Below are 54,864 nucleotides of genomic sequence, written 5' to 3' on the forward strand. Positions count from 1 at the left end.
GCGGTCTAGCAAGGCATCGAGCTTTTCATTGCTTTCACAGCGCACAAACACCATGTAGTCGTACTGTCCGCTGACGGCCGAGACCTCTTCCACCTCCGTGAAGCGGTTCAGCGCCTGCATGACCGAAGTTGCCGTCTTGGGCTGAACACGAATACCGCAATACGCACGCACGGCAGACTGCTCCATGCGCGAACCCAGGCGCACGCCATAGCCTGCAATCACACCTTCTTGCTCCAGCTTGGCGATACGCGCCACCACCGTGGTGCGCGCCAGATTCATCTGCCGGGCCAGATGCGCAGTCGAGGCGCGCGCATTGGTCTGCAGCAGGCGCAGCAGCTGGCGATCCGTTTCATCCAGTCGATATTCCATACTTTCTCCACGCCAATCTTTGCCTGCACTCCGGCACAAAGCTTGAGATACCTGATCCCAGAGCAGATCACTCTACCGCTTGATACGGTCCTGCCCTCAAAAGTTCGAGAACAAAAAACCCTGCTCATTAAAAATGAGCAGGGTTGAATTTTGGCAGGGGAAGAAGGATTCGAACCTTCGCATGCTGGAATCAAAATCCAGTGCCTTAACCAGCTTGGCGACTCCCCTACGATGAATTGAATTGTACAACGGTTTTTCGCTAGCAATTTCGAAGTAAAAGAAAATTGTGCGTTTGCACAATTTCAGTTCACATCAGATCTTGCCAACCATTCTCAGGCTGCCTATTCCACCACCACAGCCGTCCCGCTGGCCGACACCATCAACATACCGTTGCCCTGACCCAGCACTTCAAAATCCAGATCCACGCCCACCACCGCGTTGCCTCCCGCCTCCGCCGCCCGTTGCTCCAGTTCCTTCAGAGCAATTTCACGTGCTCTTTGCAGCTCTCGCTCATAGGTTCCGGAGCGGCCGCCGACAATGTCACGAATGCCGGCAAAGAAATCCTTGAACACATTGGCCCCCAGAATGGCCTCGCCTGCGACTATGCCGCAGTAACGGATGATGCGCTTGCCTTCGATGGATGGCGTGGTGGTGACGATCATGGACTGTCCTTGAAGTTCATCAAACGGCCATCGTAATCCAAGCGGGGCTCAGGCTAATTTTCATTCAAAACAGGCTGTAGGCCAATACACAAAAGCGCTGACAGCTATCAATTCTGAATTTTCAGTGTGCAGGGCATAACAAAGCCTGCATCCCCTGCACTGCGTCGCGCAGAAAGCCCCAGGTCGTGGCAATGCGCGGAATCTGGCGCGACTCCACGGGCATGCTCATCCAGAAGGTGCGCGTAAAACAAGCCTGCTCTGGCAGCACACGGCTCAGTATCGGATCCTTGTCGGCCACAAATGCAGGCAGCACGGCCAGGCCGGCACCGGCGCGCACGGCTTCATATTGCGCGGTGATGCTGGTGCTGCGCAGTGCAAATCGCTCGGGCCGGTGCAAGGTGTCCAGCAACTGCAGCTCGCGTGTGAACAGCAGATCGTCCACATAGTGCACAAAGCTGTGATGGCGCAGATCCTCGGTTCTGGCAACCAGCGGCTTGCGTGCCAGATATTCACGCTGCCCATACAGGTAGAGGCGGTAGTCGCTCAGTTTGGTGACGATGACCGAGCCGCGCTTGGGCCGCTCCAGCGAGATGACGATATCGGCCTCGCGACTGGACAGGTGCAGCATGCGTGGCAGCGCCAGCAAATCCACGCTGAGCTGCGGATAGCGCAGCGTCAACTTAGCCAACTCGGAGGCCAGCATCTGCGTGCCAAAGCCTTCGGTGGCTCCGACCCGCACCAGACCGGCCGGCCCTTCGCTGGTCGAAGCCTGGGCCAGAGGCCCTCGCTCCAGCCCATCGACTGCGCTTTGCATAGTGTTGGTCACCTCTTGCAGCTGCCTGCCCGCCTCGGTCAGCCGCCACTGGCCGCCTTCGCGTGCAAACAGAACGGCCCCCAGTTGCTTTTCCAACGCCTGAATGCGCCGCGACACTGTGGTGTGCTCAACACCCATGCGCCGCGCCGCTGCGGCCATGCTGCCACTGCGGGCCAGCTCAGCAAAAAAACGCAGATGGTCCCAGTCCAATGTCTTTCCTTGTGATCGGTGGCTCAGTCATTCACGCTGCCCTGCGCCTTGCCTGTCAGGCCCTTGACCGCCTTGACGGCAGCACTTCGTTTGCGCTCGGCACTGGGCTGAGCCACCCCGCTAGGGATACGCGCGAATTCGTCGTTCTCGTAAATCAGTAGCGACAGCATTTCCACGAAGTTTGCCCGCTCTTACCATCGGAAAGATGGCTCCAGCATGGGGCACAGGGCGCGTAGCACGGAAGGCTCGGCAACCGCCAGCTGACTGCGGCCCTCTTCGGTCAAGCTCAGCAAGCGAACGCGCTGGTCAATGCCGGGCTGACGCAGCAGGGCAGACAAGGCTGCGTACTGCATAGGCATCACTCCAAACTCTTGTGTTTCTTCAATGAACACGGAAACGGCAAGCTGCTGCAGCCTGGGAATGTGGTAGCCGGGATAATTTTCGAGCTCTGCGCGTTGGTATTGCATGTATTGAGACGCTGAAGCCGGGACCGCCCTGCCGCGTGGCAGTGGAAAAGCCATGACTGGGAGGTCCCGATATTCGCGCCACTGCCACCCTAGCTTGCGCCAACTGCAATAACTGGTTTCACCCAATCAGCGCTGATACCGATCAACATTATGCCAATCATCAGTGTGCTGTTGATTGGCATTAAAGCCTGTATCCACCCTCATCTCAGGCCGCAAGCCCGCTGACAAGACAGCAATACCCTGCCAAAATACCCCCTGAAAGAGACCAAGCATGAGGACTGATGCCCGGCAAAGAGACGCCCGAGCAGCTTCACACCCAACATGCCTTCCGCTTTGTGGTCAAAGGTGAAGGCGCGCGTAACGGGGTCAACGTCGACACCATCCGCATGTTGCGCGGCGACTTCCTGCCCCAGGGCGGCTGGAACAATCATGCTCCCGACAATGCGGCCATCCAGCCAGGGCATCTATAAAAGCGGCAAGACTCGTTATCTGGCCGTGGCCGCCCCCGAAGCGCATTGAACAAATGCCCGATGTACCCATCCGTGCCCGAAGTAGGCGACCCCGCCGAGCTGGATGTGAGCTCCTTTGTCTCCCTGCTTTCACCCTGGGACTGGATGCCGCTACCCGCGACAAGATTCGCAGCGATGTGGTGTCCGTATTGCAGGCCCCTCAGGTCAGGGAAAAATTAGCCACCTTAGCGTTCCAGCCCACTGCCAGGACCGTGCCCGAAATGCAGCAGTTCGCCCAGAAGAAGTCCGGCCAGTACAAGCTGCTGATTAAAAAAGCCTAGATCAGCCTGGTTTGAGCCGGGCCTCACAACAGGGCCTCATATAAGCCTCGCACATACCCATGTGCGGGGCTTTTTCGTCTGCGCACAATATTTTGAATGTGCACATTTGCACACCCTATGTGCAGCAAATCCTATTGCCCCCGCAAAACTGCACACATACCATGAAGCACAAATTCACCACAGGAGACACTGCATGAACGCCCCCACATCCGCCAAGGTTCTGGCGCCTACGGTCAAGCTGCTTATCAATGGGCAATTGGTCGAATCAAAAACCACCCAGTGGCGCGATGTGATCAACCCCGCCACACAGGAAGTGCTGGCCCGCGTGCCCTTTGCCACGCCCGAAGAGGTCAATGCAGCGGTCGCCAATGCCAAGCAAGCCTTCAAGACCTGGAAGAAGACGCCCATCGGCGCACGCGCCCGCATCTTCCTGAAGCTGCAGCAGCTGATCCGCGAGAACATGAAAGAGCTGGCCGCCCTGCTGACTGCCGAGCAAGGCAAGACCTTGCCCGACGCCGAAGGCGATGTCTTCCGCGGCCTGGAGGTGGTGGAGCACGCCGCCAACATCGGCACCCTGCAGCTGGGCGAGCTGGCCAACAATGTGGCCAATGGCGTCGATACCTATACGCTGAACCAGCCACTGGGCGTGTGCGCTGGCATCACACCCTTTAACTTCCCTGCCATGATTCCGCTGTGGATGTTCCCCATGGCGATCGCCACAGGCAACACCTTTGTCTTAAAGCCCTCGGAGCAAGACCCTATCGTCACCATGCGTCTGTGTGAACTGGCATTGGAGGCAGGTGTACCAGCTGGCGTGCTCAATGTCATCCATGGCGGGGAAGATGTGGTCAATGCCATTTGCGACCATCCTGACATCAAAGCCATCAGCTTTGTAGGTTCCACCAAAGTCGGCACCCATGTCTACAACCGCGCCAGCCTCAACGGCAAGCGTGTGCAGTGCATGATGGGCGCCAAAAACCATGCCATCGTGCTGCCGGACGCCAACAAGGAGCAGTCCTTGAACGCCATTGCCGGCGCCGCTTTTGGCGCAGCAGGCCAGCGCTGCATGGCGCTGTCCGTCGTGGTGCTGGTCGGCGAGTCGCAGCAATGGATTCCCGACCTGGTGGCCAAGGCCAAGACGCTCAAGGTCTCTGGCGGCACCGAGCCTGGTACCGATGTGGGCCCCGTTGTCTCCTGCTCTGCGCTGTCACGCATTGAAGGACTGATTGAGCGCGGCGTCGCAGAAGGCGCAGTACTGGAGCTGGACGGCCGCAAGCCCAGCGTGGACGGCTACCCCCAGGGCAATTTTGTGGCCCCCACCATCTTCAGCGGCGTCAAGCCCGGCATGAGCATTTATGAGCAGGAAGTCTTTGGCCCTGTTCTGGCCATTATGGGAGCCGACACTCTGGACGATGCCATCGAGATCATCAACGCCAACCCCAACGGCAACGGAACGGCCATCTTCACCCAGTCGGGCGCAGCAGCGCGCAAGTTCCAGGAAGAGATCGACGTTGGTCAGGTCGGCATCAACGTGCCCATTCCCGTGCCCGTGCCCCTGTTCTCCTTCACGGGCAGCCGCGCCTCCAAGCTCGGCGACCTGGGCCCTTACGGCAAACAGGTGGTGATATTCTACACCCAGACCAAGACCATCACGGCGCGCTGGTTTGATGATTCGACCACCAGCCAGGGCGTGAACACCACCATCAGCCTGAAGTAAGACGGCCATGCAATCCGACAGTGCAGCCCTGCCTCGTGCCTGGCCCCGGCTGCACTGTATGGCTATGCCGATGATGGCGGGCAGGCTCCACACCCCGAAGTTGTCACGCTTTCTTCAAAGCCACTGCTCTTCACTGAGCAAGGGCGCACAGGATGAAAAGCAGCCATGAGCCAGGCCATCCCGCTCCGGTTGCGCCAGTCAAGGCTTTCTGGCTGCGATGATGCTGGCATGACGATCCGCATTCAGAAAATCAGACGCTCATGGCCCATGGTCATCGGCGGCAAAGCGCTCACAGCTCTTTTTATGGCAGCACTCTTCAGTCAGCAGACCCAGGCCCAGGCCGGTGCCGACTGCGTGCCCGGCGGCAATACGGCCCAGACCAATGCCTGTGCCATCAAGGACTTTCAGGAGGCCGACACCGCCAACCAGATTCTGTATGGCGATGTCATGCGTGCCCTGTCTGCCCATGAGCGCCCCGCCTTGCGCAAGGAACAAAGTGAATGGAGCCGCCAGCGCATTACGCAGTGCAAACAAGCAAGCAAGGCCTTTGAAGCTCTGGCGGACTGGCCCAGCCGTTACCACGGCTGCCTGCTGCAGCAAATTCACACCCGTGAAGCCGTGCTCAAGCGCTGGCTGCACTTTGGTCCGCCCGACTGAGAGCACTCACAACGGATATTGCAAAACAATAGCTGCAGGCGCATACCCAGCAAGGGCTACAAGCCAAAAACAATAAGGAGACATGAGATGAACTTTGAACTCAGCCAAGATCAGCAGGCCTTTGCCGACACGGCCCGGGCATTTGCGCAGGCAGAACTGGCCCCGCATGCTGCGCAGTGGGATCGCGAAGCGCACTTTCCCCGCGAAGCCATTGCCAAGGCCGGTGAGCTGGGCTTTTGCGGCTTGTATGCACCTGAGAGCGCAGGCGGCCTGGCCCTGCCGCGTCTCGATGCCACGCTGGTGTTCGAAGAGTTGGCTGCCGTCGATCCATCGACCACCGCCTTTATCACCATCCACAATATGGCGACCTGGATGCTGGGTACCTGGGCCACCGACGCCGTGCGCGAGCAATGGGGCGAGCTGCTGACCAGCGGCCAGAAGCTCGCCAGCTATGCCTTGACCGAACCCGGCGCAGGCTCGGACGCGGCCTCTCTCAAGACCCGGGCCGAGCTGCTCGGTAACGAATACATCATCAACGGCAGCAAAGCCTTTATCAGCGGCGCGGGAAGCACCGATGTGCTGGTGCTGATGGCGCGCACTGGAGACGCACAATCAGGCGCATCGGGCATCAGCGCCTTTGCCGTGCCCGCGAATGCCGTGGGCATCAGCTACGGCAAGAAAGAAGAAAAAATGGGCTGGAACAGCCAGCCCACACGGGTCATCAATTTCGACAATGTCCGCATCCCCGCCAACCATCTTCTGGGCCACGAAGGTGAAGGCTTCAAGATCGCCATGAAGGGCCTGGACGGCGGGCGCATCAATATCGCCACCTGCTCGGTCGGAGCAGCGCAAGGTGCGCTGACTCAGGCGCAGCAGTACATGCAGGAGCGCAAGCAGTTCGGCAAGCCCATTGCCAGCTTTCAGTCCCTGCAGTTCAAGCTGGCCGATATGGCGACCGAGTTGGTCGCCGCCCGGCAGATGGTGCGACTGGCCGCATCCAAACTGGATGCCGGTGCCCGCGATGCATCGACCTACTGCGCCATGGCCAAGCGTTTTGCCACGGATGCAGGCTTTAACGTCTGCAACGAAGCGCTGCAAATCCACGGCGGCTACGGCTACCTGAATGACTTCCCGCTGGAGCGCCTGGTGCGCGACGCCCGCGTGCATCAGATTCTGGAAGGCACAAACGAAATCATGCGCGTCATCATCGCCCGGCGGATGCTGGATGGTGATGCTTGCGAGGCCATTCGCTGAAATTGCCTGAAAACGAATCCCATGTCCGCCCGTCCCCTCGCCCCCGAGACCCTGCAGCTGATTGACGCCATACGCGAAGCGCTGGCCCAGCATGCGCCTACCGCCGAAGTGGAGGAAAAGTCCATGTTTGGCTGCCTGGTGTTTATGGTCAACGGCAAGATGTGCCTGGGTGTGCAGGATGACGAGCTGCTGGTGCGCCTGCCGCCGGACACACATGACGCCGTGGCCGAAATGCCGGGCCTGCGCCAGCTGTCGCCGCGCGGCGGCATGCAGGGCTATTTTCTGGTCTCGCCCACGGCCTATGCCACGCGGACAGCCTGGAATCACTGGGTGCAGGCAGCGCTGAATTTCAACCCGCAGGCAAGGGCAACGCCCAAGCGCAAGTCGGCCAGCAAGCCAGAAACAGAAAACAAGTCCGCCAAAGACTCTCAAAACAGAAGCATGCAGCGCATGCCAGACAAGGGAAAAGAGCCAAAAACACTGAAAAATCCGCGCCAGCGCAAAGTGCATCCCATCTTTGGCAGCGAGTAGTGAAGCATCGCGCAGACCTCAAACAGGAGCAGCCCCATGGCAGTGAGCATTGTTCAGCTAGGCAGCGACCGTGCACCCGATGAAGGCTTGCGCATTGGCACGGTGCGCCGCCCGCCGCGTGGCGTGCCCAAGGCGGAATTTGCCAGCCGCAATTTCTACGATGTCTGGTATCCCGAGCTCTCGCCCGAGTTGGAGCTGATGCACCAGGCCCTGCAAAGCATCAAGCTGCGGGCCTTTGGTCAGACGGCCGAGGCCGACAAACTGTGGAAGCAGTTTGAAAAGCAGTTCCGCAAGCAGCTGGCAGAGCCGGCTGCACAGCACACGTTAAAACTGCTGGCCGCGCTCTCGCACAGCAGCGCATTTTCGCTGGGCTGCTATTGCGAGGACGAAGCACATTGCCACCGCAGCATCTTGCGCAACCTGCTGCAAGAGCAAGGCGCATCGCTCAAAAATTAAGTCAAATCCATCGCAAACGCTTACCCATCAAGCGCAAGCAGCTATCAAATCTGATAAACCACAAGGAGACAAAGCATGCAGATCGCATTTATCGGCCTCGGCAATATGGGCGCCCCCATGGCTATCAACCTGGTCAAAGCGGGCCACAGCGTCAAGGCCTTTGACCTCAGCGCCGATGCGCTGGCGCGCGTGAAGGCCGAAGGCGGTCAGACCGCCAGCAGCGCACAAGATGCCGTACAAGGCGCCGAAGTGGTGATTTCTATGCTGCCCGCCAGCCAGAATGTGCAAGCCCTGTATCTGGGCAAGGACGGTGCGCCCGGCCTGCTGGCCAGCATCGCCAAGGGCGCGCTGATTATCGACAGCTCCACCATTGCTGCGGCCACCAGCCAGCAGGTGGCCAAGGCCGCAGCGGCTGCAGGCATGGGCTTTATCGACGCCCCCGTATCCGGCGGCACGGGCGGCGCCATTGCAGGCACGCTGACCTTTATGGTCGGCGGCTCGGACGCCGATCTGGAACGTGCCCGCCCGCTGCTGGAGAAGATGGGCAAGAACATCTTCCACGCCGGTGATGTGGGCGCGGGTCAGACGGCCAAGATCTGCAACAACATGCTGCTGGGCATTTTGATGATTGGCACCAGCGAGGCGATTGCGCTGGGTGTGGCCAACGGGCTGGACCCCAAGGTGCTGAGCGAGATCATGCGCCGCAGCTCCGGCGGCAACTGGGCGCTGGAGGTCTACAACCCCTTCCCCGGCGTGCAGGAAGCCAGCGCTGCCACACGCGGCTATACCGGCGGTTTTGGCACGGACCTGATGCTCAAGGACCTGGGTCTGGCCCAGGAAAGCGCCATGAGCGTCAAGGCCAGCACCCCGCTGGGCGGTATGGCCCGCCAGATCTATGCGGCGCACAGCATTGCCGGCCATGGCCCGGAGGACTTTTCCAGTGTCATCAAGATGCTGCAAAAGCAAGGGTCTGTTGAGATTTAAGCGAGGATCGCTCAACTCTCAACAGACCCTGACCTAAACTCCGCTACAGTGCTTTCGTAAGTCACTTCAAGGCCACGCCATGCAATACCCTGTTCAGCATGAAGAAGCCCCGTCCAAGGGCATGTTTCACATTGAAAAGAATGGTCAGCGCGTGGCCGAGATGACCTACAGCCGCACGAATGCCACGATGATCATCATCGACCACACGGATGTGGATGAATCGCTGCGCGGCGAAGGCGTGGGCCGCCAGCTGCTGGATGCGCTGGTGGCATGGGTACGAAGCACCGGCACCAAGGTGCTGCCGCTGTGCCCGTTTGCCAAGGCGCAGTTCACCAAGGACGCCAGCATTCGTGACGTGCTGGTTTAAAGCCGTCTTCCCCTCATGATTCTTGCCTCGGTTCTGCTGTCGCTGCTGTCCTTGCCACTGCTGTGGCTGGTGCTGCCTATTTTTGTCATGCCGCCTCTGGCGTTTTACTGCGGCTGGGTCGGCTTCCAGCGCGCGGTGCTGCAAGCGCCCGAGCCTGTCAGCACGGTGATGCAAGTGCTTTACGCCCTGCCCATGGTGCTGGCCGTGGTGGTTCTGGTGCTGGAGCTGTGGATCATGAACACGGGCTACAAGGCTTGAGACCTGCCAACACCACTCAATAGCGACCAATAGCTGCCAACGTGACACATCCATCGGCGATGGTCATCAAGCTGTGATTGAACTTGCACAGCAAGCGCAGGACAATGGTGCGTTGTCGCTTGTGCAAGAGGTGTCGCCATGGACCATATTCTCTCCATGCCCGCTCAGCCGCTGGATGTAGCGCCGTTTGGTGCCAGACTCACGGGCGCGCGTTCCGTAGTTCTGTTTAAGGCCGAAGATCTGGAGGTCATCCGTATCGTGCTGCGCAAGGGCCAGGCCCTGCCGCCGCACCGCGTGGTGGGCAGCGTCAGCCTACATTGCCTAGAAGGCAGTCTGGAGGTGATGCTGGGCCAGAACCTTCACAAGCTGCAGCGCGATCAGCTCATTCACCTGCCCCGGGGTTTGCCGCATGCGGTGCGAGCGCTGGAGGATTCCTCAGCCCTTGTCACCATCGTGCTGTGCGGCGACTGAGCGCTTGAGAAAGTCTTAGCGCACAGGCAGAAACTGCATGAAAGGACCGGCAAACAGGCCTTGCGCATAGCCGATGACGGAGCGCCGATAGCGCTCGGTGGTGTAGTCCGCCACCAAATCAAGGCGGCCAATGATCTTGCCCATTTCGCGCTCAAAGCTAAGGTTGCGTTCCTCTTGCCCGATCTGGTTGGACAGCAGCAAGGGTTGGCCATTGAGCGTCTTGCGCGAGTTGAGAATCCAGTTGGCAATCTCCAGATTGCGAGCGGCATTGAAGACATGCTGCGGATCCAGTCCATCAATCAGCGTGAACTGGGTACGCCCGCCATGCGAAGTGATCAGCATGTCGGCAGCGGCATAGACAAAGGCCGCCACCCTGTCCCCCTGAAACTCGGGCTGCAGTGCCAGCGACAAGGCAGCCACATCGCGCTTGTCCTGCAACTCGTGCCAGGGCTGGCGCTCCATGATGGCAATGCGCACATAGGCAATGGCCGCCTCACGACTGTCGGCTGTCTTTTTCCACTCTGCGGGGTTGCGGCGATAGAGCTTGTCCATGATGACGAACAAGCTCTCCAGGTTCTCTTTCATGGCCAGCGTGGCCATGCGGTTGCTGTCGGACTGAACCAGCTCTCGTGAATGAAAGCTCTCACCTTGCACTTTGCCATGGTTCGTCGGTGCACTGGAGCATGCGGTCAGTCCACCACACAGCAGTGCCAGAAACAGCAAACCCCAGGCACCACGCGCTGCAAAGCATGCGTGAAAACGGTGGCCGGCGGCGGCAAGGGGCAAGGCTCGTGCAGCTGTCATGCTACAAACATAACAGCAGATCGCTGTCCGTCAATGCCATCAGCAACCCATGATTGTGATCAATCGTGAATGAGGAGCGCCATGGCGGAGCAGTCCACTTTGGCGCTCTTTGTCGCTACCTGCGCAGTTGAGCGAGGATTTGCTCCAGCAGCTTCCAGGGCGCAGCCTGGTCGGCCATGGCCACCGGCACACGCAGCTTGCTGCTGGTCGTCTGCTGGGGCGAGAACAGCAGGCCCGGCGCCAGCAGCAGGTTGCTCAGCGCGGCCTGCCGGGCCAGCACTTCGGTATCCACGCCGCAATCAACCCAGGCAAAGGTGCCCGCCACGGGCTCATGCTCGGCATGGCAGCCCAGGGCTTCGAGTTTGCGCAGACAGCGGCTGCGCGCCCTGTCCACGCGCTCGCGCAGGCGATCCACATGCTTGCGGTAGGAGCCGTCGGCCAGGATGTGATGCACGATCTGCTCGGCCGGCAGCGAGGAGGTCAGCCCAGCCAGCAGCTTCATATCCGTGAGCCGGTGCACATACTCTGGCTTGGCGGCGATATAGCCTACGCGCAGCCCGCCCGACAAGGTCTTGGAATAGCCGCCCACCAGAATCACGCGCTGCAGTCGGTCCATGGCAGCCAGCCGAAGCGGCATGACACCCAAAAAATCGGCATAGGTGTCGTCTTCCACCAGCAAGAAGTCGTGACGCTCGGCAATGCGCAGCACCTCGTGCGCCACGCCGGCAGACAGACTCAGACCCGTAGGGTTGTGGACTGCCGTATTGAGGATGAAGAGCTTGGGCTGATGGGCCTGCGCCAGCGACTGCAGCGCCTGCACATCGGGGCCGCCGGGCAGGCGCGGCACGCCCACGACATTCACGCCCATGTATTTGAGCCGGCCAAAGATCAGAAACCAAGCCGGGTCTTCGACCAGCACGGTATCGCCAGGCCGCAAAAAGCAGCGCACGATCAGATCCAGCCCCTGCGTCACGCCACCTACCGTCATCATGTTCAGTTCGGGATGCGCAGGCACCTCCTGCGCCTGCAGCCAGGAGGCAATGTGCTGGCGCAGCGGCACAAAACCTTGCGGCAAACCGTAGCTGAGCAAGCCCTGCTCGGCCCGTGCGCCTTGGCGGGTAATGGCACGCATGGCACCGGTGATCAGACCTTGATCCATCCAGCTCGCTGGCAAGCAGCCCGCACTGCCGGTGCCATCGCCATCCTCGCGAAAGATGCCACGCAGCAAATAGGCCGTATCAAATTCCACCGTCTGGGCGGCAGCCGCTTCAGCCACGGCGGGTGCAGTGACCGTGCGCTGGGCTGCGACATAAAAGCCGCTGCCTCGGCGCGACTGAATCAGTCCCTTGGCGGCCAAGCGGTCATAGGCCTGTACCACCGTATCGCGACTGACGCCCGCGCTCTGGGCCAGCGCACGCACGGAAGGCAGACGCGCCCCTGCACGCAAGCCATGGTTGCGCACCAGCTTGCCGAAATATTCAACCAGTTGCTCGACCAGCCCTACAGAGCTGGGGCGCACAGGCTGCCAGCCCAGACTGTCTGCGCAGACACTGGAAAAAGAGGGTTGCGACGGGGTATCGAGCATGTGATGAAGGTTGAGGGCCTCTCCAACTGTCCGGGTCATACAAGCAGGCCAGCTCATCAACTGGCATGGCAAAGTGTACTGATACTGTACTGATTGACGAGCTTAGCATTGAACCCAGTTTCACCTCCATGCCTGAGCCCATCTGCCAGCGAACACCCATGACTCTGCTGCCCCAGTCCCTGTCCTTTGTTCTGCCACTGGCCATGTTTGCCTTTGTCAGCTCCGTCACACCCGGCCCCAACAATGTGATGCTGACCGCATCGGGAGCCACCTTCGGCTACCGCCGCAGCGTGCCACACATGCTGGGCATCTGCCTCGGTGTGGTCGTCATGGTGCTGCTGATCGGCGCGGGGCTGGGCAAGCTGTTCGAGACGGAGCCACGCATCTACACCTTGCTTAAATATGTGGGTGCGGCCTATCTGATCTGGCTGGCCTGGAAAATCGCCAGAGCAGGCAATGTCGATCAGGGGCAATCGGGCAGCCGCCCGTTCAGCTTCTGGCAAGCTGCTGCGTTTCAGTGGGTCAACCCCAAGGCCTGGATCATGGCCGTGGGCGTCGTTGCAACCTACACACCGCGCGAAGGATTTTTTGTCAATCTAATGCTGTCGGCCCTGGTTCTGGGGCTGGTCAACTACCCCAGCATCAGCGTCTGGACACTGTTTGGCAGCACTGTGGGCCGCGCCCTTCGCACTCCCCAAGCGCTTCGCACCTTCAACGGCGTCATGGCAGGCCTGCTACTGCTGTCACTGGTACCGATTTTTGCCGAGCATATTTAGAGCGTCTAACACTACCCAGTCAATCGAAGGTTCGCGGTTGAGTCGAGGCGCGAAGCCGCAGGCAGTACCAAAGTACGGCAAGGCGAAGCAACGATGTATCAAGGGTTGAGTTAGGGAGTCTTAAGCGCTCTAGACTTCAGGCCATGCACTACGTCATACGCCCACTTGAAGAGCGCGACCTATCCAGCTATCGATCCCTGCGCCTGCAGGCGCTAACCGAATGCCCGACGGCATTTGGAGCAACGCCAGAAAGCGAGCTGGCTCTCAGTGATGCACAGATTCTGGGCTGCTTTGGCGGCACTGGAGGTCGGGCCATGTGGGGTGGCTTTGACGACAGCGGCCAGCTTTTCGGCTTTCTGGGCTTGTATCGCGACCAAGGCGAAAAGGTGGCACACAAAGGCCATCTCTTTGCCATGTACGTCACCCAGCAGGCCCGCGGCCAAGGTCTGGCGCGCAAGCTGCTGCAAACTGCCATTGCCTATGGCCGGTCACTGAAACTGCGACAACTCTTGCTCAGCTGCAACGCCCGCAATCACAATGCGCTGCGCCTATATGAGCAATCCGCCTTTAGCCGCTATGGGCTGGAACCTGCAGCGCTTTTCATTGCAGGTCATTTCTTCGATGAGGTGCTGATGGTGCAGGAGCTTACCTAGGCCTTCAGCGCCATCACCTGCTCTGCCAGACGAATAATGCTCTCGTCGGACAGATCATCCGTCTCCAGCACCTGACGCTGAGGCCATTGCTCGAAATGGTTGGACTGTGAGCGCTCGTAGTGCGGGTCGTAGTGGCGCAGCATCAGCTCCTCAAACAAAGGCGGCAAATTCTTGGCCAGCGCCCATTGCTGCCATCGGGCAATGGTTTCCTTGCCCTGCAGCTCCTTGAGCCAGCCCAGCTTGGCGGCCAGCGCTTCGGGGTTGTCGCCCAGGTAGGCATAGTCCCGCAGCAGATAGGACAGGCGTGCGCCTGTCGTCGCTCGCACTTCGATCACCGGCGCCTTGTGCAAGTGCTGCACCAGCACCAAAGGCAGGCCTACACGGCCAATCTTGGCGCTCTCGCCTTCCAGATAGACCGGGCGCGAAAGATCAAAGCTTTCGATCTGCTCGGCCAGCAAAGTCTCAAAGCGCTTCTGGCTGGGCTGCTCAATGCCAGGCAAATTGCCCAGCAAAGAGCCTTTGTGGTTGGCATAGCCTTCCAGATCCAGCACCTGCTCGCCGCGCTCTGCCAGCGCATGCAGCACACGGGTCTTGGCCGAGCCGGTGGCGCCGCACAGCACCCGCATCTGCAATTGCGGCACCAGGGTCTCCAGCTTTTCAATCACATGGCCGCGAAACGCCTTGTAGCCGCCTGCGAGTTGCTGGGCGTCCCAGCCCACCAAGCGCAGCCAGGTCACCATGGAGCCGCTGCGCAGACCGCCGCGCCAGCAATAGACCAGCGGCTTCCAGTTGGCAGGCTTGTCGGCAAAGGTTTCACGCAGGTGACGCGCCAGGTTGGCTGACACGTAGGCCGCGCCCAGACGCTTGGCTTCAAAGGGGCTGACTTGCTTGTAGATGGTGCCGATCTCGGCGCGCTCGGCATTGCTCAGCACCGGGCAGTTGATCGCTCCGGGAATGTGATCCTGTTCGAACTCGGCCGGAGAGCGGGCATCAATCAAGGCATCGAACTGGTGGCGTTCAGGAACGCGAACGGGCTGGCGGTGGGACACGGCAGACTATCCATGGCAGCGCCCAAATGGCCTGGCAGCCGAGGGCAATGGCTTGTGTCGGGCATAAAGCGATGATCGCAGAGGCTCTGGCGATCCGATTTGAGGCTCGGCAACATGAAAAACCTGCTGCACCTGTCTCGCAAGACAAGGCCGCAACAGGCCAAGAAGCCAGGGCGTGGATCGAGCCTCGATACGCACAACGGCGTGCAGCACGCCTGCAGCCGTCATTCCCTGAAAGGCAGGTATTTTCGCAGATGCAGCGCCACAGTTCAGACTGGAGCCACCAAAACCGCACAGGGCGCAGCTGCTTGTACAACTGCGCCCTGTGCTCTTGCCTTCTCATTCAGATAAAGGCCAAATCATGCTCTAGCGCTTATGCATCAAGCGCTTTCAGCTATCAAAATAATCAGATTTGATTTTCCTTGCGTGCAAAATACTCACGCGTGAGCTGCACGATCACGGGCGAGAGCAGCAGCAGCGAGATCAGGTTGGGAATGGCCATCAGCGCGTTCAGCGTATCGGCCACCAGCCAGGCAAAGTCCAGCGTGGCCACCGCGCCCACAAAGGCACTGATGGTCCACAGAATGCGGAACGGTTTTTCGCAAACGGTGCCAACCAGATAAGTCCAGCACTTCTCACCGTAGTAGGCCCAGCCCAGGATGGTGGTGAAGGCAAACACGGACAGAGAAAGGGCCAGCACATACTTGCCCACGCCGGGCATGGCGGCTTCAAAGCTCTGGGTCGAGAGCACAGCGCCCGTCGCGCCAGAGTTCCAGACACCGCTGACCACGATGGCCAAGCCCGTCATGGTGCAGACGATGATGGTATCGATGAAGGTGCCCATCATGCCCACCAAGCCCGAGAAAACGGGGTCACGCGTAGCACCCGCTGCCTGTGCAATACCTGCGGTACCCAAACCGGCTTCATTCGAGAAAATGCCGCGGGCCACGCCCATGCGGATGGCCATCAGCACCGTAGAGCCCAGGAAGCCACCGGTAGCTGCTGTGGGGTTGAACGCCTGCTCAAAGATCAGCGCAAATGCGGCAGGAATGCGGTCAAAGTACACGCCCAGCACATAGAGCACGCAGATCACATAGAGCACGCACATGGCGGGCACCAGCTTCTCGGCCACGGCGCCAATGCGGGTGATGCCGCCCAGCACCACGGCCCCTGTCAGCACGGCCAGCGCCAAACCGGTCACCCAGTTCTCCAGCCCGAAAGCCGTGTGCATGGCCGATGCAATGCCGTTGGACTGGACCATGGAGCCAATGCCGAAGCCAGCCAGCCCGCCAAAGATGGCAAACAGCGTGCCCAGCCATTTCCAGTTCTTGCCCAGACCATTCTTGATGGCGTACATGGGACCACCGACCCACTGGCCATGGTCGTTCTTCTCACGGAACTTCACCGCTAGCACCACTTCACCATACTTGGTGGCCATGCCCAGCAGCGCCGTCATCCACATCCAGAACAAGGCTCCCGGACCGCCCACGGCAATGGCTGTCGCCACGCCAGCGATATTGCCCGTACCCACCGTGGCGGACAGCGCCGTCATCAGCGCCGCATAGGGTGTGATATCGCCATCGGCCTTGTCACCAGGTCGGCGGCTGCGCCAGATCATCCGGAAGCCGCGAACGATATTGCGCAGCGGCATGAAGCCAAGGCGAATCTGAAGATAAAAGCCCGTGCCGAGAATCAGCACAATCATGGGCACGCCCCAGACGACATCGTTGAGGCTTTTGAAGATTTGGGTTAACCAGTCCATTGATGAGATTCACTGTCCGCTCAAGGCAGGCAGTCCATTGAATGGCAACAGTTCCAGAACATGTGTTTCACTCATGAATGGTCAATGCAGCAGCCACAGTAGCTCCGTGTCGGACCTATGCACAGCGCACTTCTCTGTTCGCCGGTTGGTAAAGCGCCCTACTCTAATCCAGACTTTGGGCGCTTTCGGGCTGCAAAAGTCATTGCGCGGCAGAAACAAGAGAAATCCCTAAGAACGTTTTCTCGGACTCAGCAGCATTTCATCGCCGCTCATCTGCACATCAAAAAAACGCAAGAAATTCTGCCCCAGCAAGGCGTCACCGCTGTCTTCTCCTGTGTAGCCGGTACCCACGCGCACGTTGCGCACGCTCAGACTCGCAACCTTGACGACATCAGCCGTCACCATGCGCCCTTCACGCTCGCCATTGGCAGTGCGAAAGCGGACCTTTTCGCCGCCCTCCAGCCCTGCACGTGTAGCCAGTGCATCCGTAATGCTGACCGACGTGGCTCCGGTATCGACCATGAACATGACAGGCTGATCGTTGACATAGCCTCGGACACGAAAGTGCCCATCCATGCCCCGCTCTATGCGCACCGAGCCGTCCTCCATGACCTGGGCACGCGAAGGCTTCAGAAAGTGTTGCATGGCCAGATACATCACGGCCATGGCAAGCATCCAGAACGCCAAGAACCAAAAGGTGCTGCGCCTCACCACCGATTGTGTGGAGGGCTCCGAGGAGGACTGTGGCGGCGTTACATTCAGGCGCATGGACAAAAAGTGCAGAGAGAAAGGATCGCCATTTTGCCAAGACCGGCGACAAGGTCATCTCGCCAACAGCGAAGTACGCACGGCATCAGCGCGTACATTGGGGCCTGTTTCAATTGACCGGCCCGTGGCCACTCCCTCCGACCATGAACACATCCTCATTGCCTCCTCTGGTGCTGCACTACGTCTTTGATCCACTTTGTGGGTGGTGCTATGCCGCCGCCCCTCTGGTCAAGGCGGCACGCGAAGTACCCGGCATTCAGGTGCAATGGCATGCAGGTGGCATGCTCACCGGCTCGCACACCCGCACCATCACCGAGGACTGGCGTGAAAAAGTCATGGCCAGCGACCAGCGCATTGCAGAGATGACCGGTCAGCCCTTTGGTGAAGGCTATGTCAATGGCTTGCTCAACGACATCGGTGCGCCTTTGGACTCCGAGCCTCCCACAACCGCCCTGCTGGCCGCCGAAGCGTTGGCAGGCCAGGGGCTGGAGATGCTGTCCGCCGAGCAAAAAGCCCACTACGTTGATGGCCTGCGCATCAGCGAGCCCGCCGTTTTGCGTGAACTGGCCAGCAGCATAGGCCTGGACAGTGCCGCCTATGACACGGCTTATGCCGAGCAAAGTGGAGCCGCAACCCAGAAGCACATTGCCGAAAGCCGTCAATGGTTGAACATGCTGCAAGGCCAGGGCTTTCCCACCATTGGCCTGGAGTTCGACCATCCCGAACAAGCCGGCCAGCGCGCCGTGCAGCGCATTGAAATCGGCGAATGGCTGGGTGACGTCGAAGGCTGGAAGCAGCAGCTGGCCGACTGGGCCGAACAAGTCGCCGACCTCAACACCCGCGCCTCTCAAGTTGAGCAAGCCGCTGAAGGTGCCAACCCCAGCTGCGGCCCGGATGGCTGCGAGCTGCCGGCTCGCTAATTCTCATTAAGACTCTTATCAAAAAGCCTGTTCGCTGAACTTAGATCCAGCGAACAGGCTTTTTTGTGAGCAGCCCAGGATGGGACTTAGCGCTTCATTTCCTTGATTTCAATCGGGCGATCTTTCACCAGCTCCACCACACCTTCGCCATTCTTGAAGTGAATGGATGCCCCCTTGCCATCCTCCATGCGAATACCGCTGGCAGCGGGCACACTGTGCATCTGGAAAGCGCGATCAGCGTTATCGGTCATTACGGCCGACTCGAAATTGTCCTGCGTCTTCAGCGTGATCGTCAGGTCCATAGGCCCAACAAAATGAAGCTCCTGGGTATTCAGCGCTGCCGCCTGACTCTGGGCTGCACCTGATTGAAGAGGCTGCGCAGCGCTGCAGCCCAGCACAGCCAAGACCACCAGCGGCATGACCAGCATCCATTTCATGCGTTTCATGTGTTTCTCCCTGTTTTTAAACGGTAGCGTGCTCAATCCATCATGGAGATCACGACATCTCCAAAGCGCGAGCACGACACCTGGGTTGCGCCATCCATCAGGCGAGCAAAGTCATAGGTCACATGCTTGCTCTGAATGGCTTTTTCCAGGGACTCGACGATCAGGTCGGCCGCCTCGCGCCAGCCCATGTGGCGCAGCATCATCTCGGCGCACAAAATCATGGAGCCAGGGTTCACATAGTCCTTGCCGGCATATCGAGGTGCCGTGCCATGCGTGGCCTCAAAGCAGGCAATGCTCTCGGACATATTCGCGCCCGGTGCAATGCCAATGCCACCCACCTGGGCCGCCAGCGCATCCGAAATATAGTCGCCGTTGAGGTTAAGCGTAGCCACCACCGAATACTCTGCCGGACGCATCAGAATCTGCTGCAAGAAGGCATCGGTGATCGAATCTTTGATGATGATGTCCTTGCCAGTCTTCGGGTTCTTCAGGCGGCACCATGGCCCTCCATCGATCAGCTCGGCTCCGAACTCGCGCTGCGCCAGCGCATAGCCCCAGTCACGGAAAGCGCCTTCCGTGTACTTCATGATGTTGCCCTTGTGAACCAGAGTCACGCTGGGCTTGTTGTGGTCGATAGCGTATTGAATGGCCTTGCGCACCAGGCGCTCCGTGCCTTCACGCGAGACGGGCTTGATGCCAATGCCCGAGGTTTCAGGAAAGCGGATCTTGTTGGCACCCATCTCCTTGGCAAGAAAGTCGATGAGCTTCTTCGCCTTCTCGCTGCCCGCTGCGTACTCGATGCCTGCATAGATGTCCTCCGAGTTCTCGCGAAAGATCACCATATGGGTCTTCTCGGGCTCCTTGAGCGGCGATGGCACGCCCTTGAAGTACTGCACGGGACGCAGGCAGACATACAGATCCAGTTCCTGGCGCAACGCGACGTTCAGCGAACGAATGCCACCACCAACCGGCGTAGTAAGTGGCCCCTTGATGGACACGGCATAGTCGCGCACGGCAGCCACAGTCTCTTCGGGCAGCCACATGTCGGGACCATAAACTCGCGTGGCCTTCTCTCCTGCAAACACTTCCATCCAGGCGATCTTGCGTTGGCTGCCATAGACCTTGGCCACCGCCGCATCGACCACCTTTCGCATCACAGGCGTCACATCCACGCCCACGCCATCACCCTCAATGAACGGGATGATGGGCTGGTCGGGGACATTCAATGTCTTGTCCGCATTGACGGTGATCTTCTCGCCCTGCGATGGAACCTGGATGTGGGACATGCTCATGCTGTGAAATCTCCTAGTCTTGAATACTGTGCGGCGATGCACCTTGCTGGTGCGGACTGTTGCACCCAATTTTGGCACCGGTATCTCGAGGAATTTTAAGAAATGCTGCATAAATGGCCCTCAAGGCTGAGACATGGCTAGGCTTGCAGCAATATGTCCGCTGAAAACAGCCCACGAAGAAGCTGTGACACGGCCCACCTTCTGCTTGGGAACCGCAAACACCGCGACTCCACCTGATTTACTTCCACGCTCTCTCTCACAGACGAACTTTGCATTAGGCTTGCAGCTTCCGATCCTCTGTTTGGCTTGCAAGGCTCATGAAGAACCTCTCCCCTAACACCCATTCTCAGCGCAGACTGCGCATCAGCCTGCTGGCGCTGGCCGCCTCCAGCTTGCTGGGGCTTTTCGCCCCCGATGCCATGGCCCGCGACGAAGGCCAGCCGCAGATGAACCTGCGCCGCATTGACCTGACTGCCGGGATGTACCGCATCGATACCCAACTGGCCATCACCCCTCAGCAACGCGAAATCGGCCTGATGTTCCGCAAGGAAATGCCACAGCAGGAGGGCATGCTCTTTGTCTTCGAGGTGCCCGGCGTACAGTGCTTTTGGATGCGCAACACACTCTTGCCACTGACGGCTGCCTTTGTGGCCGATGATGGAACCATCGTTAACTTGGCCGACATGAAGCCCATGAGCGACGAATCCCACTGCTCGGCCAAGCCCGTGCGCTATGTGCTGGAGATGAATCAGGGCTGGTTTGCCAAACGCGGCATCAAGGCCGGCGCCAAGCTGGGCGGCGAAATCTTCAAGCGCTAGGCGCTGCCAAAACCAGTCCCTTTCATGCTCATCAGCCCCGATTTCCACAAGCACTGAGCGATACCGCCGCTGCGCTGCTGCACCAGCATCGAGGCCTCCGGTTTCTGCAATGGCTGAATGAATCAAGACAATCATGGCCGCACGTGGGTTGAAGCTGCCCTGTGCAGCTTGCGTGGCCGATGCGGGTAGCGGCCACGCTGCGCAGGTGCCAGCACGTGCTTGAGCATTCGATAGTCGCAGGCACCAAAACGCTGAAAGTTGCGCCGATCTTCACGCAGCGTCATGTGGTTAGGGCCGGAATATTCATCAGGGCAGTCCACATCCCAGCCGTCGTGTTCCCAAAAGCAGACGCTGCAGATACCGTACTCGCCACGGTCATCCCGCGAGAAGTAATCGCAGCACGGGCACTGATAAAACGGCATGGTTTGCCCTTCATGAATTCTTAATCAAATCAAGCTCTAACGCTTACCCATCAAGCGAAATTAGCTTCTATTTATATAGCAGAAAAACCGGACACAAAAAAGCCGGCAACCTTTTCAGGTTACCGGCTGGCTTCAAGGCCTGCAGGCAGCTCAGGCTGCACTGCAGCAAACCCTTGATTTACGCGGCGGCGATGGCGGCGTTGAAGGTAGCGCTGGGGCGCATCACGGCGTCCAGCTTAGCCACGTCGGGCATGTAGTAGCCGCCGATGTCGACAGCCTTGCCTTGCACGTCCTTGAGTTCGGCCACGATCTTGTCTTCGTTCTCGGCCAGGTTCTTGGCCAGAGGCGCGAACTTGGCGGCCAGTTCTGCGTCTTCTGTCTGAGCCGCCAGAGCCTGTGCCCAGTACAGAGCGATGTAGAACTGCGAACCACGGTTGTCCAGCTCGCCGGTACGGCGCGAAGGCGACTTGTTCAGGTCCAGCAGCTTACCAGTGGCTTCGTCCAGGGTCTTGGCCAGCAGCTTGGCGCGGGCATTGTTTTCCTTGATGCCCAGGTCTTCGAACGAGACAGCCAGCGCCAGGAATTCGCCCAGCGAGTCCCAGCGCAGGTGATTTTCTTCCACCAGTTGCTGCACGTGCTTGGGAGCGGAGCCGCCGGCACCGGTTTCGTACATGCCACCACCGGCCATCAGGGGAACGATGGACAGCATCTTGGCCGAGGTACCCAGTTCCAGAATCGGGAACAGGTCGGTCAGGTAGTCACGCAGAATGTTGCCGGTCACCGAGATGGTGTCCAGACCACGAGCGACACGCTCCAGCGTGAAGCGCATGGCGCGCACTTGCGACAGGATGTGGATTTCCAGACCCGCGGTGTCGTGCTCCTTCAAGTAGGTCTGAACCTTCTTGATCAGCTCGGCTTCGTGGGGACGGTAGGGGTCCAGCCAGAACACAGCAGGCATGCCGGAATTGCGGGCACGCGTGACGGCCAGCTTCACCCAGTCGCGGATAGGCGCATCCTTGACTTGGCACATGCGCCAGATATCGCCTGCTTCCACATTCTGGCTCAGCAGCACTTCGCCGGTGGCAATGTCCACGATGTTGGCCACGCCGTCTTCGGCGATTTCGAAGGTCTTGTCGTGCGAGCCGTACTCTTCGGCCTTTTGTGCCATCAGACCCACGTTGGGCACAGTGCCCATGGTCTTGGGGTCGAAGTTACCGTGCCACTTGCAGAAGTTGATCACTTCCTGATAGATGCGGGCAAAGGTGGACTCGGGCATCACTGCCTTGCAGTCGTAAGGCTTGCCGTCAGCCGCCCACATCTTGCCGCCCACGCGAATCATGGCGGGCATGGAAGCATCAACGATCACGTCGTTGGGCGAGTGGAAGTTGGTGATGCCCTTGGCGGAATCCACCATGGCCAGACGGGGACGGTTTTCCTGGCACTTGTGCAGGTCACGAATGATTTCTTCGCGCTGCGATGCGGGCAGGGTTTCAATCTTTTCGTACAGATTGGCCATGCCGTTGTTCACGTTCACGCCCAGCTGGTCGAACAGCTTGCCGTGCTTCTCGAAGGCTTCCTTGTAGAAGATCTTCACACAGTGACCGAACACGATAGGGTGGGACACCTTCATCATCGTGGCCTTCACGTGCAGCGAGAACAGGATGCCGGACTCCTTGCAGTCCTCGATTTCCTTTTCATAGAAATCGCACAGAGCCTTCTTGCTCATGAACATGGAGTCGATCACTTCTGCTTCCTGCAGCTTGACCTTTTCCTTCAGAACGATGGACTTGCCGGAAGCAGTTTCCAGCACCATCTTCACGTCACGCGCCTTGTCCAGAGTCATGGACTTTTCGCCGTGGTAGAAGTCGCCCTTGTCCATGTGGGACACATGGGTCTGAGACCACTGCTTCCACTCACCCATGGAGTGAGGATTCTTCTTGGCGAAGTTCTTGACGGCAGCAGGGGCGCGACGGTCAGAGTTGCCTTCGCGCAGCACGGGGTTCACTGCAGAGCCCAGGCACTTGCTGTAGCGCGCCTTGATCTGCTTTTCTTCTTCGGTGGTGGGGTTCTCAGGGAAGTTGGGAACATTGAAGCCCTTGGACTGCAGCTCCTTGATGGCTGCAGTCAGCTGGCCGACGGAAGCGGAAATATTGGGCAGCTTGATGATGTTGGCTTCGGGAGTCAGCGTCAACTTGCCAAGTTCAGCCAAGTTGTTGGGAACGCGCTGTTCTTCGGTGAGGAAGTCAGGAAATTCGCCCAGGATACGGCCTGCAAGGGAGATGTCGCTGGTTTCCACATTGATGCCGGCCGGTGCTGCGAAAGCACGGATCACGGGCAGGAATGCGCTGGTTGCCAGGCGAGGCGCCTCGTCGGTCAAGGTGTAGATGATGGTGGGTTGCTGCGTACTCATCTCTTGTCTCAGGTTGTGAAAAAAGGGGGAAGGTGCCTATGGCCTGCATCCCGAGCTTGCGCAATGGGGCCTGACACAGCGGGACGACACTTTCTTTATGCAATGCGTTCCCACAATACAAAATTCTAAGCGCAACCGGGCCATTTTTTTTAAGTCTTGTACAAGACCCAGGGATTTAGCTCGGCATTCATACCTTGTTTTCATTGGGAAACGAGATTTTTCTTGATGTTTGCCGTCATGTAAAAAATGTCGTAATACCGCACTCCCCGAGCCTGTATAGATGGCTTGAAGGTCCCCCTCTCATCATTTGAGCCCTATCTGCTCAAGCAATACGCCCCACTCCCGTACCTCAGATTACTGCGCCTGCCGCAATGACACCTGACCAATATCTTGCGCATCTGCAGGCTGTATATGCTGCTTTCGATGGAGCTTTGCTTCCATGCCTGCGGCCAGCGCGCAAGAGCTGACCTCACTGAGCACTGCGCTGGAGCCACTGGCTGCAGGCCTGCACCGACTCGATTGACGATGACAGGGAAGAGTTTTTGAGTGTGCCAGTGGACAAGCAGGCAGGAGCCTACTCAGCACCCAGCCTCTGAAGACAGGCAATAGCTCGATACCGTCGCCGAATCCATGAAGGCCTCTTCAAAGTACACCCGGCGCGCTGCGTCCTGTTCGGCAGCGCCCACCGCCACCATCAGTGGCAGCAGATGCTCTTCTCGCGGATGGGCCATGCGCGCTCCGGGGGCCTGCTCCCAGGCGCTCAGCCGCTGACTGCGCTCTGCCGGAGTCACGTGCATCAATGTCTCGGCAAGCCAGTCATCAAACAGCTTGGAAGGCGCGCGACCAATGAGGCCGAAAGTGCGCATGTTGTGATAGCTGGAGCCACTGCCGATGATGAGCACGCCCTCGTCGCGCAATGACGCCAGTGCACGCCCCGCAGCCAGATGCTCGGCGGCGCTGAAGCTGCTGCGCAGACTCAGTTGCAGCACAGGCACATCGGCCTGCGGGTAGATCACCGCCATGGGAGCAAACATGCCGTGGTCATAGCCACGCTGACTGTCTTCACGCACCTTGATGCCTGCCCGCGCCAACAGATGCAGCACATGCTTCGCCAGCTCCGGGGCACCGGGCGAGCGGTAATGCAGGCTGTAGGTATGCGCAGGAAAGCCCCCATAGTCATACAGCATGCCGGGCTGGGCGGCGGATTGCACAGCGAACTCCGCCTCCTCCCAATGGGCCGAAATCAGCAGTACGGCACGCGGCTTGCGCCCTAGTTGCCGAGGAATGTCACGCAGCCCTGCAGCCATCTGTGCATGCCAGTCCTGCATCTCCGGCACCCAGGGCCAGGGACCGGCCCCATGACAGAGAAAATACACAGGCAAGCGAGCCTCTGCTCCTTTTGCGGAGAAATCCGCCTGCTGCCCCAGCCTTTCAAGCTCACCCATGTCTTCTCCCGCTTCGCCAAACGTATAAAAAGCATAGCTAAAAGCGCATACCCAGCAAGCGCTAGAAGCCTAAAAGCCTTCAAATAAAAAGTCAGGCACAAAAAAACCTCCTTGCGGAGGTTTTTGCCCAACATCGGGTCCGCGCCATGCAGTCACAGACCCGATGCGGTATCTCGCAGCTTAGGCAGCGAAGTTGGCTTCAGCGAACTTCCAGTTCACCAGCTTGTCGAAGAAGGTTTCGACAAACTTGGGACGGGCGTTGCGGTAGTCGATGTAGTAAGCGTGCTCCCACACGTCCACGGTCAGCAGAGCCTTGTCGCCTGTGGTCAGGGGAGTGCCGGCAGCGCCCATGTTCACGATGTCCACGGAACCGTCGGCCTTCTTCACCAGCCAGGTCCAACCGGAGCCGAAGTTGCCCACGGCGGAGGCCACGAAGGCCTTCTTGAACTCGGCATAAGAGCCCCACTTCTTGTTGATGGCTTCTGCCAGAGCGCCTGTGGGCTCTGCACCACCGTTGGGGGTCATGCAGTTCCAGAAGAAAGTGTGGTTCCAGATCTGAGCAGCCTGGTTGTAGATACCGCCGGAGGACTTCTTGATCACGTCTTCCAGTTCCATGTTTTCAAACTCGGTGCCCACTTGCAGCTCGTTGAGCTTGACCACGTAAGCGTTGTGGTGCTTACCGTGGTGGAACTCCAGAGTTTCCTGGCTGTAGGCAGGAGCCAGAGCGTCAATGGCGTAAGGCAGGGGGGGCAGAGTGCGTTCCATGATGGTTTTCCTCGTGGTTGAAATTGTGGGGCTGCCAGCATGACTCATGCCAGGCAGTAGCCGTTGTGCCAAGCAGCACGGCTCGTACATTGCTGTACTACAGCCGTCAAGTATTGCACTAACTGGGACATTGTAGAAAGAACTGAAGGCCGTGGAGGCATTCATCAGGACTATTGCCCATGCAAACAGCAGCGCTTGCTTACCGCTAATGGCGGACGCCTTCTTGCTTACAAGGCATTGCATCCGTCCACGGCAGAAGAGTTCTGATCCAGTGTCCGCAGCCCTCAAAGGCCTTTAAGGCTCTTTAATGTCTTTAGAGGCGCCATCGAACATTCAGGTTCACAGCAAACGCGGCTGGGTCACGACCAAGTCCACCGCTCCGTCGCAGAGCTGAGCCGTCAGCGCAGCGCCCGGCACGGCCTCCTTAACGCTGGTCACGGGTCGCCCCCTGTCATCGCTGAGCAAGGCATAGCCACGCTGCAGCACCAGGCGCGGATCCAGCAGTTGCAGGCGCATATCCATGCGCTCCAGCATCTGTTGACGTTGCGCCAGGCTGCGTTGAAATATTTGAGGCAAATTGGCTTCAAGTGCTTTCTGACTGTGCGCCATTCGCTCCAATTTCAATAGCATTTCATGTTGCAGTCGCTGCGCCTGCCGGCTCAAGTGCAAATGATTGCGCGCTAGTTGCTCACTGGGCCGCCCAAGGCGCTGGGCTGCAATGTCCAGACGCTGGTACTGTCGGTCCAGCACACGCTGCATTCCGTTATCCAACCGGTCCCGCATCAATTCCAACGCACCCAGCCAGACCTCACGTGGCTGCGCCACCAGCTCAGCGGCCGCTGTCGGCGTAGGCGCGCGCAAGTCGGCGCAGAAGTCTGCAATGGTGAAGTCCGTCTCATGCCCCACCCCGCTGATCAGTGGCACCGGGCTTTGCACGATGGTTCGCGCCAGTTGCTCGTCATTGAAAGCCCACAAGTCTTCCAGTGAGCCACCGCCACGCACCAGCAAGATGGTGTCAATCACCGGCCTGCTCGCAGAGTTTGAGGTCAAATCACCCTCAAACCCTTTCCCCTCCTGCGCTAACTGATACATTTTTGAGAGTGCCTGAACCAACGACTGAGGGGCTTGGGCTCCTTGCACAAGCGCTGGCACGATCACCACCGGGATATGCGGCACGCGTCGGCGCAGCGCAGTCACCACATCATGCAAGGCTGCTGCCCCCAGTGAAGTCACCACCCCGATGCCGCGCGGCAGCGCATGCAAAGGGCGCTTGCGGGCCATCTCAAACAAGCCTTCGGACTCCAGCTGCGCCTTCAGGCGCAAAAACTGCTCGAACAAAGCGCCCTGCCCGGCCCTCTGCATACTCTCGACCACCAGTTGCAAGTCGCCACGCTGCTCATACACGCCCAGCTTGCCACGCACTTCCACCAGCTCTCCGTCACGCGGAGAAAAACCAACTTGGTCGGCCGCACGACGGAACATGGCACAACGAATCTGGCCACTGGCATCCTTGAGGTTGAAGTAGCAATGCCCACTAGATGCGCGAGAAAAGCCACTGAGCTCGCCACGCACCGCTACCGGATTGAAGCGGGCCTGCAAAGCATCAGCAATGGCGTGGCATAGCGCGCCAACTTCCCATACACGTGGCGTGATTGCTGGGCTGGAGCCTTCAAACATTGAATTCATGCGGTGTCCGTGTGGCTTCAGTTGCTCCAGTTTCTCCACAGAACTCATCTTCCAGTCTAGTACACACGAGCGCTGGCCAAGTTCCAATCAAGAAAAGCAAAAACAACCACAAGCCTTTGATTTAAAACAATTTATCAACCATCAAAAAGCTATCAAGGTCGTAATAAATATTGAGGCAGTATGCCTACCTGTAAAGCAAGTCCCAGCAAGTCACAAAGTTATCCACAGATTTATGTGATATACGGCATCAACATCCAAGCGACTCTATATCTCCTGCACGACGGTTGAGCGACCTAACTTCTCTTTGCGCTGACACAAGCCTCTGGCAAGTGGAGAGAAATACCCGCCAGGCCAGCGTCACAGTGGGTGATAATCGCTGGCTGCAATTTCTGTACGACGAGGGAGAGCAACATTGCTGTCGATCATACAAGCCGCAGGATGGCCAATTTGGCCCTTGATTGCCTGCTCAATTTTGGCCATGGCCCTGATTTTTGAGCGCTTCACTTCGCTGAAGACAAGCAAGGTCGCACCGAGCAACCTGCTCAACGAGGCGATTTCCGTTTCCTCCAAAGCCTTACCGAGCGCTGAAACCACGGAGCAGCTTGCTCAAAGCTCCGTGCTGGGCGAAGTATTAGCCACCGGCCTGCGTACCCGTCAGGCAGCCCCCGAAGGCAGCGAGGAAGAACTGCGCTCCGCCATGGAAGGCGCCGGTCGGGCAGCCGCACACAAGTTAGAAAAATACCTGAGCGCACTGGCCACTATTGCATCGGCCGCCCCATTGCTAGGTCTGCTGGGCACTGTGATCGGCATGATTGAAATCTTTGGCTCACAGCCTGGTGCCAGTTCAGGTGCCGGCAACCCCGCCCAACTGGCACACGGCATCTCGATTGCCCTGTACAACACGGCATTCGGCCTGATGGTCGCAATTCCGGCCTTGATTTTCTGGCGCTATTTCCGCGCCCGCGTGGACGGCTATTTGCTCGGCATGGAACTGGCCTCCGAGCAATTCGTGCGTCATCTGAGCCGCCTGCAGGCCAAGTAAGAAGCGGAACGCTCTACCATGAACTTCCGTCCCCGTCACCGCGATGAGCCCGAGATCAATCTGATCGCCTTCATCGACGTGCTGCTGGTGGTGCTGATCTTTTTGATGCTCTCCACCACCTACAGCAAGTTCACCGAGCTGCAACTGACTCTGCCCGTCGCCGATGTCGAGCAGCAGCGAGACCGCCCCAAGGAAATCATCGTCGGTGTCTCTGCCGATGGTCGCTACTCGGTGAACAAACAAGGCGTGGATGATCGCAGCGTCGCCTCCGTCTCAGCCGCCCTGTCAGGCGCGGCATCTGCAGGAGATGAAAGCGTGGTCATCATCAGCGCTGATGCCAATGCTCCGCACCAATCGGTGGTGACAGTCATGGAAGCAGCCCGCCATGCCGGCCTGTCCCAGATTACCTTTGCCACCCAGACATCAGCCAGCGCAGGCACGGCCAATTAAGCGGTCTTCGACCCACCACAATGAGCAAATACATCATTAAAAACGGGCCAGATGGCCCGTTTTCTTTATGCGCTCATACCTTTATCAAGCCTGCAGGCCCAGCGCAATCAGGTCCAGTTGCCCGCCAGAAACCGGAGGGCACCAGAAGTAGCTGCCAGTCAGAGGCTTGGAGAAACGAAACAACGCATCGCTGATGCCATCATCCATGCCCAGCATGCGGCGCATCTGAGCCTCAAATGCATCAAAACTGCAACCAAAGGCCGAAAACATCAGGCCACTGCGATCCACTCCTTGCGGACTGACACTCCACCAGGGCATGGAACGGCGCACCACAAAGGCTTCAGGCTCAAAGCTCTCCTGAGCCGTGCGTTTGACATGGGCAGACTCAGGAGCATCTTCAAGCTCCTCGTTATCGCTGCGGCGGCGCCCCACCACATGGTCTTGCTCTTGACTGCTCATGCCATCGAAGGCCGAGTAATCATGCTCCCACTGCTGCAATGCCCAGTAGCTCCCGCCGTCCAGCCCTCCGCCCTGCTCTGCAGCAATACCTGCAGTCACGGCAGCATCATCTGCAGGATTTTCCGTCCCATCTTCATAGCCCGTCAGGTCACGACCATGGCCACTATCCGTGCGCTGATGCAAAAAAGTATCGACGACATGATCCAGCTTGAAAGCAGGCGCCAGCAAAGTCGATAGCTTAGCCGTCAACGCAATCATCTCGCCTCGCTGCTCCCCTCGCAGCCACAGACACAGCGCATAAGGCGTGCTCGGCACTTCAAACTGCGGCCCTTTGAGGTGAGGAAACTCGCGCATCAACGGCAGTCGAACGCCCAACGCGTGCAGAAGCTGTTGACCCAGCCCTGCAACCACCTGCTGACCATCCACACTGGACTGCAGCTTCTTCAGTGCGATTGGCAGCGCTGCCCCAGACTCAGCCAGAGTGAAAAAGACATAGCGCCCCTGCTCAGGGAGAGACGCCAGAATGCCCGCTTGTGCTTTTGTCATGAAATTGCCGATTCAATAGATAGAAGACATCTCAAAGTTTAGTAGCGAATCGCCACAGATCTACTCAGTCATGCCTGAGTGCAGGATTTCAGAAAACTTTCACTTTCGGTGGAAAAAAGTTAGATGTTTCTAAAAAGTGGATTTTTACGCTGCTACAATTCATCCCATCGACGACAGGCGCGTAGCTCAGCTGGTTAGAGCACCACCTTGACATGGTGGGGGTCGTTGGTTCGAGTCCAATCGCGCCTACCAAATATCGCAAGCAAAACCAGAGCTTGCAGCAAAAGTGCCCGCTAACAAGCGGGCACTTTTGTTTTCAGGGCACGAAAAAGGCATACACAGCACTTCTGCTCATTGGTACCCAATCCTGTATCCAGCCACAAACTCAGGCATGAGTCCTACGCCTCAATATGCATTGGATGGGCTGTCTCCACGAACAAAACAAATTTTGGTGACTTTGTCCACTCGATTCAGCAGCAAAGCCTTGCTCTTATGATCGAGACTCCGCCATGTCCAGCTTTACCCCTCTCTCTTCCCATCATCAACACGGGCTACGCGCCGTATGGCGACAGCGCGGGCCCCTGGCCTGGCTGCTGTGGCCTCTGTCATTGATTTACGGCTCCTTGCAAGGCTGGAATGCCAAGCGCATGCGCAACCATCAGCAAAGTGCAGGCGTTCCCGTCATTGTGGTTGGCAATGTCATCGCAGGTGGTGCTGGCAAGACACCCGTGACTCAAGCCGTTGTCGCCCACCTCCAATCGAAAGGTTGGCAGCCGGGCATCATCTCGCGCGGCTATGGCCGCAAGATCAAAAACGGTCAGGATTGCCGCGAAGCATTGGCAGACAGCCCCGCCAGTGATGTAGGGGACGAGCCTGCCTTACTGGCTCGTAGCACAGGCGTTCCCGTCTTTGTTGCCACCAAGCGCATTGATGCCGCACGGGCGATGCGCCAACACTACCCTCAGATCAATGTCATCGTCAGCGATGACGGCCTGCAGCATCTGCGCTTGGCGCGAGACGTTGAGCTGTGCGTCTTCAACGATGAAGGTACTGGCAACGGATTTCTACTACCCGCCGGCCCTCTGCGCGAACCTTGGCCGCGTACAGTGACAGCCGTGCTTTATGCAGGCACACCCCCTCACCCTGCAGGTTCCTCGCCTACTTTTGCGCTGCAGCGCAATCTGGCCAGCCAAGCGCGTAACGGTCATGGGCAGAGCATCACCCTGAAAGACCTCAGCGATCGACCGATAGAGGCTGTGGCTGCTGTAGCACGCCCTGAATCGTTTTTTTCCATGCTGGCGACACAGGGCGTGCTCCCTGCAGCAACACAGGCCTTGCCAGATCACTATGATTTCGAGAGCTTTAGCCGAAAGCTGGGTAAGGAAAATCCATTGATTTGCACTGAAAAAGATGCAGTCAAGCTCTGGCGCAAACACCCTGATGCCTGGGCTGTGCCTTTGCAGTTGCAACTGCCCGACGAATTCTGGCACTTGCTGGATACGAGACTGGCCGCAGTTTGCGCAACAGACCGCACAGGCTGACTATCATTAGCGCCAGTTCTCAGACTTCAGACATTTGCAGCCCTCCCGGCTGCCCACTCATTGATTGCAGGATTCCCCATGGATGCCAAACTTCTTGAACTACTGGTCTGCCCCGTCACCAAGGGCCCACTGCGCTTTGACCGCGAGCATCAGGAGCTGATCAGCCATAGCGCGCGCCTGGCCTATCCTGTTCGCGATGGCATCCCTGTGCTGCTAGAAAATGAAGCACGACCTTTGTCCGACGAAGAGCTGAGCGACGAGCAATAAAAGCCATGAGCTACACGGTACTGATTCCAGCCCGCCTGTCATCCTCGCGCTTGCCCGGAAAGCCACTGGCTGATATTGCCGGCCTGCCTATGATCGTGCGCGTGGCGGAACGCGCTGCATTGGCCGGGGCCGCGCGCTGCGTGGTTGCCGCCGATGACGAGAGCATTCTGCGCGCCTGCTCAGAGCATGGCGTTCACGCCATCCTCACCCGCAAAGATCACCCCAGCGGCAGTGACCGCCTGGCCGAGGCCTGCTCACTGCTGGGCCTTTCAGGCAACGATGTGGTTGTCAACGTGCAAGGTGACGAACCGTTGATCGATCCCAAGTTGATTGATGCTGTCGCTCAACTGCTGCTGGCCCGCCCCGAAGCAAGCATGGGTACGGCAGCACACCCCATCAGCAGCCTGGCTGACTACCGCAACCCCAATGTGGTGAAAGTCGTCTGCGATGCAAGCAGATTGGCCAACTACTTCAGTCGCGCTCCCATCCCTTTCTCTCGCGACCACTCTGATGAAAAGTGGTGGGAGACAGCGGCCCCTCAGCACGGACACACAGGTTTCGCACCATTGCGCCATATCGGCATCTATAGCTACAAAGCGGGCTTTCTGCGTCAGTTCCCGCAGCTTCCTCCTGCCCCGACAGAGGCCATGGAGCAGCTTGAGCAACTGAGAGCCTTATGGCATGGACACCGTATTGCGGTACACATCACCCCTGATGCGCCCGGCGCTGGCGTGGACACCCCCGAAGACCTTGAGCGCGTGCGCGCCGTCTTCTCGCACTGACACAGCGCTCGTAAGCCGCTTGAGCAAGCGCACAGCATTAAAGCAAAGGCTGAGGAACTTTGGTGACGCTCGTCTTTGCTGACAATACCTTGCAAGTTTCTGCCGCTAATTCCTTTATCAGCTTAATTCCTCTAACCGCTCAGTCTAAAAAAGCCTAGACCCAATACAGATAAGGGCTGCTAGCTATACTTTCCGCATAGTCCAAATAGCGCATGTAAGACTACCTGTACTTGAATTACAACTACAGTAATCGCGTTTGCAGCGGATACCAACCTCCAATTGGCCGCACTTGTGACAGTTTTGCCTAGCTTGTGTAAGGCTCTGTTGGTCTAGTGCATGCTATCCTTGCCCGCGAAAAAATATGACATGAGGATTACAGGCGTCCACCCGCCTGCCTCGGTCAGCAAGAATTTCTACTCTCCTCAAGGATTTCCATGAAACTGATTTTGTTGGGTGCTCCCGGCGCCGGCAAAGGCACTCAAGCGGCCTTTATTTGCCAAAAGTACGGTATCCCTCAAATCTCCACAGGCGACATGCTGCGCGCTGCCGTCAAGGCTGGCACTCCTCTGGGTCTGCAAGCCAAGGCCGTGATGGATGCAGGCCAACTGGTCAGCGACGATCTGATCATCAATCTGGTCAAGGAACGCATTGCTCAGCCCGACTGTGCCAAGGGTTTCCTGTTTGACGGCTTCCCCCGCACCATCCCCCAGGCCGACGCCATGAAGGCCGCCGGCGTGAAGCTGGACTATGTGCTGGAGATCGACGTGCCCTTCGATGCCATCATCGAACGCATGAGCGGCCGCCGCAGCCACCCTGCTTCTGGTCGAACCTATCACGTCAAGTTCAACCCCCCAAAGGTGGAAGGCAAGGACGACGTGACCGGTGAAGACCTGGTTCAGCGTGAAGACGACAAGGAAGAAACTGTCAAGAAGCGCCTGGATGTCTACAGCAACCAGACCCGCCCTCTGGTCGACTACTACAGCAACTGGGCCAAAGCTGACGCTGCAGCGGCCCCCAAGTACCGCGCGATCAGCGGTACTGGCTCCGTGGAAGAAATCACTGAGCGTGCTCTGGCTGCGCTGGCATCCTGAACACTTGATCTCTCGGTCATAGTGCGCTCCGCATATGAAGTGCACTATAGAAAAGCTGCCCTGAAGGCTGGTGGAAACACCAGCCTTTTTTATTCTGAGCACCACATCTCATGCAGCTCAGTTATAAAAATACATAACACCTCCCCGTTTGATGGCCTTGAGCTGCAGCCTGAAAGAGGTGTTTACCGATCTCCTCAGATCCCATTGACCATGTTCTCGGTATCTAGCACCTATCGGTGCGTGGCCAGCCCATCAGCTCCAGCATCAAACTGATTCTGGCCTTGACTGCAGGCAGCGTACTCACCAGAGGATCCGTCACTCCTGCGGCCTGCACCACCTGTCCCTGCTCACAACGGGTGGTCAGCCTCACAAACATGCCTTGCTCTTGCGCCCAATCCAGGGCTGGAATCAGCGCTTGATGGACCGTTCCATTGCCAGTTCCAGCCACCACTACACCTCTCACACCAACCGCATGCCAAGCCTTCAGCAATGTCATGGCCACCACATGGTTATAGCCAGCATGACTAGTGAGCATCTCGACCAAAGGCCAAGCTTGCGGCTCTGGCAGTGCCTGAGCGGATGGAAGCCCCTCCAAACCAAGTTGACGGGGCACGGCTTGCGCCCAGCGCACAGCCCCCTCCTCCACCCAGCCTTGCGCTCCCGAGTCAATGCCTTCAAAGGCATCTACTCTATAAGGGTGAGATTTACGCACTTCCAGCGCTGTAAAGATGCGTCCAGCCACCACAGCCAGCACTCCTCGACCTGCAGCCTGCGCATCCGCAGCACAAACAACCGCATCGCGCAAATTACCGGGTCCATCAGCAGAAATTGCCGTGGCGGGGCGCATGGCACATGTCAGTACAACGGGCTTCACAGGCTGGAGTACGCATTGCAAAAACCATGCAGTTTCCTCCAGAGTATCGGTACCGTGGGTAATGACAATGCCGGCCACTTCCTCATCTACCAACAGCTCTGCACAACGGCGCGCCAATGCCCGCCATGTGACGTAATCCATGTCCTTGCTGTCGAGCTGAGCAACCTGTTCAACCTGCAGTTCACCCTGGCTTGCACTCCGCTGCAAACCAGGCACCGCCTGCAGCAATTCGCTCACCTCCAACTGAGCCGCTCGGTAGCCAACATTCGCCCCCGCCTGATCTGCCACCCCTGCAATCGTGCCACCTGTCCCCAATATGACGATATTTTTGCCACGCTCCACTTGCAGTCCTCTTCAAACTGATTAAAAATACAGGTACTGGATGAAAATACAGCCCTCATCCTCGATTGATCAAGGAATGCCAATGGACCACCCCAAGCTCACTGCCCGCCAGCAGCAGATACTGGATCTCATCCAGTCCAGCATCGCGCGCACTGGCGCACCACCGACACGAGCAGAGATTGCCAGCACCTTCGGCTTCAAGTCTGCCAATGCAGCTGAAGAACATCTGCAAGCACTGGCCCGCAAAGGAGTGATCGATCTGGTCAGCGGTACCTCCCGAGGCATTCGTCTACGTGCAGAGACCGTGCGCAATATCAACGCGGCGCGCGGAACCAGGTTCGCCTTGCCGTTGTCGGCTATGGCTCCTCTGATACTACCCCTGGTCGGCCGCGTGGCTGCAGGCTCGCCTATTCTGGCGCAGGAACATATCGATCAAAGCTATTCCGTAGAGCCCAGCCTGTTCGCCGCCAAGCCCGACTATTTGCTCAAAGTACGCGGCATGTCCATGCGGGATGCAGGCATCATGGACGGTGACCTGCTGGCCGTTCAATCGACACACGAAGCGCGCAATGGACAGATTGTGGTCGCCCGTCTAGGAGATGATGTCACCGTCAAACGCTTCAAACGCACACCTCAAGGCATTGAGCTGCTGCCTGAAAACCCTGACTACAAGGTCATTCACGTAGCTCCAGAAGAGCCATTTGCCATTGAAGGCTTGGCCGTGGGCCTGATCCGCAACAGCATGTTCATGTAACGACCTTGCGATCCATTCAGCGACAGCTCAACAGTACGGCGTTGAAGTCCTTTCTTAATCTAACACTCCAGCCCCAGAGGTAGGTGCGAAGCCATTGAGCTTCGCCCTGGGCGGAGCTATTTTCGAAAAATGCAGTCCTGCCCTTATCCATTCCGATGATCCTGATCATCACAAGGAGTTGCCAAATGGGATTCGCCACATCACTTCAGTCTTTCAACCTCCCCAGTCAGAAAGACCCATCCTCTATGCTTGCCGCCAGCCTGGAGCCGAATACGGTGCCCTCTCCCTCTGCCGCCGAATCTTCCAGCAAGGAATATTCCAACCTCAAAATCACTCGCCACCGCATTCCTTTTATGCGGGCCAACCGCAGTCGCGATCCCAAAAGCAGCGCCATATCGCGGTCCAGAGCTTCCAGAGACCCCTCGCAACTGCTAGCAGTGCCAGCAACTGTCAGCACACAGATGAAAAGTACTCCTTATAAAGCGCTAAGAATCGTTCAGCATGAACCCGGCAAGCATCCAGAATGTCTTTTCATCTCTGGTCGCATGGCAGATGTCTGTGCTGCACTAGAGCGCATGGCTTTGGCCGAGCAAGCTGCCCCACAAGCCTAAAAGCCCGTGATTGAATCACAGGCTACAGTCCCTGAAAAAGAGATCTGACACCTATCCTAGGGAAGAGAGTCCCCTCTCTCAGACAGCAAAGACTCATTCAGTGCTCCTCCGCGGCCAGGTAGTGTGAAGAGAATCTGAAGATTGTCAGCATCCATTTGCTGTACGACGATGGTGCCGTCGTCATGCAGGTAAATCCGCACTGATTGAACATCATCCAGATCCCAGTACGCGACATTGGTACCCACCCCATGCCAGCCATGTTCTTCACAGAGTCGCCTGCGCCTCAGAGCTTGCAAAAATTGCGGTGGAGCTCCCATATCTGAGTTAACTCTCACCCAATTCTCGATCACCAGTGCATAAGCACCTTGCTGTGACTCACAAGGCTCTGCCGCCTTCAAATGCTTGATCCAAGAATTCAAACGCGAAGCAAAGCTGTATTGCAGGTCGTGGACCATGTAGCCCCCAAAAAATGAGCGAGAAACTGAAACAGATCAACACTTTTACATAAGCAGCTGAAATATCCTACAGACAATTTACCAACAGACACCAATGAAGCAGATTGCGATGACTGCCCCTCAGGCCGAGGTTCAAGAACCATCTACAAGCCGCCACAGCGACATAATTTTGGCAAAGAGGCGCGAACAGGCCTCCTGAAAAGATGCACGGGATCCCCCTTAACCTAAGCCTCAATGTCATTCACCCAAAGGTTTGCTCAGTCCGCCTCTGATGTAACTCCAGCAATCTCAGCTTTACTCTCTGCGCTTGCAGACCCCATTCGGGTTGCAGCCAGCAAGCACAAAACCAATTAGTCTCGCTCAGCATCTTCATCTACAGGCGTTGATTCAATTCAGTCGCAGTTCAAAATCACAAGCCGAGACCCATATCTCAGCATTTACCAAGCCTTTGATGCAAAAAAGGGGAGATTCCTTTCAGAATTTCCCCTTGCTCATTAAAACGTGATCATGCAGATCAGGATCGCGATGCCCACTGACTCACAGCAAAACGATGTCGTACTGCTCCTGCGCCATCGCCGTTTCGGCCTGCAGCGAGATGGGCTTGCCAATGAAGTCCGACAGGCTGGCCAGGTGTTGGCTTTCCTCGTCAAGGAACATCTCCACCACCTTGGGCGATGCGACGACGCGGAACTCGTGGGGGTTGAACTGACGCGCCTCGCGCAAGATTTCTCTAAGCACTTCATAGCAAATGCTGCGTGCCGTCTTGACATTGCCTTTGCCGGAGCAAGCTGCGCAAGGCTCGCACAGCATCTGGGCAAGAGACTCGCGCGTGCGCTTGCGCGTCATCTCCACCAGGCCCAGCTGCGAGAAGCCTCCGGCCATGGTTTTGACGCGGTCGCGGGCCAGTTGGCGGCGGAACTCGGAGAGCACCTCGCTCTGGTGGTCTTCCCGCACCATGTCGATAAAGTCCACGATGACGATGCCCCCCAGATTGCGCAGTCTCAGCTGACGCGCAATGGCATGTGCGGCTTCCAGATTCGTCTTGAAAATAGTCTCATCGAAATTGCGCGCACCGACATAACCGCCGGTATTGACGTCAATCGTGGTCAAGGCTTCGGTCTGATCGACGATCAGGTAGCCACCAGACTTCAAATCCACTCTGCGCCCCAGGGCTCGGGCAATTTCCTCATCTATGCTGTAGAGGTCGAAGATGGGTCGCTCACCCTTGTACAAGGCCAGCTTGGGCACGGCGGCAGGCATGTATTCCTGGCCGAAAGTCTTGAGCAGAGCAAACTGCTCCTTGGAGTCAATGCGAATGCTTTGGGTGTTCTCGCCCACCAGATCCCGCAGCACGCGCTGCAGCAGATTCAGGTCCTGATGCAGCACGGACATGGCGGGCAGCTTTTGTGCAGCATCCTTGATGCGCGCCCAGGTCTTGCGCAGATAGCGAATGTCGTCGGCCAACTCAGCGTCGCTGGATTCTTCACCATTGGTGCGCAAAATAAAGCCACCACCGCCGCCGCTTTCCTTGGTTCCCACCAGCTCCTGCAGGCGTGCGCGCAAGGCATCGCGTTCGTTTTGTGGAATCTTCTGGGAGATACCGATATGGTCGTCCTGCGGCAAGAACACCAGCAATCGCCCGGCCACACTGATCTGCGTGGAAAGGCGTGCACCCTTGGTGCCTATGGGGTCCTTGATGACCTGCACCATGATGGACTGGCCTTCAAACACCTGTTTTTCGATAGGAACCAGAGGCTGATCCTTGCGCGCAAACATGGGGGCTTCGCCATTGTCCTGACGCTGCCACACATCGGCCACATGCAAGAAGGCTGCGCGTTCCAAACCAATATCGATGAAAGCCGACTGCATGCCGGGGAGCACACGCGAGACCTTGCCTAGGTAAATATTGCCCACCAGCCCACGCTCCAACGGGCGCTCCATGTGCAATTCCTGCACCGCTCCGTTTTCGACGATCGCCACCCGCGTTTCCTGAGGCGACCAGTTGATCAAAATATCTTGCTGCATTGACTGTCGTTCTTTCTTTATAGGTCTTGCAATTCGGCTGCACCCAGTGTGCGACGCCCACATGGCAGACGCAAGACGGCCAGCATGTTAAGCATGCCCTAGCGGGTTGGAGTCCCAAACCTGCGCTGAGTTCAGGAGCCTTGTTATGTACCAGGTCTTGGCTAGGCCTCAGAGTGACCAGCCCAGCTGGCGCAGCAACTGGGCAGTTTCATAGACCGGCAATCCCATGATGGCTGAATAGCTGCCGCGAATTTCTGCAATATGTGCTGCCGCCCTGCCCTGTATGCCATAGGCACCAGCCTTGCCCATGGGCTCACCAGACGCCACATAGGCATCAATCTGAGCTTCGCTCATGGGTGCAAAGTGAACTGTCGAGACACACAAGGCCTGTAGACGCTGAGCTCCACTTTGCATCGCGATGGCAGTCAACACCTCATGCTCCGTGCCCGAAAGCAAGCGCAGAATGCGGCGCGCATCCGCCTCGTCCTCAGGCTTACCCAGAATCTGCGTACCCAGTGCAACCGTAGTGTCGGAGCACAGAATGGGGGCAGCTGCCAACCCGCGACGTGCATGGCGCGCCACGGCGGCCTCAAGTTTGCCTTCTGTCACGCGCTGCACATAGTCACGCGGGGCTTCACCTTTGCGCTCTGCCTCTATGGCTTCGGCATCCTCGGCAATATCACCCGCTGCATTAGGCAGCAGTAACTCATGCGCCACCCCCAACTGCTCCAGCAGCTGACGACGGCGAGGACTTTGGGATGCGAGGTAGATAAAGGGCGTCATGACTTTGAATGAAAAAGGCCGTTAGCGCTTATGTACCAAGCGCAAACGGCTATCAAAATCATAGTATCACGCAGCACGCAAAATTGCACGCTACGCCGCCTTGCAGTGAATCACTCACGGTGATAGGGGTGGCCGGCATTAACCGACCAGGCACGATACAACTGCTCAATCAGCAGCACACGCACCATGGCGTGCGGCAAGGTCAGGTCAGATAGGCGAATGCGATCATGCGCAGCGGCCTTGAACGTAGGGTCCAGCCCATCGGGCCCCCCAATGACCAAGGCTACATCATCGCTTTCCAGCTGCCAGCCCTTGAGGCGCTGGGCCAGCGCCTTGGTGGTCAGATTGGCTCCACGCTCATCCAGCACCACGATACGGGTGCCGCGAGGAATGGCCGCCTCGATGCGCTTGCGCTCTGCGGCATACAAGGTCTCCAGCGTCTTGGAGCCACGTGGCTCGGTCTTGACGGCCTTGAGTTCGACCTTGAGTTCGGGCGGAAAGCGCTTGGCGTAATCGTCGTAGGCCGTCTGTGCCCAATCGGGCACATGCAGACCTACGGCCACGATGGTCAACTTCATTTACGCCTTGGCGCGGGGTGCACGCTTGGCAGCGGGCTTGGTCGCAGCGGTCTTGGCGGTACGGGGTGTGCTGGGCTTGACCACCACGGTCTTCACAGACTTGGCAGCAGCAGACTTTGCAGCGGGCTTCTTGGCTGCGGGCTTGGCAGCCGCTGTTGCAGTCTTGGTGGCTGGCTTCTTGGCTGCGGCCTTCTTGGCGACAGTTTTTTTCTCGACCACTGTGTTTTCTGCAGCAGCCTTTTCCACCGCCATCTTGGCGGCCAGCTTCTTGGCAGCCAGCTCAGCGGGCTTGGGCTTGGCTGCACCCAGCTTCATGCGCACAGGTGTCTCGCCCCAGATTTCTTCCAGGCGGTAGTACTGGCGAATGGCGGGCTGCATGATGTGGCAGACGGCCGAGCCGCAGTCCACGATGATCCATTCGCCGTTTTGCTCACCTTCCTGGCGGGGCACGGGAAAGCCTGCTTCCTTGACGGCTTCGCGCACGCTGGAGGCCAGCGCCTTGGTCTGGCGGTTGGAGGTACCGGAGGCCACGATCACGCGCTCGAACAGCGGGGACAGCGCTTCGGTGTTGAACACCTGGATGTCGTGGGCCTTAACGTCTTCGAGACCGTCAACAATGGCTCGCTGAAGTTTGGTGACGTCGCGCTTGGCTGCGGAATCCGATTTGGTGGAGGTGGTCATCAGGCGATGGGATCAGTAAATGATGGGATCAATATAGCGTGTGCCGCACCACGCCCGTATCAGGGCTGGGTTAGCGTAAGCGTACGGTCCGTACAAGACCTGAGCTTTTCACGCATTGAAAAAGGTTGATGCGCCAATTGTTGATTGCGCATCCAGCTATGGAAATTATAGTTTTCTAGAGATTTCCTTGCTGACAGGGCTTTATGCACGCAATCAGCAAGGATTTGTCGCCTTACAGCCAATCGCGGCGGATCAGGAACTTGTCGAGCAACTCGCGCTCAGGAGTTCCTGGCGCATCTTCCCGCTGATAGCTCCAGTCCGCATGGGGTGGCATGGACAGCAAGATGGACTCGGTACGGCCACCGGACTGCAGGCCAAAATGCGTGCCACGGTCCCAGACCAGATTGAACTCCACATAGCGGCCACGGCGGTAGCGCTGAAAGTCCACCTGCTGCTGCGTGTACTGCGCATCTTTGCGGCGCTCCACGATGGGCAGATAAGACTTGAGGAAGGCATCGCCTACCGACTGCAGCATGGCAAAACTGCCTTGCTGCCCCAGCTCGCTGAAGTCATCAAAGAAGATGCCGCCAATGCCGCGCTGTTCATCTCGGTGCTTGAGGTAGAAATACTCATCACACCAGGTCTTGAAGCGCGGATAGAGCTGATCGCCAAATGGAGCCAGCGCATCGCGGCAGGTCTGGTGGAAGTGCACGGCATCTTCTTCAAAGCCGTAGACCGGCGTCAAATCCATGCCGCCGCCAAACCAGCAAGTCTTGGGCTGGCCTTCATGGCCTGCCGAGATCATGCGCACATTCATGTGCACCGTGGGCACCATGGGATTGCGCGGGTGAAACACAAGCGACACCCCCATGGCTTCAAACGGAGCACCCGCCAGCTCAGGGCGGTGCTGGGTGGCCGAGGGAGGCAATTGCGGCCCGCGCACATGCGAAAAGCCACAGCCTGCGCGCTCAAACACACGACCACCTTCCATGATCTTGGTGATGCCGTCACCCTGCAGCTTCTCGCCGGGAGCCTTGTGCCAGGCATCGGCCAGAAAGCGTACACCCTCCTCACCTTCAATCGCTTCCAGCGCTTCGGTGATTCGGGCCTGCAGTCCCATCAGGTACTCACGAACCTCGGTCGCAGGCAACTGGTCAGCCACGGAAGTTGAGGAGTTCTGCGTCATCAGTCAGCCTTCTTCACGGCACGGAAGCCAATGTCGCGGCGGTACTGAGCGCCATCGAAATGGATGCTGCGAGCCACGGCATACACCTTCTGCTGCGCCTGCTTGACGCTATCGGCCAAGCCAGTCACGCACAGCACGCGACCACCGCTGGTCACGGGCAGACCTTCGTCATTCAGCTGGGTTCCAGCGTGGAAGACCATCGCATCGTCGGCTGCTGCAGGCAGGCCGGTGATGACATCACCCTTGCGGGGCGCTTCTGGGTAGCCGGCAGCGGCCATGACCACACCCAGAGCGGTGCGGCGATCCCACTGCAGCTCCAGTTGATCGAGCTTGCCTTCAGTGGCTGCCAGCATCACATCGACCAGATCGCTCTTGAGGCGCATCATGATGGGCTGGGTCTCGGGATCACCCATGCGGCAGTTGAACTCCAGCGTCTTCAACTGGCCGGCCTTGTCGATCATCAAACCCGCATACAGGAAGCCGGTGTAGGTGATGCCGTCTTTTTCCATGCCACGGATGGTGGGCAGAATGATCTCGCGCATAGCGCGGTGATGCACATCGGCCGTCACCACAGGAGCGGGCGAGTAAGCACCCATGCCACCTGTATTGGGTCCCTGGTCATCATCCTTGAGGCGCTTGTGATCCTGGCTGGTAGCCAGCGCCAGCGCGCTCTTGCCGTCGCACAGCACGATGAAGCTGGCCTCTTCGCCATCGAGGAACTCCTCGATCACCACACGCGCACCACCTTCGTTGTGGGTCACGCCGTATTTGTTGTCCACCAGCATGAAGTCCACGGCATCGTGAGCTTCCTGCAACGACATGGCCACGACCACGCCCTTGCCGGCAGCCAGGCCGTCGGCCTTGACGACGATGGGTGCCCCCAGCCGATCCACATAAGCGTGTGCGGCGACGGGATCGGTAAAGGTTTCGTACTGCGCCGTAGGAATGCCATGGCGTGCCATGAAGTCCTTGGAGAACGCCTTGGACGACTCCAGCTGGGCAGCTTGCTTGGTCGGGCCAAAAATCTTCAGGCCATGGGCACGGAACTCATCGACCACGCCGGCAGCCAGGGGAGCTTCCGGGCCCACCACGGTCACAGCGATCTTTTCGGCCTGAGCCCATTCGCGCAGAGCCTTCACATCGGTGATGTTGAGGTTCTCCAGCTTGCCGCCAGCCAGGGCTGTACCACCGTTGCCGGGAGCCACATACACCTTGGTCGCCTTGGGCGATTCGGCCAATTTCCACGCCAGAGCGTGCTCACGGCCACCGCCGCCAATCACAAGAATTTTCATAGGTCTGCGTTGTGGTAGACGTCCTGAACGTCATCCAAGTCTTCAATCATGTCCAGCAGCTTCTGCATGCGAGCTGCGTCGTCGCCTTCAAGAGCGATGGTGTTTTCAGGGCGCATGGTCACTTCGGCCATATCAGGCGTCAGGCCTGCCGCCTGCAGTGCATCACGCACGGCTTCAAAGTCGCCCGGTGCGGTCAGCACTTCAATGCCACCCTCTTCATCGGTAATCACGTCATCGGCGCCAGCTTCCAGGGCAATCTCCATGACTTTTTCCTCGTCCGTGCCTGGAGCAAACAGAATCTGCCCCACGTTCTTGAACTGGAAAGCCACCGAGCCTTCGGTGCCCATATTGCCGCCATGCTTGCTGAAAGCATGGCGAACCTCGGCCACCGTACGTACGCGATTGTCCGTCATTGTGTCGACGATGATGGCAGCGCCGCCGATGCCATAGCCTTCGTAGCGAATTTCTTCGTAGGTCACGCCATCGAGATTGCCGGTGGCCTTGTCGATATTGCGCTTGATATTGTCGGCCGGCATGTTGGCCGCCTTGGCCTTGTCCACTGCCAGTCGCAGACGTGGGTTGGCCGTCAGATCACCGCCGCCCTGACGGGCTGCCACCATGATTTCACGAATGATGCGGGTCCAGATACGGCCGCGCTTTTCATCCTGGCGACCCTTGCGGTGCTGGATGTTGGCCCATTTGCTGTGTCCTGCCACAGGGAATCCTTTGATATTTGATTTAACCTAGCGGGTGAGATTTTACTTTTGACTGTAAGCCCCCCTCAGAGGAAACCCGAAATGGCTTCACCCTTATTGATTGCCCAGCACTCTGCCACAGAATGTGCCCTGCTGCCCGGACTGGCCAATCGGCATGGCCTGATCACCGGAGCGACAGGCACCGGCAAAACCGTCACCCTGCAAAAACTGGCTGAGAGCTTCTCACAAATTGGCGTACCTGTTTTCATGGCCGACGTCAAAGGCGACTTGAGCGGTATCAGTCAAAGCGGAAAAATCGGCGACAAACTCGCCGCTTCGCTCAAGGATAGAGGTATTGAGCTGCCAGAGCCCCTAGCATGCCCGACCACGCTGTGGGACGTGTTTGGCGAGCAAGGTCATCCTGTGCGCGCCACCATTTCGGACATGGGGCCACTGCTCATCGGCCGCATGCTGAACCTCAACGACACGCAGATGGGCGTGCTCACACTGGTCTTCAAGATTGCCGATGACAACGGCATGCTGCTGCTGGACCTCAAAGACCTGCGCGCCATGCTCACCTTTGTGGGCGACAACGCCAAGCAGTTCACCACCCAATACGGCAACATCAGCGCCGCCAGCGTGGGCGCCATACAGCGCGGCCTGCTGACCATTGAAAGCCAGGGGGGCGACCAATTCTTTGGCGAGCCCATGCTCGACATCAACGATTTGATGCAGACCGGCGCCAACGGCATGGGCGTGATCAATGTGCTGGCCGCCGACAAGCTAATGAATGCGCCGCGCCTGTATTCGACCTTTTTGCTCTGGCTGCTGTCCGAGCTGTTCGAGCAACTGCCCGAAATTGGCGACCCTGAAAAGCCCAAGCTGGTGTTTTTCTTTGACGAGGCCCACCTGCTGTTCAACGACGCCCCCAAGGTTCTGATTGAGCGCATCGAGCTGGTCGTGCGACTGGTGCGTTCCAAGGGAGTGGGCGTGTATTTCGTCACCCAGAACCCGCTGGACGTGCCCGACAGCGTGCTAGGCCAGCTGGGCAACCGCGTGCAGCACGCACTGCGCGCCTTTACTCCGCGCGACCAGAAGGCCGTGGCCTCTGCGGCCTCCACCATGCGCCCCAACCCCGGCCTGGATATTGCCGCGGCCATTACCGAGCTGGCCGTGGGCGAGGCGCTGATCAGCTTCCTCGACGAAAAAGGCCGCCCCAGCGTGACCGAGCGCGTGTTTGTCATCCCGCCCGGCAGCCAGCTCGGGCCCATCACGCCCGACCAGCGCAAGGCCCTGATCAGCGACTCTCTGGTCGCAGGCGTCTATGAAGAAGCGGTGGATCGCGAATCCGCCTTCGAGCTATTGCGCGACCGGGCTGGCAGCGCCACTCCCGCCAAGCCCGGCGAAGCGCCAGCGGCGGCCGGTGCGGCGCAGCAAGCCAGCACTTCGGACTCCATGATGGATGGGCTCAAAGAGCTGCTGTTCGGCCGCACCGGCCCGCGCGGCGGCCAGCATGACGGTCTGGTACAGACCATGGCCAAGTCCACCATGCGCACCATGGGCAACAACCTGGGCAAGGAAATTCTGCGCGGCGTGCTGGGTGGTATTCTGGGCAACAAGAAGCGCTAAATTCATAGCTACTTGCGCTTGACAGGCCTGCGTTGCAGGCCTTTTTCATTAAAAACTGGGGAAATTACCGGGAAGCCCAGTCACACCGAGGACTTCCATCCATCACAGCACCGGGCCACCATCTGTGCCATGTCGCACACACCATCCAGCCCCCACACCTCTACCCCCTGCGCCACATCGGACGATGCTTTGCCCGCCATGAAGCTGAGTTGCTTTCGGCTGGAGCAAAGCGATGACATTGCCCATCTGGTGCTCAATCGCCCCGACGCCTTCAACACCCTGAACCCCAGGTTCTGGCAGGAGCTGGACGCCGTGCTGGATGAGCTTCACCGCAGCGGCACTGCCCGTGCTCTGGTCATCAGCAGCACGGGCAAGCATTTCTGTGCGGGCATGGCACTGGACACCTTTGCCGATCCCAGCTTTGCCCCCAACGACCGCACCCCCGAAGGGCGGGCCGCCCTCATCGACACACTGGCGCAGTTGCAAGCCACGTTCAACAAAATCGAAGCCCTGCGCATGCCTGTGATCTGCACCATTCAGGGCGGCTGCGTCGGGGGCGGGCTGGATTTGATCGCCACGGCCTGCATACGCTATGCCAGCGCCGAGGCGTTTTTCTGCATTCAGGAAATCAATATCGGCATGACAGCCGACCTGGGCAGCCTGCAGCGCCTGCCCAAACTCATGCCACTGGGCATCGTCAAGGAACTGGCTTATACCGGCCGGCGCATGAGCGCGCAGGAGGCGGCCAGCCACGGCCTGCTCAATGCCGTCTATGACAGCCACGAAGCCGCCGTCACCGCAGCGCTGGCCTGCGCGCGTGAAATTGCAGCCAAGCCGCCTGTGGCCATCTGGGGCAGCAAGCAGGCTCTGAACTACGCACGCGATCACAGCGTGAGTGACTCCCTGCAGCAAATGGGCTGGCTGCAAAGCGGCATCTGGAGCAACCGTCATGTGATGGAGGCCGTCACAGCCATGCAGGCCCGTCGAAGCGGCGACTTTCCACCGCTGGAGCCGCTGCAGGCCTTTGCGCCAGCGGCAGACAAAGACTGATGGAAACTTCTGATTTCATAGCTACACGCGCTTGCCTATAAAGGGCTGGATGCCTTTTTTATTCATTTTTCTCTTTCTCTTCGAGGCTTCACCCGAGCCCCTCGAAACTCCAGTCGCCCAAAGCACGTCGCTTTATGTCGAGCTGGACGATGGCCCGTTATCATGGATTCAGTCTCTTTCACAGCCTGTTTTGCCATGAGTGCTGCCCACACACCCCATGCCGTCCTGCCGACTTATGGTGACGTTGTCGCCGCGGCCCAGCGCCTTCAAGGCGTAGCCCACCGCACGCCGGTACTCAGCAGCCGCACCATGGATGAACAGCTGGGCGCAAGGCTGTTCTTCAAGTGCGAAAACCTGCAGCGCATCGGCGCCTTCAAGTTTCGCGGCGCCTACAACGCCCTGTCCCAGTTCACCGCTGAGCAACGCAAAGGCGGCGCGCTGGCGTTTTCCTCGGGCAACCATGCCCAGGCCATCGCCCAAGCGGCGCAGCAGCTGGACATGCCGGCTCTGATCGTCATGCCCGAAGACGCCCCCGCCTCCAAGATCGCCGCGACGCGCGGCTATGGCGCACAGGTCGTCACCTACAACCGCTTTACCGAAGACCGCGAAGCCATTGCCGCCAAGCTGGCCCGCGAACGCGGCATGACGCTGATCCCGCCCTACAACCACCGCGATGTGATTGCGGGCCAGGGCACCGTGGTCAAAGAACTGCTAGAAGAAATCCCCGACCTCGACTATCTGTTTGTCTGCCTGGGCGGCGGTGGCCTGCTCTCCGGCAGCCTGCTGGCAGCGAATGCACTTGCTCCGCAATGCCAGGTGATTGGCGTGGAGCCAGAAGCCGGCAACGATGTGCAGCAATCGCTGCGTGCAGGCCATATTGTGCAAATTGCCACTCCACGCACCATTGCCGATGGTGCTCAGACCACGGCACCTGGCGATATCACCTTTGCCATCATCCAGCAGCGCGTCAACGATGTCTTGACTGTCAGTGATGAGCAATTGATTGAGTCCATGCGCTTTTATGCCGAACGCATGAAAATCGTGGTCGAGCCCACGGGCGCACTCTCGCTGGCCGCAGCCATTCACGGGGGTCTGCCCCTGCAGGGCAAGCGCGTAGGCATTGTGATCAGCGGTGGCAATGTGGATTTAGCGCGTTTTGCCAACCTTCTGTCCGAGTGACAGCGAAAATAATGCCAGTTGCGAGTTATGCCGCATCTGGTTAACCCCTCTATTTCTGCAAGCATGGCCTGCCACAAGCGGCCAGGCCTGCCTTCAACACAAAGACCAAGAACATGAGCACTTTGCATTTGATCGACCACCCGCTGGTCCAACACAAACTCACCCTGATGCGCCGCAAGGAAGCCAGCACCAACAGCTTTCGCCGCATGCTGGGCGAGCTGTCCACGCTGATGGCCTATGAGCTGACACGCGACTTCCCGCTGCAGGACGTCGAGATCGAAACGCCCATGGAAAAGACCATGGGCAAGGTCATTGACGGCAAGAAGCTGGCCCTGGTCTCCATCCTGCGCGCAGGCAACGGCTTTCTGGACGGCATGCTCAACGTGGTGCCCGGTGCCCGCATCGGCCACATCGGCCTGTTCCGCGACCCCGAGACGCTCAAGCCCGTCGAGTACTACTACAAGATGCCCGAGAACATGGGTGAGCGCGACGTGATCGTGGTCGACCCCATGCTAGCCACCGGCAACTCCGCCGTGGCCGCCGTGCAGCAGCTCAAGGACAAGAGCGCGCCCAAGTCCATCAAGTTCATGTGCTTGCTGGCCGCCCCCGAAGGCGTCAAGACCATGCAAGCCGCCCACCCCGATGTGGACATCTACACCGCCGCCGTGGATCGCGAGCTGGACAGCCACGGCTACATCCTGCCCGGACTGGGTGATGCTGGCGACCGTATCTTCGGCACCAAGTAAGCCAGCCACTTCCCCAAAAGCCCCTGCCAGCGCAAGCTGCAGGGGCTTTTTTTAGATCAAAATGGCCTCAGACGCATATGTATCAAGCGCTGGCTGCTATAAAACTTTCAGCCACTCCACCAGCGCATCTATCTCCTCAGCATTCAAATCCAGAGGCTTGATATGGGGCGACTTGGCGGGTACATAGGGATCTTTTTCAGCATCGCCCCCCACCACGCCCATGCCAGCGTTATACAAGCGCATCAACCCCGGCAGGTCGGCAAACATGCCGTTATGCATCCACGGCCCGGCATGGCTGACGCCGCGCAGGCTGGGCGTGCGGAACTTGCCCAAATCGGCCTTGTCGCGCGTGGCCTCAAAGCGGCCCAGGTCCTGATTGCGGCGGTTGTAGAAAGACAGACCCAGATCGTGAAACGCGTTGTCCGTCAGCAGCGGACCACTATGACAGTTCATGCAGCGCGCCTTGGTGCGAAACAGGTGCAGGCCCAGTTGCTGCTGATCGGTCAGCTGCTGTGGCTGGCCAGCAATCACGCCATCGGCCACGGTCTGCGGCGGGCGCACGGTGCGTACAAAAGTGGCAATCGCATGCACCATCTCGTCTTCGCTGAGCTTTTCATGGCCCCAGACCTGCCGCGCCAGCTGGCGATAACCGGGCTGCGCATTCACATGGCGCACGGCTTCGGCCAGCGTGTTGTTCATCTCAAAAGGATTGGTGATGGAGCCTTTGGCCTGTTCCTCCAGCGATGCCGCCCGGCCATCCCAGAACAGCTGCGTGGCAAACGGCGCAGCAAACAGCGTCTGGGCACGGCGACGCCCCATGAGCCGGTCTTCACCCACTGCCTGTGCCCGCCCATCGCTGAAGGACTTGCCCGACTGATGACAGCTGGCACAAGACACCTCTCCCTTGCGCGACAGGCCGGCATCAAAGAACAGCGCCGCCCCCAACTCCAGTTTGGCTTTTTCCTTGGCATTGACGGGCGGCTGAACGGCGGGCACAGGGGATAGCTCCACCCATTGCTTGCCCGCATCCACCACTGGGATCGGCCATTGCGACGGCTGGCCCTGATAGCGCTGGCGCAGGCAAGCCGCATCCCAGCCGGTCTGCGTGCCACATTCAAAAGCGCTGTTGTTGACGGGATTGAGCAATCGTCCCACTGCACTGTCCGGGCTGCGCCCCTGCGCCAGCCTTGTGGTGGCGTTGGTTTCGATCGAGGTGTTTTGCGCCATGGCGCCAGACAGTCCGAGCAGCATCAAGCCGCTGGCAAGCAGTCTCTTGGCTAGACGGTTTTTCATGGTGTGGAGACTTGATTTGTTATGATTTTAATAGCTGCAACCACTTACTTCGTAAGCACTTGAAGCCCATTTATCTTAAAACTCGTAGCCAGCGGTCAGCCAGATTTCTCGGCCTGTTTGCCAGCGGGTGTTGTTAGCCAAAGCAGCGCTGGCGTAGGCAATCGGCACCTGTTTGTTCAAGACATTGAGAATGTCCACACTCAAGGTCAGCCCCTTGATCTGCGCAGGTTTGTAGTTCACCGAAGTGTCCCAGGTCAGGTTGGATGCAAGGCGCTGCTCGCTGTAACGCTCAACACCTTTGACAGTACCTGTGTATGCAAGGCTTGAGCGACTGCTTTTCCACTTCAGGCGGTTTCCCCAGGTAATGCCTGTACCGGCCCAGCGCCCGCTGAAACTCACGGCCAGCTCACGCGGCACATAGAACTGGCTTGCGGGTTTATCCTTGCGCAGCATTTGCACGCCGTTGACTTCAATCACGTCATCCGGCGCAAGTCCTTCTGCTTCCCAGCCCTGTGTGTTGTCATGGTTGCTTGTCTTGTCCTGCCAGCTGAAATCCACCCTCCCATTCCACGCGGCACCAGCTGCCATCCACGGTCTGGTGCTGCGCAAACTCAGGGTAACGGTGTCTACCTTGGCTCCTGCCTTGTTACTGTAGAAATAGCCCGATGTCGAATTGCCGTCCATCGTCAGAGAATCACGGCTGTTGCGGTGCACATAGGAAAAGCCTGCATCCAGATTCGGCGTCAGCGTCTGGCTTGCAACCATCGCCCATTCATCCGAATACGGGGTTTTGACGCCATCAAAGCGGTTGCTTTCAAGAGTGCCGGGAAGGTTGACTTCCTTGCCATTGCGCACCTCGTAGGTTACCAGCGCGCTCTTACCCTCTCTCAAGGCATAGCCCAGCAAGCCCTGACCGTAGTAGCGCGCCCAGCCCAGACCCAGCTGAGTCTGGCCATTGCCCTGTACATCCCAGTCCAGACGGGAGCGCGGTGCCACATTGGTGTTTTTCAAAAAATCATCGTGCTCCACGCGCAGCCCTGTGGTCAGCGAAAGGTTTCGCCATTGCATGGTGTCGCTGACATAAGCGGCCAGACTGTTGTAGTCCAACCCGACAGTGCCTGCGCCGTATCGAGTACGCGTGTTGTACTTCTGCGATCCATCGGCCTGCAAAGTGGCGTTGGACGAGTAGACATCCTGAGCCCGGGTGAAGCTGGCATTGACCCTGTCCAATTGAAGACCTGCATACAGCTGATGCTTGATAGCACCAGTATTGAAGCTGTCCCAGTCCATGCGCAACTTGCCGGTGTACTGTCGCTGGCGCAGCATTTCATTGCCAAACCCGCCATAGGTATAGGTGGACAGGCTCTTGTCGGCAAACTGCTGCACCACAAACTCGGTGCCGCTGGAGTCGCGCCGCGAATCCAGTTGGTCCATGCCCAATGTGGCCGTGAGTTTGCCGTTGTCCAGTTGATGAATCCAGTCGCCAGAAAAGCCCAGAGACTTCTGGCGATTCGTCCAGGCGCTATTGGCATAGGTGTTGGAGACTAGGTCTTCCTGCCTGTCCGCATACTTGAACAGCACATTGGTCTGAGACCCACCGCCCCAGTTGGTATGCAACTTGGCCATCAGGTTGTCCACTGTGTCGGACTCGTTCTTTGTCTGCAATGCAGTGCTCTTACCGTTGGCGGTGGTAGCGCTCGGATCCAGCACCTTGGACTGACGCTGAATCCGAGACTCACGCCGCGAGAAAGCCACCAGTGCATTGCTGTCCTCTGTCAGCTTGAAGTCGCCTTGCATGCTGGTGAAATGCTTTTTCCACACCGAGGAGTAGCCAGGCTCACCATTGGCCCAGTCCTCCATCACGCGCTCGGGCATCTGCTGCTGCGTCAGATTGGAGCTATTGAAGCTTTGCTTGATAGAGAAGGTATTGCTTCCCACAGGTGTCTTGATGCGCGCATCCACCACCCCGCCCTGAAACTTGCCAAATTCGACTGGCACACGGCTGTCATAGACGCGCACTTGTTCCAGCATGTCCGTGTCAAGGTTGTACGCTTGAGCAAAGCTGGGAACACGGCCTACCTGCAGACCCAGCGCCGATTCCTGCGGGTTGATGAAATTTGTGCCGCTGATGCCATCGATCAGAAACTGGTTCTGAAACGGGCTTTCACCATGGATGGAGAACTGCTCTGGCGCAAGCGAACCTCTGTTGCCATTGCCAGCCATGGTGTCGTTCAGACGCACTGCCGGGTTGTCGCTAATCAGCGACGTCAGATCCCGATTGCCTTCGGGCGTGGCATCCATTTCCTCGCGGTCATAGACACGCGCTTCGATACGGTCTGCGGTCACATGCACTTCTGGTAATTCTTTCGCTTCCTGCGGCTGCTCGGGCGTCAAGTCGCGGGCCTGCTGCGCTAGGGCAGACGAGCCGATTAACGCTGTGATGGCACAAGCCAGAATGGATGGAGTGCAGTGATTGAAAAAAGCGGACCGAGCCGGCGTCAAGCGCAGTGCCATTGGCACTGCTCCAAGCAGAAGTGAAAGACATGAGAAAGAGCTGATAGCGGCAACCTCGAATACATATCGAAGTAAGAATTATTCTTATTCTATTTTAAAAAATGACTTGCCCGACTCAAAAAGCCAACCCCCACCTATCACCCGGTGGCGCGAAGCAGCAATAAAAAAAGCACTGTCACCTTGCAATGACAGTGCTCTCAAGCCCTGGGCTGACCCAGACAATCTGGGCTGGAACCGGCCTTTTTGATTAGCTACCAAGACTGGAACGGTGATCAATGAATCTCAATGAAATCAGCTTTCAAGCTTATCCATCAAGCGGTAAAAGCTATCAAATCAGGATCCACTAGGCACAGATATCACCAGTTCAGCCCTACCAGTTCAGCGCCTGAGCCAGTTGCTCGGCGCGGGTTTCGTCGCGCGGCGTGACCACCGAAGCACGCAGGATGGAGCGGCTACTGCCCTGGTCCACGATCCAGAAAACAACGCGCTTGATAGGCGCTGCTCCTGGCTTGCTTTGCGCGATGTTTTTCTGCTCGCTCACCTCAAACGTCCACTGACGACCTTCTGGCTTGCGGTCCTTGGCTCGTGTTTGCGCCGCGAAGCTGCTTTTTTTCAGCGCCCTCGCCTCCAGGCGGAACTGCTTTTCCAGCGCTGTGCGCAGCAGCTTTTCCTGTGCTTCATCGGACTCAGGGATCTTCAGGCCCGTGGTCAGGCCCAACTGCTGCTCGGTCATCAAATCGCGGTACATCATGCGCTGTGAATCCAGCGGCTCCTGCAGATGAAAGCCCGCCGCACGCATGGGCAGAACCATGCCGGTGCGGCGGTTTTCCAGCTCGGCCACCTGAGGATCTCTAGCCAGCACCCAGATATTTTGCAACCCGCCTGCATTACGCAGGTACTGACGCATCAGCCGCGCCGCATCCTCATTTCTCCCCTGTAGCGCCGCCAGCTCGGCCCCATATTGCTGAGCCTGATCGATCAGCTCGGACTCCAGCCTGAACAGGCTGACATAGGGCCAGGCTTGCAGTGCCTGATCCAGATATCGCCCAGCCTCAGCCTGCTGCCCCGCCTTGAAGGCGGAAATGCCTGCCACCGTATTCAGGCGAGCCAGCTCGGCGGGATACTGGGCATCAGACAGCGCAGCGCGGGCCAGTTGACCGGCTTTGGGCCAGTCCTTGTCGGTTTGCCAGGCCCTTGTCACCGCCTGCTCCTGGCTCGGCAACTGCGGCGGCAGCTCAGGGGCTTTGCTCCATTTCACGGCCTGCCAGAGCAGTGGCAGTTGCTGCAGCGCGGTATCGCGCTCGCTGTCCAACTGCTCGGCTCCCAGAGTCAGATTCCAGCTACCGCGCACCAGTGCCCAATCCAGATGCAGGATATCGGACCGGCCCTCACCTCTTTTCTCGTGCCTGGCCTGCTGGATTTGCACTGTGTCCGTGAAAGGCAGCCCTGGCAGCTTCATGGCAGGCTCGCTGGATTGATCGCTGGCCAGCATGTTGCGCTTTTCAAGCAGCCATTTCTGTTGGGTCTCAGCATCCATCTCCTTGAGCCGTGCGTCGTAGCTCAGGCGCATGCGAGCCAGCAGGCGCTTGCCATCGGGCTTCAAATAAATGTATTGCAGCTGGGCAATGTCCTTGCGATCCTGGGCAGGCTCCAGCCCAAACAACACCCAGCGCCCCTGCACCAGCGGCACGCTGAACTGCGCGGCCTGGTAGTGCAGCTGGTTGCGCTCTGCATCCCATTGCCACAGCGGCGCAAAAGGCTTGCTCTCCTGCTTGAGCGCCTGCAGATAGCGATTCAGAGCCGCCTTGTCGTGCGCCATCACCGCTGCCATCAGGCCGCGCTGAATCAGTGCCTGCATCTGGCCGTTGACCGGGCCCATCTCATCGGACGCCGCCTGCAGCATCATCTGATCGGTCTGCGATACGGCCTGCGCATACTGGCCCTGCTGATAGAGCAAGGTGTAGAGCAGCTCGGAAGCATCGAGCTGCTCATAAGGGTTGCCGCGCGGCTGCGTCATCTCTACCAGCTTGCGCGCCTCTCCTATGGCATCGTCCCAGCGCTTAGCCCTAGCCGCCTCGACCACAGCGCGGCGCTGCTTGAAAAAAGGTGTGTCCTGCTCGGCGCGTTCAGCCGCCTGATCTGCACTCCCTTGGGTCTCGCTCGCATACAACTCTGGCGACGTCAGTAGTAATGCGGAGAGAGCAATGGCGGTAAGACTAGAGATGGACGGGCGGCAAGGTAAACAAGGCATGAGGCGGCAGACAGCGGCAGTTCGACAGGCTTGCAGTATAGAAAGCCAAGATGCCCGCCCCATGAAAAAAGAGCAGCACATAGCCGCTCTTTTCAACTGAAGGCGAGGTCGCTCAGTCCACCAGGCCGGCGTAGACGTGC

The 54,864-nt window shown here is 58.5% G+C and carries 58 protein-coding genes and 2 tRNA genes (2 of these 60 only partly in view); 27 read left to right on the forward strand and 33 right to left on the reverse strand.

Annotated elements, in window-relative coordinates; translation table 11 throughout:
- From AC2I9W_RS02795 to AC2I9W_RS02820, 6 genes are all read right to left on the reverse strand, one after another.
- Window positions 1–369, reverse strand: the 5' portion of a protein-coding gene (locus AC2I9W_RS02795) for an Lrp/AsnC family transcriptional regulator (RefSeq protein WP_158391505.1). It extends 108 nt beyond the left edge of the window; only the first 369 of its 477 coding nucleotides appear in the window; it begins with the start codon at window positions 367–369; its stop codon lies off the left edge, out of view.
- A 151-nt stretch (window positions 370–520) separates the two neighbouring features.
- Window positions 521–597, reverse strand: a tRNA-Gln gene (locus AC2I9W_RS02800).
- A 113-nt stretch (window positions 598–710) separates the two neighbouring features.
- Complete coding sequence (locus AC2I9W_RS02805) at window positions 711–1,031, reverse strand: heavy metal-binding domain-containing protein (RefSeq protein WP_486408517.1); 321 nt, start codon at window positions 1,029–1,031, stop codon at window positions 711–713.
- 121 nt (window positions 1,032–1,152) lie between these two features.
- Window positions 1,153–2,055 (reverse strand): LysR family transcriptional regulator, encoded by a 903-nt coding sequence (locus AC2I9W_RS02810; RefSeq protein ID WP_486408518.1) that lies wholly within the window; start codon window positions 2,053–2,055, stop codon window positions 1,153–1,155.
- Between the two features lie 23 nt (window positions 2,056–2,078).
- Entirely contained in the window at window positions 2,079–2,225 is a 147-nt protein-coding gene (locus AC2I9W_RS02815) for a hypothetical protein (protein ID WP_486408519.1), read from the reverse strand.
- A gap of 21 nt (window positions 2,226–2,246) precedes the next feature.
- Complete coding sequence (locus AC2I9W_RS02820) at window positions 2,247–2,522, reverse strand: hypothetical protein (RefSeq protein ID WP_486408520.1); 276 nt, start codon at window positions 2,520–2,522, stop codon at window positions 2,247–2,249.
- Between the two features lie 281 nt (window positions 2,523–2,803).
- Between AC2I9W_RS02820 and AC2I9W_RS02825 the strand changes: the two genes are divergently transcribed.
- The 10 genes from AC2I9W_RS02825 (at window position 2,804) to AC2I9W_RS02870 (ending at window position 10,007) form a co-directional block, all read left to right on the forward strand.
- Entirely contained in the window at window positions 2,804–2,992 is a 189-nt protein-coding gene (locus AC2I9W_RS02825; RefSeq protein WP_486408521.1) for a hypothetical protein, read from the forward strand.
- A gap of 513 nt (window positions 2,993–3,505) precedes the next feature.
- Window positions 3,506–5,029 (forward strand): CoA-acylating methylmalonate-semialdehyde dehydrogenase, encoded by a 1,524-nt coding sequence (locus tag AC2I9W_RS02830; RefSeq protein ID WP_486408522.1) that lies wholly within the window; start codon window positions 3,506–3,508, stop codon window positions 5,027–5,029.
- 228 nt (window positions 5,030–5,257) lie between these two features.
- On the forward strand, window positions 5,258–5,686 hold the full coding sequence (locus AC2I9W_RS02835; RefSeq protein WP_486408523.1) for a lysozyme inhibitor LprI family protein: 429 nt from the start codon (window positions 5,258–5,260) through the stop codon (window positions 5,684–5,686).
- A gap of 87 nt (window positions 5,687–5,773) precedes the next feature.
- Complete coding sequence (locus tag AC2I9W_RS02840) at window positions 5,774–6,940, forward strand: acyl-CoA dehydrogenase family protein (protein ID WP_486408524.1); 1,167 nt, start codon at window positions 5,774–5,776, stop codon at window positions 6,938–6,940.
- Window positions 6,941–6,961: 21 nt separating this feature from the next.
- The gene (locus tag AC2I9W_RS02845; protein WP_486408525.1) at window positions 6,962–7,471 is read left to right on the forward strand and encodes a TfoX/Sxy family protein; all 510 of its coding nucleotides are present in this window, start codon (window positions 6,962–6,964) and stop codon (window positions 7,469–7,471) included.
- 36 nt (window positions 7,472–7,507) lie between these two features.
- Window positions 7,508–7,927, forward strand: a complete 420-nt coding sequence (locus AC2I9W_RS02850; protein ID WP_486408526.1) for a DUF488 domain-containing protein — start codon at window positions 7,508–7,510, stop codon at window positions 7,925–7,927.
- Window positions 7,928–8,002: 75 nt separating this feature from the next.
- Window positions 8,003–8,911: a 3-hydroxyisobutyrate dehydrogenase gene (gene mmsB / locus AC2I9W_RS02855; protein ID WP_486408527.1), complete on the forward strand. Its 909-nt coding sequence runs from the start codon at window positions 8,003–8,005 to the stop codon at window positions 8,909–8,911.
- Window positions 8,912–8,990: 79 nt separating this feature from the next.
- Complete coding sequence (locus AC2I9W_RS02860; protein ID WP_486408528.1) at window positions 8,991–9,278, forward strand: GNAT family N-acetyltransferase; 288 nt, start codon at window positions 8,991–8,993, stop codon at window positions 9,276–9,278.
- A gap of 15 nt (window positions 9,279–9,293) precedes the next feature.
- Window positions 9,294–9,536: a hypothetical protein gene (locus tag AC2I9W_RS02865; RefSeq protein WP_486408529.1), complete on the forward strand. Its 243-nt coding sequence runs from the start codon at window positions 9,294–9,296 to the stop codon at window positions 9,534–9,536.
- 138 nt (window positions 9,537–9,674) lie between these two features.
- The gene (locus tag AC2I9W_RS02870; RefSeq protein ID WP_486408530.1) at window positions 9,675–10,007 is read left to right on the forward strand and encodes a cupin domain-containing protein; all 333 of its coding nucleotides are present in this window, start codon (window positions 9,675–9,677) and stop codon (window positions 10,005–10,007) included.
- Between the two features lie 15 nt (window positions 10,008–10,022).
- Here the strand turns inward: AC2I9W_RS02870 and AC2I9W_RS02875 are convergent, their stop codons facing one another.
- Together AC2I9W_RS02875 and AC2I9W_RS02880 are read right to left on the reverse strand one after the other, a co-directional pair.
- Window positions 10,023–10,811, reverse strand: coding sequence for a hypothetical protein (locus tag AC2I9W_RS02875; RefSeq protein ID WP_486408531.1), 789 nt, complete (start codon window positions 10,809–10,811; stop codon window positions 10,023–10,025).
- A 115-nt stretch (window positions 10,812–10,926) separates the two neighbouring features.
- Window positions 10,927–12,396, reverse strand: coding sequence for an aminotransferase-like domain-containing protein (locus tag AC2I9W_RS02880; RefSeq protein ID WP_486408532.1), 1,470 nt, complete (start codon window positions 12,394–12,396; stop codon window positions 10,927–10,929).
- A 158-nt stretch (window positions 12,397–12,554) separates the two neighbouring features.
- On the opposite strand from AC2I9W_RS02880, the gene AC2I9W_RS02885 reads away from it, so the two are divergent.
- Together AC2I9W_RS02885 and AC2I9W_RS02890 are read left to right on the forward strand one after the other, a co-directional pair.
- Window positions 12,555–13,172 carry a LysE family translocator gene (locus AC2I9W_RS02885; RefSeq protein WP_158391542.1) on the forward strand — a complete coding sequence of 206 codons (618 nt, stop codon included), beginning with the start codon at window positions 12,555–12,557 and terminating at the stop codon, window positions 13,170–13,172.
- A gap of 143 nt (window positions 13,173–13,315) precedes the next feature.
- Window positions 13,316–13,825 carry a GNAT family N-acetyltransferase gene (locus AC2I9W_RS02890; RefSeq protein WP_486408533.1) on the forward strand — a complete coding sequence of 170 codons (510 nt, stop codon included), beginning with the start codon at window positions 13,316–13,318 and terminating at the stop codon, window positions 13,823–13,825.
- Here AC2I9W_RS02890 and mnmH read toward each other — a convergent pair.
- The 3 genes from mnmH to AC2I9W_RS02905 form a co-directional block, all read right to left on the reverse strand.
- Window positions 13,822–14,874: a tRNA 2-selenouridine(34) synthase MnmH gene (gene mnmH / locus AC2I9W_RS02895; protein WP_486408534.1), complete on the reverse strand. Its 1,053-nt coding sequence runs from the start codon at window positions 14,872–14,874 to the stop codon at window positions 13,822–13,824. The genes AC2I9W_RS02890 and mnmH overlap by 4 nt on opposite strands.
- Window positions 14,875–15,280: 406 nt before the next feature.
- A complete protein-coding gene (locus AC2I9W_RS02900) occupies window positions 15,281–16,636 on the reverse strand; it encodes an alanine/glycine:cation symporter family protein (protein WP_158391548.1) in 1,356 nt (451 codons plus the stop codon).
- 228 nt (window positions 16,637–16,864) lie between these two features.
- Window positions 16,865–17,404 (reverse strand): retropepsin-like aspartic protease family protein, encoded by a 540-nt coding sequence (locus AC2I9W_RS02905; RefSeq protein ID WP_486408535.1) that lies wholly within the window; start codon window positions 17,402–17,404, stop codon window positions 16,865–16,867.
- Between the two features lie 143 nt (window positions 17,405–17,547).
- Between AC2I9W_RS02905 and AC2I9W_RS02910 the strand changes: the two genes are divergently transcribed.
- Complete coding sequence (locus AC2I9W_RS02910) at window positions 17,548–18,324, forward strand: DsbA family protein (RefSeq protein WP_486408536.1); 777 nt, start codon at window positions 17,548–17,550, stop codon at window positions 18,322–18,324.
- 86 nt (window positions 18,325–18,410) lie between these two features.
- On the opposite strand, the gene AC2I9W_RS02915 is transcribed toward AC2I9W_RS02910, so the two are convergent.
- Window positions 18,411–18,770 carry a hypothetical protein gene (locus AC2I9W_RS02915; protein ID WP_486408537.1) on the reverse strand — a complete coding sequence of 120 codons (360 nt, stop codon included), beginning with the start codon at window positions 18,768–18,770 and terminating at the stop codon, window positions 18,411–18,413.
- 32 nt (window positions 18,771–18,802) lie between these two features.
- Complete coding sequence (icd, locus tag AC2I9W_RS02920; protein ID WP_486408538.1) at window positions 18,803–20,062, reverse strand: NADP-dependent isocitrate dehydrogenase; 1,260 nt, start codon at window positions 20,060–20,062, stop codon at window positions 18,803–18,805.
- 317 nt (window positions 20,063–20,379) lie between these two features.
- Between icd and AC2I9W_RS02925 the strand changes: the two genes are divergently transcribed.
- A complete protein-coding gene (locus AC2I9W_RS02925; protein WP_486408539.1) occupies window positions 20,380–20,880 on the forward strand; it encodes a DUF192 domain-containing protein in 501 nt (166 codons plus the stop codon).
- A 131-nt stretch (window positions 20,881–21,011) separates the two neighbouring features.
- Here AC2I9W_RS02925 and AC2I9W_RS02930 read toward each other — a convergent pair whose 3' ends face one another.
- From AC2I9W_RS02930 to AC2I9W_RS02955, 6 genes are all read right to left on the reverse strand, one after another.
- On the reverse strand, window positions 21,012–21,302 hold the full coding sequence (locus AC2I9W_RS02930) for a CPCC family cysteine-rich protein (protein ID WP_486408540.1): 291 nt from the start codon (window positions 21,300–21,302) through the stop codon (window positions 21,012–21,014).
- A gap of 178 nt (window positions 21,303–21,480) precedes the next feature.
- Window positions 21,481–23,712 carry an NADP-dependent isocitrate dehydrogenase gene (locus AC2I9W_RS02935; protein WP_486408541.1) on the reverse strand — a complete coding sequence of 744 codons (2,232 nt, stop codon included), beginning with the start codon at window positions 23,710–23,712 and terminating at the stop codon, window positions 21,481–21,483.
- Window positions 23,713–24,290: 578 nt separating this feature from the next.
- A complete protein-coding gene (locus AC2I9W_RS02940) occupies window positions 24,291–25,157 on the reverse strand; it encodes a DODA-type extradiol aromatic ring-opening family dioxygenase (RefSeq protein WP_486408542.1) in 867 nt (288 codons plus the stop codon).
- 180 nt (window positions 25,158–25,337) lie between these two features.
- Window positions 25,338–25,922 (reverse strand): Fe-Mn family superoxide dismutase, encoded by a 585-nt coding sequence (locus AC2I9W_RS02945; protein WP_158391564.1) that lies wholly within the window; start codon window positions 25,920–25,922, stop codon window positions 25,338–25,340.
- A 339-nt stretch (window positions 25,923–26,261) separates the two neighbouring features.
- On the reverse strand, window positions 26,262–27,608 hold the full coding sequence (xseA, locus tag AC2I9W_RS02950; protein WP_486408543.1) for an exodeoxyribonuclease VII large subunit: 1,347 nt from the start codon (window positions 27,606–27,608) through the stop codon (window positions 26,262–26,264).
- Between the two features lie 357 nt (window positions 27,609–27,965).
- On the reverse strand, window positions 27,966–28,088 hold the full coding sequence (locus AC2I9W_RS02955) for a hypothetical protein (protein ID WP_486408714.1): 123 nt from the start codon (window positions 28,086–28,088) through the stop codon (window positions 27,966–27,968).
- Here AC2I9W_RS02955 and AC2I9W_RS02960 point away from each other — a divergent pair.
- Window positions 28,030–28,650 carry a MotA/TolQ/ExbB proton channel family protein gene (locus AC2I9W_RS02960; protein WP_486408704.1) on the forward strand — a complete coding sequence of 207 codons (621 nt, stop codon included), beginning with the start codon at window positions 28,030–28,032 and terminating at the stop codon, window positions 28,648–28,650. The two genes, AC2I9W_RS02955 and AC2I9W_RS02960, sit on opposite strands and share 59 nt — an antisense overlap.
- An 18-nt stretch (window positions 28,651–28,668) precedes the next feature.
- Window positions 28,669–29,100: an ExbD/TolR family protein gene (locus tag AC2I9W_RS02965; protein ID WP_486408544.1), complete on the forward strand. Its 432-nt coding sequence runs from the start codon at window positions 28,669–28,671 to the stop codon at window positions 29,098–29,100.
- Window positions 29,101–29,184: 84 nt separating this feature from the next.
- On the opposite strand, the gene AC2I9W_RS02970 is transcribed toward AC2I9W_RS02965, so the two are convergent.
- Window positions 29,185–30,105 (reverse strand): Dyp-type peroxidase, encoded by a 921-nt coding sequence (locus tag AC2I9W_RS02970; protein ID WP_486408545.1) that lies wholly within the window; start codon window positions 30,103–30,105, stop codon window positions 29,185–29,187.
- Between the two features lie 175 nt (window positions 30,106–30,280).
- Here AC2I9W_RS02970 and AC2I9W_RS02975 point away from each other — a divergent pair.
- From AC2I9W_RS02975 to adk, 5 genes are all read left to right on the forward strand, one after another.
- Window positions 30,281–30,357, forward strand: a tRNA-Val gene (locus tag AC2I9W_RS02975).
- Between the two features lie 257 nt (window positions 30,358–30,614).
- Complete coding sequence (gene lpxK / locus AC2I9W_RS02980) at window positions 30,615–31,646, forward strand: tetraacyldisaccharide 4'-kinase (protein WP_486408546.1); 1,032 nt, start codon at window positions 30,615–30,617, stop codon at window positions 31,644–31,646.
- Window positions 31,647–31,724: 78 nt separating this feature from the next.
- The gene (locus AC2I9W_RS02985) at window positions 31,725–31,913 is read left to right on the forward strand and encodes a Trm112 family protein (protein ID WP_158391578.1); all 189 of its coding nucleotides are present in this window, start codon (window positions 31,725–31,727) and stop codon (window positions 31,911–31,913) included.
- A 5-nt stretch (window positions 31,914–31,918) separates the two neighbouring features.
- Window positions 31,919–32,695, forward strand: a complete 777-nt coding sequence (gene kdsB / locus AC2I9W_RS02990) for a 3-deoxy-manno-octulosonate cytidylyltransferase (RefSeq protein ID WP_486408547.1) — start codon at window positions 31,919–31,921, stop codon at window positions 32,693–32,695.
- 434 nt (window positions 32,696–33,129) lie between these two features.
- On the forward strand, window positions 33,130–33,786 hold the full coding sequence (gene adk, locus AC2I9W_RS02995) for an adenylate kinase (RefSeq protein WP_003054002.1): 657 nt from the start codon (window positions 33,130–33,132) through the stop codon (window positions 33,784–33,786).
- 223 nt (window positions 33,787–34,009) lie between these two features.
- Here adk and AC2I9W_RS03000 read toward each other — a convergent pair whose 3' ends face one another.
- Entirely contained in the window at window positions 34,010–35,002 is a 993-nt protein-coding gene (locus AC2I9W_RS03000; RefSeq protein ID WP_486408548.1) for an asparaginase, read from the reverse strand.
- Window positions 35,003–35,084: 82 nt separating this feature from the next.
- Between AC2I9W_RS03000 and lexA the strand changes: the two genes are divergently transcribed.
- Together lexA and AC2I9W_RS03010 are read left to right on the forward strand one after the other, a co-directional pair.
- Window positions 35,085–35,756, forward strand: a complete 672-nt coding sequence (gene lexA, locus AC2I9W_RS03005; RefSeq protein WP_486408549.1) for a transcriptional repressor LexA — start codon at window positions 35,085–35,087, stop codon at window positions 35,754–35,756.
- 185 nt (window positions 35,757–35,941) lie between these two features.
- Window positions 35,942–36,367, forward strand: coding sequence for a hypothetical protein (locus AC2I9W_RS03010; protein WP_486408550.1), 426 nt, complete (start codon window positions 35,942–35,944; stop codon window positions 36,365–36,367).
- Between the two features lie 56 nt (window positions 36,368–36,423).
- Here the strand turns inward: AC2I9W_RS03010 and AC2I9W_RS03015 are convergent, their stop codons facing one another.
- The 8 genes from AC2I9W_RS03015 to AC2I9W_RS03050 form a co-directional block, all read right to left on the reverse strand.
- Window positions 36,424–36,822 (reverse strand): hypothetical protein, encoded by a 399-nt coding sequence (locus AC2I9W_RS03015; protein WP_486408551.1) that lies wholly within the window; start codon window positions 36,820–36,822, stop codon window positions 36,424–36,426.
- A gap of 537 nt (window positions 36,823–37,359) precedes the next feature.
- On the reverse strand, window positions 37,360–38,847 hold the full coding sequence (rng, locus tag AC2I9W_RS03020; RefSeq protein WP_486408552.1) for a ribonuclease G: 1,488 nt from the start codon (window positions 38,845–38,847) through the stop codon (window positions 37,360–37,362).
- A 168-nt stretch (window positions 38,848–39,015) separates the two neighbouring features.
- Window positions 39,016–39,630: a Maf family protein gene (locus AC2I9W_RS03025; RefSeq protein ID WP_486408553.1), complete on the reverse strand. Its 615-nt coding sequence runs from the start codon at window positions 39,628–39,630 to the stop codon at window positions 39,016–39,018.
- A 110-nt stretch (window positions 39,631–39,740) separates the two neighbouring features.
- Window positions 39,741–40,208 (reverse strand): 23S rRNA (pseudouridine(1915)-N(3))-methyltransferase RlmH, encoded by a 468-nt coding sequence (rlmH, locus tag AC2I9W_RS03030; RefSeq protein WP_486408554.1) that lies wholly within the window; start codon window positions 40,206–40,208, stop codon window positions 39,741–39,743.
- Window positions 40,209–40,889 carry a ribosome silencing factor gene (rsfS, locus tag AC2I9W_RS03035; protein WP_486408555.1) on the reverse strand — a complete coding sequence of 227 codons (681 nt, stop codon included), beginning with the start codon at window positions 40,887–40,889 and terminating at the stop codon, window positions 40,209–40,211.
- Between the two features lie 232 nt (window positions 40,890–41,121).
- The gene (hemF, locus tag AC2I9W_RS03040; protein ID WP_486408556.1) at window positions 41,122–42,075 is read right to left on the reverse strand and encodes an oxygen-dependent coproporphyrinogen oxidase; all 954 of its coding nucleotides are present in this window, start codon (window positions 42,073–42,075) and stop codon (window positions 41,122–41,124) included.
- Window positions 42,075–43,367, reverse strand: coding sequence for a phosphoribosylamine--glycine ligase (purD, locus tag AC2I9W_RS03045; protein WP_486408557.1), 1,293 nt, complete (start codon window positions 43,365–43,367; stop codon window positions 42,075–42,077). The genes hemF and purD overlap by 1 nt, the downstream gene beginning before the upstream one ends.
- The gene (locus AC2I9W_RS03050; protein WP_486408558.1) at window positions 43,364–44,083 is read right to left on the reverse strand and encodes a YebC/PmpR family DNA-binding transcriptional regulator; all 720 of its coding nucleotides are present in this window, start codon (window positions 44,081–44,083) and stop codon (window positions 43,364–43,366) included. The genes purD and AC2I9W_RS03050 overlap by 4 nt, the downstream gene beginning before the upstream one ends.
- A gap of 81 nt (window positions 44,084–44,164) precedes the next feature.
- Here AC2I9W_RS03050 and AC2I9W_RS03055 point away from each other — a divergent pair, with 81 nt between their 5' ends.
- From AC2I9W_RS03055 to upp, 4 genes are all read left to right on the forward strand, one after another.
- Window positions 44,165–45,691, forward strand: coding sequence for a helicase HerA-like C-terminal domain-containing protein (locus AC2I9W_RS03055; RefSeq protein ID WP_486408559.1), 1,527 nt, complete (start codon window positions 44,165–44,167; stop codon window positions 45,689–45,691).
- Window positions 45,692–45,889: 198 nt separating this feature from the next.
- Window positions 45,890–46,741 carry an enoyl-CoA hydratase-related protein gene (locus AC2I9W_RS03060; protein WP_486408560.1) on the forward strand — a complete coding sequence of 284 codons (852 nt, stop codon included), beginning with the start codon at window positions 45,890–45,892 and terminating at the stop codon, window positions 46,739–46,741.
- Window positions 46,742–46,936: 195 nt separating this feature from the next.
- Window positions 46,937–47,920: a threo-3-hydroxy-L-aspartate ammonia-lyase gene (locus AC2I9W_RS03065; RefSeq protein ID WP_486408561.1), complete on the forward strand. Its 984-nt coding sequence runs from the start codon at window positions 46,937–46,939 to the stop codon at window positions 47,918–47,920.
- A 113-nt stretch (window positions 47,921–48,033) separates the two neighbouring features.
- Window positions 48,034–48,666 (forward strand): uracil phosphoribosyltransferase, encoded by a 633-nt coding sequence (gene upp, locus AC2I9W_RS03070; RefSeq protein ID WP_003062768.1) that lies wholly within the window; start codon window positions 48,034–48,036, stop codon window positions 48,664–48,666.
- Window positions 48,667–48,762: 96 nt separating this feature from the next.
- Here upp and AC2I9W_RS03075 read toward each other — a convergent pair whose 3' ends face one another.
- The 4 genes from AC2I9W_RS03075 to AC2I9W_RS03090 all read right to left on the reverse strand — a co-directional run.
- Window positions 48,763–49,959 (reverse strand): cytochrome-c peroxidase, encoded by a 1,197-nt coding sequence (locus tag AC2I9W_RS03075; RefSeq protein ID WP_486408562.1) that lies wholly within the window; start codon window positions 49,957–49,959, stop codon window positions 48,763–48,765.
- Window positions 49,960–50,034: 75 nt separating this feature from the next.
- The gene (locus AC2I9W_RS03080; protein ID WP_486408563.1) at window positions 50,035–52,473 is read right to left on the reverse strand and encodes a TonB-dependent receptor plug domain-containing protein; all 2,439 of its coding nucleotides are present in this window, start codon (window positions 52,471–52,473) and stop codon (window positions 50,035–50,037) included.
- Between the two features lie 370 nt (window positions 52,474–52,843).
- Entirely contained in the window at window positions 52,844–54,724 is a 1,881-nt protein-coding gene (locus tag AC2I9W_RS03085) for a hypothetical protein (RefSeq protein WP_486408564.1), read from the reverse strand.
- 112 nt (window positions 54,725–54,836) lie between these two features.
- Window positions 54,837–54,864 carry the final stretch of a YebC/PmpR family DNA-binding transcriptional regulator gene (locus AC2I9W_RS03090; protein WP_486408565.1) on the reverse strand. 677 nt of this gene lie beyond the right edge of the window, so the window shows 28 of its 705 coding nt (coding positions 678–705); its start codon lies beyond the right edge, outside the window; its stop codon occupies window positions 54,837–54,839.

It is taken from the genome of Comamonas sp. FUJ_7, assembly GCF_057369555.1.

What these genes read in the sequence shown, in the direction of transcription:
- AC2I9W_RS02805 (WP_486408517.1), bottom strand. Translation starts at nt 1,031, where the DNA reads ATGATCGTCACCACCACGCCATCCATCGAAGGCAAGCGCATCATCCGT.
- AC2I9W_RS02815 (WP_486408519.1), bottom strand. Translation starts at nt 2,225, where the DNA reads ATGCTGTCGCTACTGATTTACGAGAACGACGAATTCGCGCGTATCCCT.
- AC2I9W_RS02820 (WP_486408520.1), bottom strand. Translation starts at nt 2,522, where the DNA reads ATGCAATACCAACGCGCAGAGCTCGAAAATTATCCCGGCTACCACATT.
- AC2I9W_RS02825 (WP_486408521.1), top strand. Translation starts at nt 2,804, where the DNA reads ATGCCCGGCAAAGAGACGCCCGAGCAGCTTCACACCCAACATGCCTTC.
- AC2I9W_RS02830 (WP_486408522.1), top strand. Translation starts at nt 3,506, where the DNA reads ATGAACGCCCCCACATCCGCCAAGGTTCTGGCGCCTACGGTCAAGCTG.
- AC2I9W_RS02835 (WP_486408523.1), top strand. Translation starts at nt 5,258, where the DNA reads ATGACGATCCGCATTCAGAAAATCAGACGCTCATGGCCCATGGTCATC.
- AC2I9W_RS02840 (WP_486408524.1), top strand. Translation starts at nt 5,774, where the DNA reads ATGAACTTTGAACTCAGCCAAGATCAGCAGGCCTTTGCCGACACGGCC.
- AC2I9W_RS02845 (WP_486408525.1), top strand. Translation starts at nt 6,962, where the DNA reads ATGTCCGCCCGTCCCCTCGCCCCCGAGACCCTGCAGCTGATTGACGCC.
- AC2I9W_RS02850 (WP_486408526.1), top strand. Translation starts at nt 7,508, where the DNA reads ATGGCAGTGAGCATTGTTCAGCTAGGCAGCGACCGTGCACCCGATGAA.
- mmsB (WP_486408527.1), top strand. Translation starts at nt 8,003, where the DNA reads ATGCAGATCGCATTTATCGGCCTCGGCAATATGGGCGCCCCCATGGCT.
- AC2I9W_RS02860 (WP_486408528.1), top strand. Translation starts at nt 8,991, where the DNA reads ATGCAATACCCTGTTCAGCATGAAGAAGCCCCGTCCAAGGGCATGTTT.
- AC2I9W_RS02865 (WP_486408529.1), top strand. Translation starts at nt 9,294, where the DNA reads ATGATTCTTGCCTCGGTTCTGCTGTCGCTGCTGTCCTTGCCACTGCTG.
- AC2I9W_RS02870 (WP_486408530.1), top strand. Translation starts at nt 9,675, where the DNA reads ATGGACCATATTCTCTCCATGCCCGCTCAGCCGCTGGATGTAGCGCCG.
- AC2I9W_RS02875 (WP_486408531.1), bottom strand. Translation starts at nt 10,811, where the DNA reads ATGACAGCTGCACGAGCCTTGCCCCTTGCCGCCGCCGGCCACCGTTTT.
- AC2I9W_RS02880 (WP_486408532.1), bottom strand. Translation starts at nt 12,396, where the DNA reads ATGCTCGATACCCCGTCGCAACCCTCTTTTTCCAGTGTCTGCGCAGAC.
- AC2I9W_RS02885 (WP_158391542.1), top strand. Translation starts at nt 12,555, where the DNA reads ATGACTCTGCTGCCCCAGTCCCTGTCCTTTGTTCTGCCACTGGCCATG.
- AC2I9W_RS02890 (WP_486408533.1), top strand. Translation starts at nt 13,316, where the DNA reads ATGCACTACGTCATACGCCCACTTGAAGAGCGCGACCTATCCAGCTAT.
- AC2I9W_RS02900 (WP_158391548.1), bottom strand. Translation starts at nt 16,636, where the DNA reads ATGGACTGGTTAACCCAAATCTTCAAAAGCCTCAACGATGTCGTCTGG.
- AC2I9W_RS02905 (WP_486408535.1), bottom strand. Translation starts at nt 17,404, where the DNA reads ATGCGCCTGAATGTAACGCCGCCACAGTCCTCCTCGGAGCCCTCCACA.
- AC2I9W_RS02910 (WP_486408536.1), top strand. Translation starts at nt 17,548, where the DNA reads ATGAACACATCCTCATTGCCTCCTCTGGTGCTGCACTACGTCTTTGAT.
- AC2I9W_RS02915 (WP_486408537.1), bottom strand. Translation starts at nt 18,770, where the DNA reads ATGAAACGCATGAAATGGATGCTGGTCATGCCGCTGGTGGTCTTGGCT.
- icd (WP_486408538.1), bottom strand. Translation starts at nt 20,062, where the DNA reads ATGAGCATGTCCCACATCCAGGTTCCATCGCAGGGCGAGAAGATCACC.
- AC2I9W_RS02925 (WP_486408539.1), top strand. Translation starts at nt 20,380, where the DNA reads ATGAAGAACCTCTCCCCTAACACCCATTCTCAGCGCAGACTGCGCATC.
- AC2I9W_RS02930 (WP_486408540.1), bottom strand. Translation starts at nt 21,302, where the DNA reads ATGCCGTTTTATCAGTGCCCGTGCTGCGATTACTTCTCGCGGGATGAC.
- AC2I9W_RS02935 (WP_486408541.1), bottom strand. Translation starts at nt 23,712, where the DNA reads ATGAGTACGCAGCAACCCACCATCATCTACACCTTGACCGACGAGGCG.
- AC2I9W_RS02940 (WP_486408542.1), bottom strand. Translation starts at nt 25,157, where the DNA reads ATGGGTGAGCTTGAAAGGCTGGGGCAGCAGGCGGATTTCTCCGCAAAA.
- AC2I9W_RS02945 (WP_158391564.1), bottom strand. Translation starts at nt 25,922, where the DNA reads ATGGAACGCACTCTGCCCCCCCTGCCTTACGCCATTGACGCTCTGGCT.
- xseA (WP_486408543.1), bottom strand. Translation starts at nt 27,608, where the DNA reads ATGAATTCAATGTTTGAAGGCTCCAGCCCAGCAATCACGCCACGTGTA.
- AC2I9W_RS02955 (WP_486408714.1), bottom strand. Translation starts at nt 28,088, where the DNA reads ATGGCCAAAATTGAGCAGGCAATCAAGGGCCAAATTGGCCATCCTGCG.
- AC2I9W_RS02965 (WP_486408544.1), top strand. Translation starts at nt 28,669, where the DNA reads ATGAACTTCCGTCCCCGTCACCGCGATGAGCCCGAGATCAATCTGATC.
- AC2I9W_RS02970 (WP_486408545.1), bottom strand. Translation starts at nt 30,105, where the DNA reads ATGACAAAAGCACAAGCGGGCATTCTGGCGTCTCTCCCTGAGCAGGGG.
- lpxK (WP_486408546.1), top strand. Translation starts at nt 30,615, where the DNA reads ATGTCCAGCTTTACCCCTCTCTCTTCCCATCATCAACACGGGCTACGC.
- AC2I9W_RS02985 (WP_158391578.1), top strand. Translation starts at nt 31,725, where the DNA reads ATGGATGCCAAACTTCTTGAACTACTGGTCTGCCCCGTCACCAAGGGC.
- kdsB (WP_486408547.1), top strand. Translation starts at nt 31,919, where the DNA reads ATGAGCTACACGGTACTGATTCCAGCCCGCCTGTCATCCTCGCGCTTG.
- adk (WP_003054002.1), top strand. Translation starts at nt 33,130, where the DNA reads ATGAAACTGATTTTGTTGGGTGCTCCCGGCGCCGGCAAAGGCACTCAA.
- lexA (WP_486408549.1), top strand. Translation starts at nt 35,085, where the DNA reads ATGGACCACCCCAAGCTCACTGCCCGCCAGCAGCAGATACTGGATCTC.
- AC2I9W_RS03010 (WP_486408550.1), top strand. Translation starts at nt 35,942, where the DNA reads ATGGGATTCGCCACATCACTTCAGTCTTTCAACCTCCCCAGTCAGAAA.
- AC2I9W_RS03015 (WP_486408551.1), bottom strand. Translation starts at nt 36,822, where the DNA reads ATGGTCCACGACCTGCAATACAGCTTTGCTTCGCGTTTGAATTCTTGG.
- rng (WP_486408552.1), bottom strand. Translation starts at nt 38,847, where the DNA reads ATGCAGCAAGATATTTTGATCAACTGGTCGCCTCAGGAAACGCGGGTG.
- AC2I9W_RS03025 (WP_486408553.1), bottom strand. Translation starts at nt 39,630, where the DNA reads ATGACGCCCTTTATCTACCTCGCATCCCAAAGTCCTCGCCGTCGTCAG.
- rlmH (WP_486408554.1), bottom strand. Translation starts at nt 40,208, where the DNA reads ATGAAGTTGACCATCGTGGCCGTAGGTCTGCATGTGCCCGATTGGGCA.
- rsfS (WP_486408555.1), bottom strand. Translation starts at nt 40,889, where the DNA reads ATGACCACCTCCACCAAATCGGATTCCGCAGCCAAGCGCGACGTCACC.
- hemF (WP_486408556.1), bottom strand. Translation starts at nt 42,075, where the DNA reads ATGACGCAGAACTCCTCAACTTCCGTGGCTGACCAGTTGCCTGCGACC.
- purD (WP_486408557.1), bottom strand. Translation starts at nt 43,367, where the DNA reads ATGAAAATTCTTGTGATTGGCGGCGGTGGCCGTGAGCACGCTCTGGCG.
- AC2I9W_RS03055 (WP_486408559.1), top strand. Translation starts at nt 44,165, where the DNA reads ATGGCTTCACCCTTATTGATTGCCCAGCACTCTGCCACAGAATGTGCC.
- AC2I9W_RS03060 (WP_486408560.1), top strand. Translation starts at nt 45,890, where the DNA reads ATGAAGCTGAGTTGCTTTCGGCTGGAGCAAAGCGATGACATTGCCCAT.
- AC2I9W_RS03065 (WP_486408561.1), top strand. Translation starts at nt 46,937, where the DNA reads ATGAGTGCTGCCCACACACCCCATGCCGTCCTGCCGACTTATGGTGAC.
- upp (WP_003062768.1), top strand. Translation starts at nt 48,034, where the DNA reads ATGAGCACTTTGCATTTGATCGACCACCCGCTGGTCCAACACAAACTC.
- AC2I9W_RS03075 (WP_486408562.1), bottom strand. Translation starts at nt 49,959, where the DNA reads ATGAAAAACCGTCTAGCCAAGAGACTGCTTGCCAGCGGCTTGATGCTG.
- AC2I9W_RS03080 (WP_486408563.1), bottom strand. Translation starts at nt 52,473, where the DNA reads ATGGCACTGCGCTTGACGCCGGCTCGGTCCGCTTTTTTCAATCACTGC.
- AC2I9W_RS03085 (WP_486408564.1), bottom strand. Translation starts at nt 54,724, where the DNA reads ATGCCTTGTTTACCTTGCCGCCCGTCCATCTCTAGTCTTACCGCCATT.